The sequence below is a fragment of the Streptomyces aurantiacus genome, assembly GCF_001418335.1.
GTDB classification, from domain to species: Bacteria; Actinomycetota; Actinomycetes; order Streptomycetales; family Streptomycetaceae; genus Streptomyces; species Streptomyces aurantiacus.
The window spans coordinates 1-54,162 of record NZ_LIPP01000138.1 but is presented as its reverse complement, the minus strand read 5'-3'; the positions used below and the strand labels follow the sequence as shown (position 1 = coordinate 54,162).

The following is a 54,162-nucleotide window of genomic DNA, read 5'->3' as shown; positions in this document are numbered from 1 at the left end:
TGCTCGCCGCGGTGGGCGGGGCCCTGACGGGCTGGGCGGCGGTCCGCCTCCTGGCCCCCGGCGTCGACCTGACCGCCGTCGCCCTCGCCACCCCCGGCGGCGCCCCTCCGCCGGGCACGGCCGCGCTGCACGCCGATCCGGCGTCCCTGCTGCTGCCCGCGCTCGCCGTGCTCCTCGTCGCCACGGGCATCGCGGCGGCCCAGGCGTGGTGGACGGGGCGGCGGGGCTCGGTCAGGGAACTGAGAGCGGGGGACGCCCGATGACGAAGACAACGCCAACGACAACGCCGATGACGATGACGACCACCGGAGCCGCCCGATGACGACCACCGACTCCGCGGGGCCGGCCGGTCCCACTGGTCCCACCGGTTCCACCGGTCCCACCTTCGCCGATCTCGCCCAGCGCGCGGCGGACCGCCGCGACCGTCCCGCTTACGGCCACGACGCCCTGATCACCTGTGACCGGCTGGTCCGCATCTTCTCCGCGGACGGTGTGGAGGTGCAGGCACTCCAGGGCCTCGACCTGCTCGTCCGCGAGGGCGAGTTGATGGCGCTGGTCGGCGCTTCCGGCAGCGGCAAGTCGACCCTGATGAACATCCTGGCCGGCCTGGACACCCCCACCGCGGGCGCCGCCCGGGTCGCGGGGCACGACCTGCTGACCATGGGTGCGAAGGACCGGCTGAGCTACCGGCGGGAGACCGTCGGTTTCGTCTGGCAGCAGACGGCCCGCAATCTCCTCCCCTATCTGACGGCCGCCCAGAACGTCGCGCTGCCGATGCAGCTCGGCGGCTCCCGCAAGGGCCGCCGCGCCCAGGCCCAACGCGCCCTGGAGCTGCTGGAGTTGCTGGAGGTCGCGGACTGCGGGGCCCGTCGCCCGTTCCAGATGTCCGGCGGTCAGCAGCAGCGTGTCGCCATCGCCGTGGCCCTGGCCAACGACCCGGCCGTCCTCCTCGCCGACGAGCCCACCGGTGAACTCGACTCGCACACCGCCGAGCAGATCTTCGCCGCCTTCCGTACCGCGAACGAGCGCCTAGGCACGACCATCGTGATCGTCACGCACGACCAGGCGGTCGCCAGTGAGGTCCGCCGGACAGTCGCCATCCGCGACGGCCGTACGTCCACGGAGGTCCTGCGGCGCACGGAGGTGGACGCGACGACCGGCCACGAGACGGTGGTGGCCCGCGAGTACGCGATGCTCGACCGGGCCGGCCGGCTCCAGCTGCCCGCCGAGTACACCGAGGCCCTCGGTCTGCGCGAGCGCGTCGCCCTGGAACTGGAACCGGACCACATCGGCGTCTGGCCGGACGACAGCGAGCACCGCTGAACCGCTGAACCGGTGGCGGTGGCGGTGGCGGTGGCGGTGGCGGTGGCGGGAGAGTGGCCGGAACGCTCAGCGCACGCTGACGTCCAGCGCCCCGAGTCCCGCCCTGCGTACGGCGATCGACCCGTACGGCGTCCGCAGCCTGAGCCAGGCGCCCGACGACAGCAGCCGCAGTACGGCGTCGTTGTCGGGTGCGGCAGATGTGACCGCTGTGGCGGATGTGGTGGATGTGGTGGTGCGCGCAGGGCGCAGGAACCCCAGTGACTGGGCCGCGTGGACGGCCCGTACCGGGAGCGCGGTGTCCCCGACCGGCCGGGACCAGATCTCCCGCCCGATCCCGTCGAGCGCGGACCGCGTACGCCCCTCGGGCGCCAACGCGTCGATGCGCGACCGGAATTCGGCGACCACCGCGGCCACCGTCGTACGTACCGCGTCGAGCGCGGGCAGCCCCGGCTCCGGCCGCCAGCCACCGCGCGGCGGCAGCACTCCGGCCCACGGCGGGCCGGTGACGGCGGCGGGCACGGCCGCCGTGGCCGCCGGCTCGTCGAGGGCCTCAAGGAGTTCACCGGCCGAGACCGTCACGTCGAGGACGAGGTCGAGACCGTCCTCGTACGGCTTGGCGAGCCGTGCCGTACGGATCGCGAGCACCTCGAACGACGGCGGCCGGCCGAACACCGCGAGCGTCGTCCCCGACGCCTGCAGCCGGACCGCGGCCGCCCGGTCGTAGTGGATCAGCCGGGCCAGGAAGGCGGCGAGATCCGCCGCCTCCCCCTCGTCGACGAGGTGCAGGGCCGTCATGCGGCGACGGCCCCCGCGGAACCGGACTCGTCGCCCGCGTCGCCCGCGTCGTCCACGTCGTCCGCGTACTCCTTGAGGAACTCGCGCTCCTCCGCGGTGATACGACGCGGCCGCTGCGCCTCGAAGTCGAACGGCACTATCACCGTCTGAGCCCGCACATACACCTGGTCCGGGTCCTTGACCTCGTAGGCGATGGTGAACGACGCCGCCCTGATCTGCGTCACCCACAGCTCGATGTCCACCGGTGTGTGCCGGTGGACCAGCTGCTGCTTGTAGTCGATCTCATGGCGCGCCACCACGGACCCCTGCTGGAAATCCTTGTCCGGGCGGAACAGGAAGTCGATACGCGCCTCCTCCAGATAGCGAAGGAAGACCACGTTGTTGATGTGGCCGTACGCGTCCATGTCCGCCCAGCGCAGCGGGCAGCGGTAGATGTGCCGCAAGAGATCAGCCCCGGGTCAGCTTCTTGTAGGTGGCGCGGTGCGGACGCGCGGCGTCCGGTCCGAGCCGCTCGACCTTGTTCTTCTCGTACGACTCGAAGTTGCCCTCGAACCAGTACCACTTCGACTCACCCTCGTACGCGAGGATGTGCGTCGCGACCCGGTCCAGGAACCAGCGGTCGTGGGAGATGACCACGGCCGCACCGGGGAACTCAAGGAGCGCGTTCTCCAGCGACGACAGGGTCTCCACGTCGAGGTCGTTGGTGGGCTCGTCGAGGAGCAGCAGGTTGCCGCCCTCCTTGAGGGTCAGCGCCAGGTTCAGGCGGTTGCGCTCACCACCGGAGAGGACACCGGCCGGCTTCTGCTGGTCCGGGCCCTTGAAGCCGAAGGCGGACACGTAGGCGCGCGACGGCATCTCGACCTGGCCGACGTTGATGTAGTCGAGCTCGTCGGAGACGACGGCCCACAGCGTCTTCTTGGGGTCGATGTTGGCGCGGCTCTGGTCGACGTAACTGATCTTGACGGTGTCGCCGACCTTGATCGCACCGGAGTCCGGGGTCTCCAGGCCCTGGATCATCTTGAACAGCGTGGTCTTGCCCGCGCCGTTCGGGCCGATGACGCCCACGATGCCGTTGCGCGGCAGGGTGAAGGAGAGGTCCTCGATGAGGACCTTGTCACCGAACGCCTTGGAGAGGTTCTCGACCTCGACGACGATGGAGCCGAGCCGCGGGCCCGGCGGGATCTGGATCTCCTCGAAGTCCAGCTTCCGCATCTTGTCGGCCTCGGCTGCCATCTCCTCGTACCGGGCGAGGCGCGCCTTGGACTTGGTCTGCCGGCCCTTGGCGTTGGACCGGACCCACTCCAGCTCTTCCTTGAGCCGCTTGGCGCGCTTCTCGTCCTTGCGGCCCTCGACCTTGAGGCGGGTGGACTTCTTGTCGAGGTACGTGGAGTAGTTGCCCTCGTAGGGGATCGCGCGGCCCCGGTCCAGTTCGAGGATCCACTCGGCGACGTTGTTCAGGAAGTACCGGTCGTGAGTGACGGCGACGACGGCGCCCGCGTACTTCGTGAGGTGCTGCTCCAGCCAGTTCACCGACTCGGCGTCGAGGTGGTTGGTGGGCTCGTCGAGGAGGAGCAGGTCCGGGGCCTCGATCAGCAGCTTGCAGAGCGCGACGCGGCGCTTCTCGCCACCGGAGAGGGTGGTGACCGGCCAGTCGCCGGGCGGGCAGCCCAGCGCGTCCATGGCCTGCTCCAGCTGGGCGTCGAGGTCCCACGCGTTGGCGTGGTCCAGGTCCTCCTGGAGCTTGCCCATCTCGTCCATGAGCGCTTCCGAGTAGTCCGTGCCCATCAGCTCGGCGACCTCGTTGAAGCGGCTGAGCTTGCCCATGAGCTCGGCGGCGCCGTCCTGGACGTTCTCCAGAACCGTCTTGGTCTCGTCCAGCTCCGGTTCCTGCATGAGGATGCCGACGCTGAAGCCGGGCGACAGGAACGCGTCACCGTTGGAGGGCTGCTCGATGCCCGCCATGATCTTCAGCACGGTCGACTTGCCCGCGCCGTTCGGCCCGACGACGCCGATCTTCGCTCCCGGCAGGAAGTTCAGGGTGACGTCGTCGAGAATCACCTTGTCGCCGTGCGCCTTGCGCGTCTTGCGCATGGTGTAAATGAACTCAGCCAAGAGAAACCGTCCGGACGCTTGAAATCGGCAGTGGGCAGATACACCCCATCTTGCCGCACCGCCACCCCTGGGCGGAAACGCGTATCGGCCAGTGGCTGTGACCTGCCGGTTTGCCCCCTGCCTCCGATGGCTCTCCCGCACCGGCCGCAACTGATGTAACTGGCTGCCATCACTTGTCACCGTTGGTGGTCGCCCGACCGCCGGCCGCCGGCCGCCGACCGCCGACCACTGGCCGCTGCCGACCGGCCCGACGAGGTCGGCACCAGGGCTTTACACCAGCCCTCCACCACTTGAACAATGCCTGAACACGGCGCACTTAAAGATTAAACGCAAAGGAAACATGCGGCTCGATCGGTACGGGTAAGTTCCCCGCAATCTCGCCGCGCTCCTCCGTCCCCGTTGCGTTGCTTGTCCGCCTCAATCTGCTTTGTCCTATTGCACCTTTTGCGCCAGAGCGGCCCGATTCCTCAGAGGAGCTATCCGTGCTGGACCGCCCGCGCGAAACGCAGACACGTGGCACCGACGCTGCCGCTCCGGCTCGCCACCGCCCTCGGACGCCGCAGCCCGCTCTGGCCTCCTTGCAGGCCAAAGCGGGCAACAAAGCCGTCGCCGCAGCGATACAACGCGCGTCGCGTACTGCTCGCCCGAGTTCCTCAGCGGGAGATCAGAGTCAGGTGGACTCCTCGGAGACAGAGGGCTTGACGACCGGCCGCGGCCGGTCCAATTCCGCCCCCGCCGACCTGGGCCGGGCTGCTCCGCGGCCGCAGTCCGACCGGGAGGAGCAGGAAGAGCGTCGTCGGATGGCGGCGGTCGCGACAGACGCGGCCGCGGAGGGGCGCCGACGGCCGGAAGCCATCGCAGAACGACGCCGCAAAGGCACAGCAGTAGCAACCGACGCCGCCGCGGAAGCACGCCGCCGAAAAGAAGTAGCGGCGACGCATCGGCAGATCGGAACAGAGGCAGCCGCAGAAGGACGTCGGCGGCCGGAAGCGATCGCAGAACGCCGCCGCAAAGGCACAGCAGTAGCAACCGACGCCGCCGCAGAAGGACGCCGCCGAAAAGAAACAGCGACAGCACACCGGCAGATCGCAACAGAGGCAGCCGCAGAAGGACGCCGAAGACCAGAAGCCATCGCAGAACGCCGCCGCAAAGGCACAGCAGTAGCAACCGACGCCGCCGCGGAAGCACGCCGCCGAGAAGAAGCAGCGGCTACACGCCGGCAGGTGGCGCCGGACGCGGCTACGGCTTCGACTTCAGCTACAGCTACAGCTACAGCTACAGCTACAGCTACAGCTATGGACGGGCCTCGGCGGGAGGAAGTAGCGGCGCAGGAGCAACCTGAGCTGGCAGAGGCTGTGGTGGAAGAGACCGCGGTGGAGGAGCAGCGTCTGGAGGAAGACACTGCGGCGGTGGAGGAGCAGCGGCGGCAGGAGGAAGCTGCCGCTGAGGAGCTGCGCCAACAGGAAGAGGCCGCCGCAGCACAGGAACAGCGCCGCCAGGAGGAAGCCGCCGCGGCACAGGAGCAGCCCCAGCCGGAAGAGAAGCGGCGGCGAAGCAGGCTGCGGCGGTTGTTCAGTGCCGGGACGACGCTCAAGAAGGTCACCGGGAAGATCAAACAAATTCTCGGTACCCCCTCCAAGGCCGACAAGACCAAGAAGGTCCTCGACCAGCCCGACACGGTGGCCAACCGCATCAACGCCCCCACGGAGGGCGGTGTCCGGATGCACGGGCAGGCCACGTCGGACACCGGTCAGGTACAGGCCACCGCGATCGTCGCGCAGGTCGACACCGGGATCAACACGGTGACCGATGCCTTGGGGGCGTTCAACGACGGGCGTGCCCTGCTGGCCGCGAGGAAGGACCGCAAGGGCACGGGTCCGGAGTCCCACAAGCCCAGGAAGGACTGGAAGGGGAAGCCTCTCGGCGTGGCGCAGAACTCCAGCATGGTCGTCGGCGACATCAGCGGCATGGCCAACGCCGCGGTGCGAAACGCCGGCCAGCTGGCAGGAGTGCCTGCTCTCGGAGAGGTGACCGGCGGTGCCAGCGTGTTCTATTCCACGCTGATAGCCATCCGTGAGGTCCCTGTCGTCTGGAGCACCTACAACAAGAACCGCGCGCTCAAGGAAATGGTGGAAGAAGCGTCCGGCGAGGCCCCCGCGAACGAGGGCCGGCTCCAGGACGTACTCGACCGACTGGGGCAGGTGCGGCAGCGGCTGGCCCAGGCCGAGGCCCCGCGGGAGCAAGCGGGCGGCCCCTCGGCGGACGAGGAAACGGCCGTTGCGGCGCTGCGGAACCAAATTCTTGAGCTCAACCACCTGCTGGAGGCCGAGCTCGCCCACATAGGCCAGTACGCACGGCACAAGCAGCACACCAAGTTGGGCAAGCGCATCACCAGCCTCGGGGGAAACACGGTGCGTGCCGCCGGCGGCGGCCTGGCGATCGCTGGTGCCGCCGGTGCGCTCAGCGGTCCGGCAGCACCCGCCGTGGCCGGCGTGGCAGCGGCCCTCCTGCTCGGCAACGCTCTCTACAAGGGAGCCAGGGCCGGCAGCAATCGGTATGTCGCGGCGCGGCATCCCGACCGCTGGGCCCGGCCCACATCGGCTCAGGACGACTCCGGGACGGAGAGGGCCGAGTCACCCACACCCGCGTCCGCACCCGCACCCGCACCCGCAGAACGGCGCGACGCGTTGAAGGAGTTCTTCAAGGTGACGAAGTCCGTCCAACAGGGCGAGCGCCACTTCATGGCTCAGAAACTCTATGCACTCGCAGCCGGGCCAGACGTTCCCGTGGGCAGCAACGTTGCCGACGACATCCGTGAATCGGCACGTGCGATGCTCATCGTCCTCAAGGCCGGTCCGTCCCAGCACAAGCAGACGCGCGAGGAGTGGGAGGCCTCACTCAACAACTCCGCGCTGCAGACCGCTTGGGAGAAGGAGATCACCAGTCAGCTCTCCTCGGCCTGAGCGTCACCCGCCGCGCCCGGCCGGCAGTGCCTCCATCGCTTCCCACCGCCCCCATCGCGTCCATCACTCCGATCTCCTCGCCCTCCATCCGGGAGAGGAGATCGTCGCGTGGAGGCTGCCGTATCGCCGTGGAGTCCGTGGAGTCCATGGAGTCCGAGGCTGTCGCACGCACCGCGTCACGTCAGTCCTGCGTCGGGGTCTTCCTCTTGCGGACGAAGAGCACCGCGGCGCCGCCGATCAGGACCAGGCCGATCGCAATCCCGGCTATCACCGGGGTGGCACTCGACGTGCCGGTCTCGGCGAGGTCGGTGGTCGCGGCGGAGGTACCGCCCACCGTGGCGGGGCTGGGCTCGTTCAGCGTCTGGACCGTCTCGCCGCCGACGCCGCTCTGTGTCCGGCAGTCGAGCACGCCCTGGAACCGCTTCTCGTAGCCGCCCGGCCCCTCGACCGTGACGTCGTACGTCTGGTCCTCCTGCAGCGGGACCGTCACGGTCCGTGACGTACCCGCCTCGACGGTGTGCTCGGAGCCCATCAGCTCGAAGGTGAACGCCTCGTCACCCTCGTTGACCGCCGTGATGTCCAGGCCGCCCTCTGCGCAGTTCTTCTCGGCCGACAGCGCGGGTATCGCCCCGGAACCGGCCCAGTTCGCGGTCGCCGCCGCGGAGACCGTCGACTCGCTGGAACCGGCCAGGATCTGGGTCTGGCTCCTGGTCTCCGAGGCGAAGGCCCGCCCGACCGGCACAGTGGTCGAGGCCTGCACCGTCAGCGCCACCGAACCGTCCGCGGCGTCCTCGGGTACGTCGAAGTACAGCTCGCCGCCGTCGACCGCGGACGTGATCTCCTTGCCGTCCCGGCCGACGATCCTGACCCCGCTCGTGGCGTCGGCGGGCGGCGTCACCGTCACCCCGTCCGCGTTGGTGCGCACGGTGACCGGGCCGAGCAGTTCGCCGGGGTGGCCGGAGACCGCGGGCGGATCCAGGCTCAGGGAAGCCGCCGGTTCCGCGAGGTCGCGTGCGCTGCGCTGCAGGTAGTCGGCGAGCTTCTCCGCCTGCGGGTCCACGGCGTCCACGTCGGCGCCGTCCGAGTACCGCCAGATCGCCACCTGCGTACCCGCCGCCGCGTCCTGCTCCGTGAGGCCGCTCGCGCCCGCCTTCGCGGCCAGCGCGGCGAGGTCGTTGACCTGCGGGTAGGAGTTCCGCAGGATCCAGCGGATCCGGCCCGCGTCGGGGTTCTCGTTCAGCGACGTACCGCTCCAGGGGGTTTCCTGGTACTTGGCGTCCTTCTGCGTCGGGCTGTAGATGTCCACGCAGTAGGTCTGCAGAGTGCCGCCGTTGTCGACGGACATCTCGAACAGGCCCGCCGAGACCTGCTTGTCCCCGCCGTCCTCATGGATGACAGCCGGACCAGACGCCTTCAACCCACCTATGGTGGCGGTCGCCCCGCCCTGGCTCAGGGGGAGTTCGTCCGCGACGGCCGCACCGGCGGTGGTCGCGGCGCTCACGGCGACGAGTCCGGACACGAGCGCCACCGCGGCCAGGCGAGCGGCAGCGGCACCTCGCCCGTGCACGGACGGCGCAGAGAACGAAGAAAGCACAGAATTCCCTTTCGAGCGGGACCCGTTGACCTGGGGGGTTACGGTCCCACCAGCGGAATCAGAAGCCCCGAGAGCTATGCCCGGCATCCTAAGGACGGGGCGCACCTCCCTCCCCGGTCATGTCATCCGATGAGTGATCCGACTCGGAATCGTTATCGCCAGGACCGGTTGCGAGCTGGGCATATCGACAAATCCACCGGGACTCTTCCGGTTGCATCCGCCGATAAGCCGCACTTCGGCCAGACCGTGGAACCAGCACCTCTGGTCACGTCGCCAATGCCGGCTCCTGCCCCTGTCGAGCCGCCTCATCGGCCTGATCCGTCGGCTCCGTCTCCCAGCTGGGCTCCGGCCGGGCCGGTGTGCCCGATGCCTGACCGGAGGCCAGATCAGGAGCTTGATCGGACGCTCCGTCAGACGTCTGATCAGAGGCCTGATCACCCCTGAGCGTCCTCCGGAACGCCGCCGTGCCGCGCGCCAGATCGTGCCCGATCGCCGATGCCTCGATGTCCGCGCCCGCCCACGACTGTCCGTCGCGCTGCTCGGAGCGGACCTTCAGCCTGCCTCGCACCACCAGCGGTTCGCCCAGTGCCACGGACGCTTGCACATTCGACGCGAGCGCCCGATTGGCCCACACCGTGAAGAAGTTGGTGTGCCCGTCCCTCCAGGCGTTCTTCTCGCGGTCCCAGTACCGCTGCGTGACCGCCAGCCGGAACCTCGCCGACGCGCCTGCCGCCGTCTCTCGGAACACCGGCTGCGTAGCCACGTTCCCCACCACGCACACCATCGTCTCGTTCATCGCGGAAGCCCTCCCTTGCCCACACGTACGGGCCCGTCCCGCACGGCTGCGTCTGCCTGCCTGCCTGCCTGCCTGTCACTGTCCATCTGGCGTGGCGATCACGTCGCGGTCACGTCGCGATCGCCACGACCTCAGACTGCCTCGGCCGGCCCGATCCCGCTGAGCGCTGTGGGCCACCACCCCGTTGTGGACAACTCCGCCACCCGAACGAGGACTTCCGCCCCCCTCGTCCCAGCCCAGCCCGCAGCCGGCTCGCGTTGCTCCACCCTGCGGGACCTCAACCCACCGGGGCGTCGACCCCCGTGGCCCGCAGGAACTGCCCCCGCACCTCCCGATACCGCAGCAGCTCCGCCGCCACCGGATCGAGGACCCGGGCCCGGCCGCATCCCGCCGCCGCCTCCCGCAATCTCCGTTCCGCGTCGAGCCCGTACCGTCGCGCGGGCCCGCTCGCGGCCAGTTTGCAGGCCCACTCGACGCCCGGGCCGCCCACGATGCCGATGACCATCAGCAGCACGGGCACGCCGAGGTTCGGCGACATGAAACCGATGACCTGCCCCGCCAGCCACAGCCCGCCGACGACCTGAAGGACGGTCATGGCCGCCTGCGCGAGTACAGCAGCCGGCCACCAGCCCGGCCGCGGCGGCCGTCCGACCGGTGCGCCGGCCCGTACGGCCAGTTCGTCCAGTGCCTCGCACAGCCCCTGCGACCCGCGTACGGCCGCCTCGCGCACCGCCTGCGCCCAGGGCGAAGGCAGCCCGTCGGCCGCCCGCTCGGCCACCGTGCGCACCGCCTGCTCGACGCGCTGCCGTGCCGTGGCCTCCTCGTCGTGCGCCCGGACGGAGAGGCGCCCGGTCGGGGGCTCGCGCCGGTCCTGGTACCAGCGCCACAACCGCAGCCAGGGCGTACCGCACGCGCGGCCCGCGTTGCGGCGCCACGCGCGTTCGGCCGCCTCGCCCGCCGCCGTGGCACCCACCGCGTCGGCGAGGCGGTCGGCGAACTCGTCGCGCGCCTCCTCGCTGAGCCCGGCCTGCCGCCGGTTGGCGTAGACGGGCCACAGGCGTACCGCGGCCGCGTCCACGTCGGCGGAGATCCGGCGGGCCGCGGCGCCCCGCTCGGCCACGAAGTGACCGAGCGCCTCGCGCAGTTCGCCGATGCCCTCTCCGGTGAGCGCGGACAGCGCGAGAACGGTCGCGCCCGGCTCGCCGTACTCGCCGAGGGCGATCCCGTCGTCGTCGAGCAGCCGCCGAAGGTCGTCGAGGACCTGGTCGGCGGCCTCTCCGGGCAGCCGGTCGATCTGGTTGAGGACCACGAAGGTGACTTCCGCGTGGCCCGCCATGGGCCGCAGATAGCGCTCGTGGAGCACCGCGTCGGCGTACTTCTCCGGGTCGACGACCCAGATGACGGCGTCCACGAGCGCCAGCATCCGGTCCACGTGTTCCCGGTGCTGGAGGGCCGCCGAGTCGTGGTCGGGCAGGTCCACCAGGACGAGCCCGCGCAACTGCGCCTCGGCCTCGGCGCTCTGTAGCGGCCTGCGGCGCAGCCGCCCGGGAACGCCGAGCCGGTCGATGAGTCCGGCCGCGCCGTCGCTCCAGCTGCACGCGATGGGGGCGGCGGTGGTCGGCCTGCGTACCCCGGTCTCCGAGATGGCCACTCCGGCGAGCGCGTTGAAGAGCTGCGACTTGCCGCTTCCGGTGGCTCCCGCGATGGCGACGACGGTGTGCTGCCCGGAGAGCCTGCGCCGCGCCGCGGCCTCGTCCAGGACGCGTCCCGCCTCGGCGAGGGTCCGGTTGTCGAGCCGCGTACGGGACAGCCCCACGAGTTCGCGCAGCGCGTCGAGGCGGGACCGTAGCGGCCCGTCGTACGCGAGGGGAGTCACCGCGGGGGACCTGTTGTCCACGACGACCTCCTGTACGGCCCTGGCCTGCCCCTCGGCCGTGACGGACACGCGCCGCGCGATCAGCCCGTCGTCCCAGGCGCCCGCCGAGTCCGTGGCGTCCACAGCGTCCATGCCACTGCCGACGGCCTCGTCCTCGCCGACAGCGGCCTCCACGGAGCCGCCGCCGGCACCAGCACCAGCACCAGCACCGGAGCCGGAACCGGACTCGGCGCCGCCACCCGTCTCCGTACGCACGCGCCCTGAATCGCCCTTCTCCTTGCGGACGGCCTCCCCGTCGGGGTCCTCCTTGTGGGCGTTCTTGTAAGCGTTTCTCCGGTCGGTCACGGAATCGTCCTCCACGCGTGCGTGCCCACGTTCCTGTCGCCCCTCGCCCTCCCGTCCTTCACCCTCCCTTCCTTCGTCGTCTCCCGGCTGGTCGGAGTGATCCGTGTGGTCCGTGACGGCGGTCACCGCGGTCACCTCTCCTTCTGCAGTACCGACAGCGCGGCGATGAGTTCGGCCTGGGGTTCGGGGTGTACGTCGAGGGCGTCGAGCGGGGCGAGCCGCCGCTCCCGTTCGTCGTGCAGCGCCTTGTCGAGGTAGTCGGTGAGCAGCCGGCCGCCCTTGTCGCGCAGCCGCAGCGCGCCGTGGGCGCCGATCCGCTCGGCGAGCCCCTCGCCCGCCGACCGCGCCCGCCGGCCGCCCAGGAGCGCGGTGGCGACCAGCGCGGCCACCACTTCGGGGTCCGGTGCGACGCTCTTCTCCAGGGCGCGCACTTCGTCCTCGGCATGCTCCTCAAGGACCCGCCGCCAGCGCCGTACCGCCATCCCGATGCGGTGCTCGGCGCTCTCCAGCGTCGGATCGCGGTCCGTCAGGCCGGGGGCGCCCGCGGCGGGTTCGCGCCGCCAGGCCTCGTCGACGCGCTCGTCGGCCGCGGTGACGGCACACAGCAGGAGTGCGGCCAGGCTCTCGGCCAACGCGTCGAGCAGTTCACCGGCGCTGCAGTCCAGCGGGTAGCTGCGCCACCGCTTGAGCGCGTCCCCGGCGAGGACGGCCCCCGCCTGCAGCCGGCCCCGCAGGCGCGTGTACTCGCTGTCGTACGCCCCGTCGACGGCCGCGGTGAGCCGCAGCGCGGCGGCGTACTGGGCCGCGGCCGCGCCGGCGAGCTCGGGCATCCGTGACTTCAGCGAGTCGAGCACCCCGTACGCCGTGCGCGCCATCACCTGCTGCCGGGCGCCCGGGTCCTGTGCCTGCTGGGCCAGCCAGGCACGCAGGGGTGCCACGGCGGTGGCCGGAAGCAGTCCCCCGCCCCATGCCGACTCGGGCAGCTCGGGCACGGTGAAGCGGGGTACGTCGCCGAGTCCCGCCTTGGCGAGGAGCGCGCCGAACTGGCGCGACACCTCGGCCACCACCTGGTGGGGCACCCGGTCGAGCACGGTGACGAGGGTGGCGTCATGCTCCTTGGCGGTACGCAGCAGATGCCACGGCACCGCGTCGGCGTACCGTGCCGCCGTGGTGACCATGACCCAGATGTCGGCCGCGCACATGAGTTCGGCGGCGAGCACCCGGTTGTCGGCCACCAGGGAGTCGATGTCGGGCGCGTCGAGCAGCGCGAGCCCCCGGGGAAGGGTGTCGACGGTCTCGATGCGCAGGACACGCAGGTCGTCCTCCGCCGACAGCAGCGGATCGTCGTCGACGTCCTGCCGGGGCATCCACACGCGCGTGAGGTCGGGCAGTACCCGCATCCCGCTGAACCAGTGATGGTCCTCCGGATGGCAGACGAGCACCGGAGTACGCGTCGTGGGCCGGAGCACCCCGGCCTCGCTGACCCGCCGCCCCACAAGGGAGTTGACCAGCGTCGACTTGCCTGCCCCGGTCGATCCTCCGATCACGGCGAGCAGGGGTGCTTCGGGTTGCCTCAACCGGGGCACGAGATAGTCGTCGAGCTGCGCGATCAGCTCGTCGCGGTTGGCACGCGCGCGTGGAGCCCCCGCCAGGGGCAGCGGGAAGCGTGCGGCGGCGACACGGTCGCGCAGGGCGGAGAGTGCGTCGAGCAGCTGGGGCCGTACGTCCAAGGTCACCACATGCGAAGAATGCCCAATTTTGGAGGCTTTCTAAAGCATATGGGCCTGTCTGCGCGCCGATCGGACACACGGGGCGGAAGGGACGACTGGGGCGCAGGCATAACGAGTGCACAACACCCGGGGCGCGAGGCGCCAAAAGCGATGCACGATTCGTACCTGCCTGCGATTATCGGGACCGCTTCACCGAACCTCCACGAGCCTCCACATCGAGCCACGAAGGCGAAGCGCGAAGCACAAGGACCCAGGAGCTCTATCCTTGTCCCCGGCAAGGTCACAGCCCCGCCCGCACCCGGGCACCAGCACCACAGGCCACCACACCCGGCCCCCGTAGCTCAGTGGATAGAGCAGGCGCCTTCTAAGCGCTTGGCCGCAGGTTCGAGTCCTGCCGGGGGCGCCATTGAGTCTCTGACCTGCATGTATAGGTCAGTTGGATCATCGAAAGCCGCGTGACTTACCTACCAGACTTGGTTAGGTAAGGCGCCTAGCGGACTGCACCTTGCCTAGCCCGGACACCAGGGAGTCACCCCGTGTCGGCACAGGCCAAGAAGTCACCTCTCAGGGCGTCTCAGGGAACCACCAGGGGCGCAGCGCTCCGAGTCCTCCCCACTGACCCGGACACGTCAGAGGTCAGGCAGGGCACAGCTCAGGACTACGCCACGCACCTCCGGGCGACCAACAACAAGCACGGTCGGCCCTACCAGGAGAAGACCGTCACGGCGTACAGCAAGGCGGTCCGTGCGCTGGACCAGTGGATGACGGCACAGGGGTTCGAAGAGGACTTCACCTCAGTCGACACAGCCACACTGAACCGCTTCTTCCGTGCCTACTTCCAGGAGCACGAACAGGGCGGGACCAACACTGTTCAGCGGAATCTGCGCCCCTTGACGGCGGGTGAACCGCAAGCGCATCGCCCGCGTGATGCGCGAGCGTGACATCCGAGGCGTCACCCGGCGCAGGCGCCGCTCGCCGACCCGGCCGGACAAGAAGGCGACGCCGGCCCCGGACCTGATCGGCCGCAACTTTCACGCCGAGCGGCCCGGGACCAAGCTGGTCGGCGATATCACTTACCTGCCCACCGCCGCGGGCTGGCTCTACCTCGCGTGCCGGCTGGACCTGGCTACCCCTGAAGTGGTCGGTCATGCCATGGCCGACCACCACCGCGCGAGCTCGTCGTCGACGCCCTCGACATGGCCCACGGCCGAGGCGGTCCGGAGTCCGGCTGCGTGGTCCACAGTGATCGCGGCAGCGGGTGCTCCTCGGCTCAATTCTGGGCCCGTGTACGGGAGTTGGGGCCACGGAGCAGCTGCGGGCGGACCGGATCATGCTTCGGCAACGCCGCCGCAGAGAGCTTCTGAGCTCTACTCAAGGGAAGAGATCGGCACCCGCATCTGGCCCGACCGGGCCGCCGCCCGCGCCGAGGTCTTCGCCTTCATCGAGACCTTCTACAACCGCCGCCGCCTGCGCAAGCACAAGACCTTCGGCTACCTCACGCCAGCCGAGACCAGGCAGCGGCACCGACACGCCCTCGCGGCATAACCGATGAGTGTCCAAGATCACGGGGAAGCTCCCGCCAGGAGCTGGCCCGCATCACCACCACCAGCACGAGACCACGGCGGCGCGGTTCACGGTCTTCCAGGCCCTGGCCGCCGTCGGGATCGGACACGAGCAGGCCGACGACATCGTGTCGAAAGCCGGTGAAGAGCGGGACCGGGCAACGGGGCCGAGCAACAACCGGGCAGGCGCGGGCAGGGCAGGCGGTGGTGCACGCCCGGCGCGTGATGCCGGGCCGTCGACCTGCTTCCCTCCTGCGGGTGGATTGGCCCGGCGTTGCTGCCTGTGCGGCGCGCGGGTCTGTCTAACTTTCCTACGGGAGGCGGACGTTCCGTCTTCACATGGATGGAGGTGATCACCGTGCAGGAGACGCTGCAGGGCTTTGAGACCACGGATGTGTACGAGCCGCCGCTGCTGGCGGAGGTCGGGCAGTACGCCGAGCTGACCCAGGGCGAGTTCGGGGACTGGCCCGACTACCCGGTCGGCCTCTGGCTCTGACGATCCCGGCGGGTGCCGGACTGGGCCGCGAGGACCGGACCGGCACCCGGTGTCATGTCGTCCGCACTCACTTGTCCCCCAAACTGGAGATGTCGATGGCCGCCACGCCGGCCTACTGGTTCGTTGTCCTTCCCGACCGGGATCTGGCACCCGGTCTCCTCGGCCGTCTGCGGGACCTCGCCGGCCGGGCCGTGCTGCGCACCGTGCCGCACGCTTCCGGCCGTCCGTGGCTGGCCGGCTGCTGGCCGGACGAGGAGCTGGCTGCCTGCGCCGTCGGTGACGTGCGCCTGGCGGTCGCCGGGACCTGTTCCCTTCAGCCCGCCGAACTGGCCGCACGGGCCCGGCAGATCAGCCAGAGCGCGGACATCGAGCCGGTGCTGCGCGATGCCCACGGCTGCTTCCACCTCCTCGCATCCGTCGCGGGACACACGTACGTGCGGGGCAGCTTCTCCGGGCAGCGCAGGGTGTACCGGGCCGAGGCCGGCGGCGGCACGGTCTGCGCCAGCCACGCCCGCGTCCTCGCCCGGCTCACCGCGGCGGAACTGGACACCGCACAGTTGGCGCTGCGGCTCACCGGCGACACCATCGCGCACCCGCTCGGCTGGGACGCGCTGTGGCGCGGCGTGCACGCCGTACTGCCCGGCACAGCGATGGAACTGACGCCCGGCGGCGAGGTGCGCACCCGGCGCTGGTGGCAGCCGCCTGCGGCCGACCTCCCGCTGGACGAGGCCGCGGCCGGGCTGCGCGAGGCGCTGGAGCGGGCGGTCGCGTCGCGGGTGCGACCCGGCGAGGTGGTGGGCGCGGACCTGTCCGGCGGCATGGACTCGACCTCGCTGTGCTTCCTGGCCGCACAGGCAGGCGCCCGGCTGGTCGCCGTCACACTGGACGCGGGCGCACCCACCAACGAAGACCGCCTCTTCGCCACCCGGGCGGCCGGGCACCTTCCGGGTGTCGAGCATCTGGTGTTTGCTTCGGCTGATCTGCCCGCCCAGTTCAGCGGGCTGGACGAATGCGTGGATCCGGGCGACGAGCCGTCCGCGATCGTGCGTACACGGGTGGAGCAGCGATACCTGGCCGGGCAGATGCGGGCGCACGGGGCCGGGCTGCGGTTGTCCGGTTTCGGTGGGGACCAGGTCATCCAGTCGCCGCCTTCGTATGTGCACGGTCTGCTGCGGCGCTCACCCGTGGCCGGCCTGCGCCATGCGGCCGGGTGGCGAGCGCGGCACCGCCGGCCCCTCGGGGCCCTCACGAAGGCGCTGCTCGATAGGGGCTCGTACGCGGCATGGCTCACCGAGGCCGCCGGAATGCTGCGCACGCCGGTGTCCGGAGACGACCTGCGCTGGGGGCTGCGTCCCTCTCTTCCGTCCTGGGCGAGCGAGCGGGCCGTTCAGCTGTGCCGTGAGCGGCTGCTCGGCGCGGCCCGGGACGCCGCCGAGCCGCTGCATCCAGAACGCGGGCGCCATGCCTGGCTGGCCTCCGCGCAGCGTGGGGGCCGGCTCGCCGGCCCTCTGGCCCACCGCGGGCAGCTTGACAAGCTGCCCTATCACAGCCCGTTCTGCGACGACGCCGTCATCGCAGCCGCGCTCGCCGCCCGCCCGCACGAGGCCGCCGGCCCCTGGTCCTACAAGCCTCTCCTCGCCGCCGCCATGCACGGCCTGGTGCCCGAGGCCGTCCTGCGCCGCACCACCAAGGACCACTTCGGATACGAATGGCACAACGGCCTGCGCCACAACCGGCGCACGCTCGCAGCCTGGGCCGAGGACTCCCGCCTGGTGGCCGCCGGACTGGCCGACGAGGACGCCCTGCGCCGTGCCCTGCTCTCACCCCAGCTGCTGCTCGGCGGGACCGCGGAATTCGAAACCACCCTCGGAGTGGAGGCGTGGCTGCGCGGCCTGGAGCACCCGCACACCCCGGACGGTACGAGGGAGATGAACAGTGCACCGACTACGCGCTGATGTCACCGCCTGCGCCACAGGCGACAGCATGGTCCTGCTCGACGAACGCAGCGGACGCTACTGGCAGCTGAACGGCACCGGAGCCCTCGTGGTGAAGGTCCTGCTGGAGGGCGTCACGCCCGAGCAGGCCGCCGAACGGCTCGCCGCCACCCGCCCGGTCACCCCCGAGCGCGCCACCGCCGACGTGACGGCGCTGGTCGCGCACCTCGTAAAGGAGAAGCTGGTGACCGACTCGTGAGCCAGATCCTGGACACCGACGGCTCCCGCCCCGGCTTCGGCACCCGGCTCACCGCCCACACCGCCGTCACCGCCGCCCGGCTCCTCGCCCGCCTGCCACCACGCCGGCTCCGTACCGTACTGGGCCTGGCCCGGCGCGGAGCCAGGCCCGCCCGCTACGACGAGGCGCTGCGCGCCCGGCAGGACGTGACCGCGGTCAGCACCCTGTGCGCCGGCCGCTACTGCCTCCCACGCTCCCTGGCCACCGCCCTGCTGTGCCGGATGCGCGGCCACTGGCCCACCTGGTGCAGCGGAGTACGCACCACACCCTTCGGAGCCCACGCCTGGGTCGAAGCCGACGGCCGACCCGTCGGCGAACCATCCGATACCGCCACTTACCGGCCGATGATCACCGTGTCGGCGGCGGACCGCGACAGCACGGAGGGCTGATGCCGCCAGCAACACCGCCCCTGTCGGTGACCCAGCCGCATCGCTCGCCGCAGCTCCGCCCGACAAGCGCGGTGAGGAGCCCGTGCGTGACCGCCCCGCCAAGACGGGGCCGACGGATCGACAGACAAGGCCCGGGCCGAGCGCTGGGAGCAGACCGCATGAGCGCATCCGGCTTCGAGCCGCCTCACACCTCTCCGGAGGCTCGCGCGAGAATCACTTCCGCCCTGCTCGCGCACGGGTGGGAGCGCGGGGCGATCAAGGAGGTCTTCGACCTCTACGACAGCGAACTGGCACGGCAGATCCGCGAAGAGCGCAAGGCCGTGGAAGCCGAGAACGTCGCCTCGCACGCTTACCTCTTCGATGGCATGGACTACGCGGCCGACATCATCGACCCGCACTCGCCGAGCTGACGCACTGGGGACTGCGAACCACCGAGGCCGGGAAATGCCGGGAGCGGGCTGCACTGGACGCCGACCGCGTCGCGAAGCTGGGCATGGTCGGCTAGCACTTCGACGTCGACGGGGTGAAAGCGTGGCAGCCGCCGGTCCGGTCACGCAGGATCGCCACGTCGCCGAGCTCGGCTCGCAGCTCTTGCTCCTGGCGTTCGGCTTCCGCGTACCGCTCGGGGAAGACCTCCAGTACGCGGGCCCAGTGCCGGTGGCCGCCACGGACGCACAGCGAGCCGCAGTTGTTGTGCCCGAAGCCGAGCAGGGTGACGGCGGCGGTGGAAGGCACGAGAGGGTCATAGTCGGGTGGCTGTGCGGATCAGCCCGGCGAGGGCGAGGGAGCGGCTGTGCGCGGGCCAGGCGATGTGGGTGACGACGGGGGGTGCGTCGGCCAGGGGTACGGCGGTGTGCTCGGCCCACAGCCAGGCGCGAGCTGAGTCGGGGAAGACGGCCGCGGTGCGTCCGAGGGCGATCAGCTGGGCCAGCTGCGTCTGGTCGTGGATCTCGGGGCCCGGGCCGGGCGGGTACGTGCCGTCGTGGGCCCAGCGGGCGAGCGGCAGATCGGGGATGTCGCTGACGTCGGCCAGGGACAGGGACTTGTGCGCGGCGAGGGGGTGCCCGGTGGGCAGGATGGCGATCTGCCCCTCGGTCATCAGTTCCTCGCTGTCGAACCCGGCGAGGGAGTTGAACGGTTTGTGCATGAGCGCCACGTCGGCGCGGCCGTCGCGCAGCATCTCCCCCTGCTCACATGTGCCGCTCGGCAGCACCTCGATCTCGGCGGAGTCGGGCTCGGCCGCGTAGGCGTCGATGAGCTTGTGCAGCAGTTCGTGAGACGCGCCGGCCTTCACCGCAAGGACCAGGCGGTTGCGGGGGCCGCCCGGACTGTCGGCGCCACCGGCGCGACGGGTGCGGCGAGCGGCGGCGGTGGTCGCGTCGAGGGCTGCGCGGCCCTCGTGCAGCAGCATCTCTCCGGCGGCGGTGAGGGAGACTCCGCGACGGTTGCGTTCCAGCAGCAGGACGCCGAGGCGCCGCTCAAGCTGCTGGATGGCCCGGGAGAGCGGTGGCTGGGCCATGCCGAGGCGCTCGGCGGCGCGGCCGAAATGCAGTTCCTCCGCGACGGCCACGAAGTACCTCAGCTCGCGGGTCTCCAAGGTGTCCATGGGCCCCAGCCTAACTCCGTGATACTCGCCGGGTATGACAGGGCACCGTGTCGGTATTGGCTGCGCCGCTGGTCGGCGAGCGAACATCGACGCCATGGGGAGCCGCAGTCCGCTCCGGTAGCTGACGCGGACAAGGCGCCGTCGACGAGCGACGGGCCACGCGACCCACAGCCCTCCGAAGTATCCGGCTCAGCAGGAAAGACACAGCCATGAACACACCCCCCGCGTCACTGCCCGGCGACACCTGGACCCTGGGCGATCTGACCGTAACCCGCTTCGGCTACGGCGCCATGCAGCTCGCCGGCCCCGGCGTCATGGGCCCGCCCGCCGACCACGACGGCGCGCTCGCCGTCCTGCGCGAGGCCACCGATCTCGGGATCACCCACATCGACACCGCCGGCGCATACGGACCGCGTGTCACCAACCAGCTGATCCGTGAAGCACTGCACCCCTACCCCGCATCGCTGCACATCGTGACCAAGGTCGGCGCGGACCGCGATCAGCAGGGCGGCTGGCCCCCCGCCCGACAGCCCGAGGACCTGCGCCGCGCCGTCCACGAGAACCTTGCAGACCTCGGCCTCGATGCGCTCGACGTGGTCAATCTCCGGCTCGGCGACGCCCAGGGCCCCGTGCCCGGCTCGCTCGCCGAGCCCTTCGAGACCCTCGTCGAACTCCAGCGGCAGGGCCTCATCCGGCACCTCGGAGTGAGCAACGCGACGGCGGAACAGGTCACCGAGGCGCAGGCGATCGCACCGATCGTGTGCGTGCAGAACATGTACAACCTCGCCTACCGCCAGGACGACGAGCTGATCGACGAACTCGCCGACCAGGGCATCGCCTACGTGCCTTTCTTCCCGCTCGGCGGCTTCACCCCGCTCCAGTCCACGGCGCTGTCCGCCGTGGCCACCCGGCTGGACGCGACGCCGATGTCGGTCGCCCTGGCCTGGCTGCTGGGGCGGTCACCGAACATCCTGCTCATTCCCGGCACCTCCTCGGTGGCGCACCTGCGCGAGAACGTCGCCGGCGCGGGACTCCCGCTCTCCGACGAGGACCTCGCCGAGCTGGACAAGATCGGCCGTTAGGACCTGTTCCGGGTGGGATCACCCGGTGAGGCGGAGGCTGCGGATCAGGGAGCCGAGGACCTCAGCACCTTGAGACCGACCGGCAATTGGAGGGGGCGGCGTCGCGGGGTCTGGGCACGCACCCCCCAATTACGGTCGGTCCAAGTCGTGCCACTGCAAAACCCGGTGGTAGGCCGTCGTCCAGGCGTCGTGATCAGCAGGCATGTCCCGCCACGGACTGCCGGTGCGGAACCGCCACACCACCCCTTAGAACTGCTCCCGCAGCCGCTCCGAGGACGCGGCGTCCGCCGCATTGCTCGTCACGGCCGTAGCGGTCACGGCCGTATCCGTCACGGCCCAAGACGCGCCCGCCGCCCCCGGCCCCGGGCCGGGCTTCACCCTCCGCACGATCACCCAGAAGGTCTCGCTCACCGGCAGCGGACCGGCCGACCAGACGCTGAGCGCCGTGGAATACCAACCGGGACACGCCCGCGTGAAGGGCAATCAGGTGATGGTCCCGGGCGTCACCTACGACCACCGGTACTTCGATCTCAAGACGAACCGCGGCTGGATCTCGCAAGCACGCAAGGCGGCCGAGGACGGCTGGATCACCGTCGCCGTCGACCGCCTCGGAACCAGCGACTCCAGCAGCCCGGCCGCGCACCGGCTGAACGCCACGACTCACTCCGCCACCATCCACCAACTGATCACCAAGCTGAGGACCGACCACAAGGGGCTGCCGGTCGCACTGGTCGGCCACTCCATGGGAAGCGTGGTAGGACGCAACCCGGCTCCCCGCAAGCCCCGGGGCAGCAGGGGTTCGATCACACCCACTCCGCGAAGGTGGTGTCGAGCAGGCTCGCCCCCGCCTCGCCGAGGTGCGTGAGCCCGGAATGCCCGCCACTCGTGCAGACCCCAACCGGTGCCGCTTTTGTCGCCGAGGGCGGTGTGCTCGTCCAGCGGCACACGGGCCTGCCCGTACGACAGCCGGACCAGCCCGGTGTCCGGGCACACGTCGCGCGGCGCGAGGACCTTGCCCCGGCCCAGGACGAGCCGGCGGTGGGGCGGATGCCGAGCGCGCCGAACTCGTCGAACGCGAAGACGCGGTCCGGGAAGTGGTCCAGGACGTGGTCCAGGACGTGCTCGATGCGGTCGAGCTCGGCGTCGCGCTCGGGGTCCGGGGACTCCTTCCCGGTCCTGGTGCGCCGGACGGCGATGCCGCGGCGAGCGAGCAGGCACCGTAACGCCTCGCGGCCGCTCCGGATGACGCGGAACCAACGCACCAGCAGGCTGGTCACATGCGGCGGCCGGGGACGTACGAGAACTCCCGCAAGACGCTCGCTCAACAAAGAGAGACGTCGGAGCATTTCGCGTCTCACCGCTTCTTCCTACGGTGACGTGGTGAAGAAAATCGTTCTCGGTGATGTCGAGGTCTCGCGGGTGGTCGAATGGCAGGGTGCTTTCGCCACCACCGATGTCCTGTTCCCGTCCGTGCCCGGCGAACTGTGGCGCCGGCACGAATCCTGGCTGGCGCCCGACTTCCTGAACTCCAGGACGGGCGCGTGGCAGGCAAACGTGCAGACCTGGGTGCTGCGAAGCGCGGGCCGCACCATTCTGGTCGATACCGGTCTCGGCAACGACAAGCAACGCGAGGTCGAGGTGTTCAACAAGCGCGACGGCGATTTCCTCGACCGACTGGCGGCGGCCGGGGTGCGGCCGGAGGACGTGGATCTCGTCGTCAACACCCACCTGCACAACGACCACGTGGGGTGGAACACCCGGCTGGTCGACGGCGAGTGGGTGCCGACGTTCCCCAACGCGCGATATCTGATCAGCCGGGCCGACTTCGACTTCTGGAACCCCGCCAACGGCCACGTCCCGAAGTCTCCGTTCCAGTCCGCCTCGGACACCGGGGTCACGTTCGAAGACAGCGTCCTGCCCGTCCATCAGGCCGGTCAGGCGGTGCTGTGGGAGGGCGACAGTCACCGCATCGACGAGGACCTGGTCCTGGAACCGGCCCCCGGTCACACGCCCGGTTCGACGGTGCTGTGGCTGGAGTCCGGCATCGACCGAGCGGTATTCGTCGGCGACCTCGTCCACACCCCGCTGCAGATGATCGAACCCGATCACGACACCTGCCTGAGTGAAGACCGGACCGAGGCCACCCGGTCCCGGCGTCGCGTCCTGGAGCGGGCAGCCGCGACGAACAGCCTGGTCGTGCCGGCGCACCTGGGCGGAGCGGGTGCCGCCGAAGTCGTACGGTCGAACGGGGCCGTCTCGATCAAGCGATGGGCGCCGTTCTCGGACGCCTGACCCGGAAGGGAGGATGCGGCCATGGACGTGCTCAGCGACGCGATCGGCACCATGCGAGTGGGGCGCCCCTGGCTGTCGCTGGAGGCGGCGGACCCGTCGGAGGAGAGGGAGGTCCAGACCTTCGAGGGTGCCCGGTTCTACGTGGGCACCACGGGACGCATCCGGGTAACGGCACCGGACGAAGCGGTCATCACCTTGCTACCGGGCGACGCCGTACTGCTCCCGCACGGGACTGCGCACACGCTCGTGAGCGCCACCGACAGCGCTGCCCAGTTCTTGTCCGGTGCCTACCGGCTTGAGCGGGCCCGCCCGCACCCGCTGTTCCAGGACCTCGCCGATGTGGTGAGCCTTCCGGCGCGGCCGGATCGCTACCCGGGTCTCCAGGCGTCGATCGACCTGTTGCTCAGCGAACTGGGCGAACAGATGCACGGCAGGGACCTGGTGCTGCCGGCGCTGCTCGAAGTGCTCCTCGTGCACCTGATCCGGGCCTGCCTGATCGAACGTGCAGGGCTGCAGGCCACCGGCTGGTGCGTCGCCCTCGACGACGAGGTGATCGCACGATCACTCCGTGCCGTGCACGAACGCCCCGCCGATCCCTGGACCGTGGAGTCGCTGGGCGCGCACGCGGGCCTGTCCCGTGCCGCCTTCGCCCGTAGGTTCACCGCCCTGGTGGGGCAGCCACCGCTCACCTATCTGACGTGGTGGCGGCTCACCACGGCGGCACGCCTGCTCCAGACGACCGACGTCCCGCTGTTCACCGTGGCGCAGCGCAGCGGCTACGGCTCCGTCCATGCCTTCGCCAACGCTTTCAAACGCGAGTACGGGACCTCAGCCGGCCGTTACCGGCAGCAGCACCGCACCGACCACCACGCCGGTCTCGCGGAGGTGTGCGTCTCCTGGTGAGTGGCGTGGTCTGCCGGCCCGCGACGAGTAGGCTGATCGTTCGTTCGTCATCGGACCGGGGGAGGCCGGCGTGGACTATGGCGACAAGCTCTTCTGGCTCTCGGTCGTGATTCAACGCAAGTACGCGCAGATCTGCGCCGGGTTCGACCTGACCCCCTCGCAGGCCACGCTGATCTGCGCCGTCAGGAACGAGCCGCGGCAGATGGCTGACCTCGCCGCGTCGTTGGGTATGACCAAGAACGCATTGAGCCAGCTGGTCGATCGCACCGCACGGCGCGAGCTGGTCGGCCGGGCAAGCTCGGCGCAGGACCGGCGGGTCGTCATGCTCAGTGCGACGCCCACGGGGAAGGTGCTCGCCGAGGCCATCTACGCCGAGATCGCCAAGCGCCTGCCCGAGATCGCGCGGAACCTCGACGCCGACGACCAGCGCGACTTCGAGCGCGTGGCCACCGCCATCGTGGACACCTCGGACCTCTCCTCGCCCACCTCGGACCCACCCGTCACACCGTGAGGTCCCGCCGCACCCGCTGCACCCGCTGCACCCGCACCTTGACGTAGTTCATGGCGTGAACTAGTTTCGTTCACGCCATGAACTACTGAAGGGTGGCAGCGATGAGCACACAGACGACCGGCACGATCGCAGTCTTCGGCGCGACGGGGCAACAGGGCGGGGCGGTGGTCGACGCGCTGCTGGACCACAAGGCGCGGGTACGGGCCCTGGTCCGCGACCCGCAGTCCGACCGGGCTCAGGCGCTGGCCGCCCGCGGCGTCGAGCCGGCGGCCGTCCGGGCCGACGACCCGGCGTCGCTGGCCGCCGCGCTGGCTACGGTCGAGGCGTTCTACTTCATGACCCCGGAGGCGAACAGCCTCGAAGAGGTCGAGGCGGAGATCCGCATCGGTACCGCGCTCGTCGACGCGGCGGTCGAGGCGGGCGTCCCGCACGTCGTGTTCAACTCGGTCTTCGGAGCGGACCGGGAGTCGGGCGTGCCGCACCACGACTCGAAGCACTGGATCGAGGAGCACCTGAGGAAGTCCGGTCTGAGGGCCTCGATGGTTCGCGCGACCGCCTTCATGGAGAACTTCGCGAGCGTGATGGCACCGAGCCTGGAACATGGGGAGATCGTGCTGAGGCTGCCCCTGCCGGAGGACGTCCCCCTGAAGATGATCTCGGTCAGGGACATCGGCCGGGTCGCCGCCGCGCTCCTGCTCGGCACCGCGGAGGCGCCCGGCGGAGCCGTCGAGCTCGTCGGCGACGACCTGACGGGCCCCCAGATCGCCGCGGTGTTCGGCGCGCACGCCGGGCTCCCGGCACGGTACGAGGCCCTCCCGTTGAGCGTGCTTCCCACCGACCTCGACAGGGTGATGTTCCGCGAGTTCGCGCAGGCGGCGGAGTACCCTTCGGATCCCGCGGTGGTGCGCTCGATCGAGCCGGCCACCCTGAACCTGGCCGAGTGGATCCGAGCCACCGGCTGGACCGCACCCACCAACGTGACCGGTTCCTGAGCCTTCTGATGGATCTCCGCGGCCTGTTGAGCCTCGGCCGCAGACGTGAACACACCTGCCCGGGACAGCGGCGAGACCGTCCCGGGCAGGTGTGGGTACAGAAAGCTACGGGGTGGTCAGGTAGGCCCTTTCTATCGTCTGGGTGAGGGTGTTGCCCGCCCGGTCCGTCAGCTCCGCGCGCAGGGAGACGGAGCCTGCCGTCGCCGGGTGCTTCAGCGACAGGTGCGTACCGCCGAGGGACTTGGCGGACTGCCAGGTCTTCCCCTCGTCGTAGGACACCTGGAAGGCGAGCTTCGCCGGGCGCTGTCCCGCCGCCGCGCCCTCGACGGTGAAGGGCACCTCGAAGCGCTTGCCCGCCTTCGCCGTGCCGGCCAGGGTCACGTCGGGGCTGAAGCGGACCGTCGACACCGGCAGAGCGGTGAACTCGTCGTCCGGGGTCTTCGCCGAGCGGAAGGTCCACTCCGCGCGGACGCGGGTGCTGACCGGATACACGGCCGGGTCACGGGAGTTGTCCACGGTCAGCTTGTACGTGGTGTCGTCTGCCGGAACCGTGTACTCGGTGAGGCCGTCGGTCGGAGGGATGCCGTAGTCGTCGGCGATCTCCTTGCCGTCCGCCTCCAGTCTGGTCGTCACGGCGGTCGTGTCGCTGGTGCCCCAGTGTCCGCTGCCGTCACCGAACAGCGGGACATACGCCCTGACGGTGTTCCCCATGCGGGCGACACCGGGGAAGCCCGTGGCCGGTCCGAACTGTCCGGTGCCGGCCGGCGCCGGGCCGAAGACGGCGACGTTGAAGCGCTCCTGGTAGCTGTGACCGGCCTTCCAGGTCTGCGGCATCCGCATGAGGAAGTTCTCGAAGACCTTGTCCTGGTCCTCGCCCGAGACCTGCCAGGTGCGCATGGACCACTTCACACCGTTGTCGAGGATGTACTCGGTGCTCCGGAACGGCAGGTCACCCCCCATGCCGGTGAAGCCGTACACAAGTTCGCCGTCCGGCAGGTGCGGGCTCACCTCGGCCTGGACGCGTCGGCCGTCAACCGGCTCGCCCACCTGGAGGTCGACCTTCGCCAACTGCTTCCGCTCGACCTTGGCGGTGAAGCCGTCCAGACTGCCCTCCCGCAACCAGGCCGCGTGGTAGTTGACCCGCTCGCCGTCCGTGCCCCGGCCGCTCCAGCTGCCGGAGTACAGGGCGTTGAGACCGTCCACGGGCTCCCCGCCGCCGAGCCGCCCGAACCGCGAGCCCTGGAAGCCCGGCATCAGGTACTGGAATGAACCGTCACGCTTGCCCTCGCCGCGCCCGAAGCCGATCAGGACGCTGGCGTCGGTGTTCTCGGCCGTCGGGTCCGGCACGGTGATGTCCACCGGCTTCGCCTGCCGGGCGTCCACGGTGACGGTCTTGTCGCCGTCCAGCCGGAACCTCGGCTCCACCAGAATGCCGTGGACGGGCGACGAGGTCCCCGGGTGGACGACCCCGCTGAGGATGTAGTCGCCCTTGGGCAGCCGTACCGTCAGCTCGCCGTCCTGCTCGTCGGCGTACTCGCCGTAGAAGTCGCCGTCGAAATCGGCGACGGCGGTGGCGGCGTCCCCGGTCGGCCGGCCGTTCTCGTCGATGTGCTTGAGCGTCAGGCCGTACGACTCCACCTCGCGCGCCGCACCCATGGCGGACCGCACCTGGACCTTGCCGTCCGCCGACGTGGCCTGCACCGAACCGCCGAAGCTGCCGTCGGTGCTCCCCGCGCGGGTGTCCGCCGTGACCTCGGCGCTCGCGGTGCCGCCCGCCGGGACGGTGATCCGCTGCGGGGACACGCTGAACATGCCCTCGGCGGCGGGCTTCCCGTCCACCGCGAAGGCATCGACGGACAGGTCGAGGGTGACCGGCTCGGTGCCGAGGTTGCGGTAGGTGAGCTGCTTGGTGGACGGCTTGTCGTCGTCGTGCGGCCACTGCTGCTCGCCGAAGTCGAGCGGCCCCTGCTCCGTGACGACGTTCTGTCCCAGCGCCCGGACCAGATCGGTACGGCCGGTGCCCTGCTGGAAGGAGCTGTACGTCCCCGGCTTCGCGGAGCCGGTGAGGACCGCCTTGAGACGCTCGCCGCTCCAGTCGGGATGCTGCTGGGCGAGGAGGGCGGCGGCGCCCGCGACATGCGGGGTCGCCATGGACGTACCTTCGAGGGTGGCGTAGCCGGGGACGCCGGAGGGGAACTCCTCCTCGATGATGCTGCCGGCCGCCGCCGCTGCCGTGATCTCGACACCGGGCGCGGTCAGGTCCGGCTTGACGCCGCCGTCGCCGACCCGCGGGCCGCGACTGGAGAAGTCTGCGAGCGCGTCGGACTTGTCGACCGCGCCCACGGTGAGCGCGGCGTCCGCGCTGCCGGGCGAGCCGACCGTGCCCTCGCCGAACTCACCGTCGTTTCCCGCCGCCACGACGAAGAGCGTTTCGGATTCGGCGGAGAGCCGGTCCACGGCCTCCTCCATCGGGTCGGTGCCCGGCATGTCGGTGCCGCCCAGGCTGAGGTTGACGACGTCCGCCTGCTGGGCCACCGCCCACTCCATGCCGGCGATGATCCCGGAGTCCGAGCCGAAGCCGCTGTCGTCCAGGACCTTGCCGTTGAGGATCTTCGCGCCCGGCGCGACCCCCTTGTACTTGCCCTCGGACTTGGCGCCGGTCCCGGCCACGGTGGACGCCACGTGCGTACCGTGTCCGAACTTGTCGCCGGTACCGGCGGAGCCCGAGAAGTCCTTCTCCTCGACCACCTGGTCCGCCAGATCGGGGTGGGACGTGTCGACTCCGGTGTCCAGGACGGCGACCTTCACCCCGGTGCCGTCGTATCCGGCGGCCCACGCGGCAGGTGCGCCGATCTGCGGCACGCTCCTGTCGAGCGAGGCCTTGCGCCGGCCGTCCAGCCAGACCTTCTCGACAGCCCCGGACTCCTCAGTGGAGACGGTGTCCCAGAAGTCGGCCGTCCGCTTCTTCGCGGAACGCATCGACTTGCCGTTGACCACGGGCAGCGCACGGCCCATCCGGGCCCCGGCCTCGGTGAACGGGCTCATCGAGGGCGTCTTCCTGCCCTTGAACGTGACGATCAGCGGTACGTCGGACCGGCCCGCGTCGTCGTAGCCGTCCTTGAGCAGCTGGGTCACGTCGAACAGTCTCGCGTCCAACTTGCCCCGCGCCAGCAGCAGTTCGGCGTCGCCGGGAACGACCCTGGTGTGTCCGGCGACCTCCCGGATCGAGAACGGCACGTCCTTTCGGCCCGGTGCCCGCTCCACTCCGGAGACCTGACCCTCGTCGCCGACCAGGACCCGGTCGCCGGTGACCAGCGTGACCGTCCGTACCGCGGCGGCCGTACGACCGCCCCCGGTGTCGACGGCTCCCGCGCCGGCCGGGAGACCGGCCAGGACCAGCGTCACGGATGCCACTCCCGCGACCATGGCCGCACGTCTGTGGCGTACGCCTAAGTTCATCTGCACTCCTGACAGTTGGGGGATCAATGCGTCACGGGACGGAGGGGCCCGTGACGAGACGGCCGTCGTTGTCGTACGGCCAGACATTGGGGACGCAGCCGAGCAGGCCCTTGATCTGCTGCATCATCGCGGGGGCCGGCTGCCCCTCGCCGGGGCAGGTCACATGGCCGTGGCCGAGGAAGTGGCCCACCTCGTGGTTGATGATCAGCGAGCGGTACCCGATGACGTCCTTCGGGTAGAACTCGGTCGCCAGCACCCAGCGTCTGAGGTTCACCATCACGTCGTGGTTCACGCTGCAGTTGACCTGGCCGCCGGTGTCGAGACCGCCCTCGGCGCAGATTTTGTCGACGGTCGCCGGGGTGGCGAGGCGGACCTTGAAGTCGACGGGGCCACCGGACACCCGCTGGAACGCCGAGTGGCCGTCAGCCGTCCAGCCGCGCGGGTCGGCCAGGGTCCGCTCCACCTGCGCGGCGACGTCCTCGGGGGAGATCGTGATGCCTTTCTCCACGTCGACCCGGTAGCGCAGGGGCGTGCCCTTGCCGACCCGCCCGCTTCCGCCGGGCGCGGTGACGAAGATCCCCGGACCGCTCTGGGGGAGGGGAGTCGTGGAGGGGCCGGGAGACGCGCTGGACTCGTCCGACTCCGGTTCCGATTCCGGTTCCGATTCCGGTTCCGATTCCGATTCCGGTTCCGGGTCCGGTGACTTGGTGGTCCTTTGAGGTGCCGGACTCTCAACGGGTGCGCGAGCCGCTGACGTTCGTCCCGCGTCGGACGGCAGCCACGCCACCACCGCGGCACCGACGGCCGCGAAGACCGCCAACGTGGCCAGGCCGCCCATCAGCTGGCTCCTCGCACTCCGCTCGGAGCGCTTCCGGCGACGGCCGGCGGCGGGGTCTCGTCTGTGCGCTGTCACGGTGGTTCACGATGTGATCGCCATGTGATCGGACCTGGCCCGAAAGGTAACGAACTGATAACTCTCCTCGTGGTCATGGTCGTGTGGATACTGAGCGCATGTCACGTGTACTGCTGATCGAAGACGATCCCGCCGTGCGGGAGGGCGTGGCCCTGGCCCTGCGCCGCCAGAACCATGACGTCGACGCCACCGCGACCGGCGAGGAGGGGATGGACCGGCTGCGGGCCTTCCGGCCGGACATCGTCGTCCTCGATCTGATGCTGCCCGGCATGACCGGCCTGGACGTGTGCCGGGGTATACGGGCCGTCGACCAGACCCTGCCGATCATCATGGCGACCGCACGGGGAGACGAAGTGGACATCGTCGTCGGCCTGGAGGCGGGCGCCGACGACTACGTCGTCAAGCCCGTCCTCGCCCGTGTGCTCGACGCGCGCATACGCGCGGTCCTGCGCCGGGCGGCCGGCAGCACGCCCGGCGCCGAGGGCCTGCCGAAGATCGACACCTACGGCGACCTGACCGTCGACAGGTCCGGCCTGACCGTCGCGCTGAACGGCGAGCCGATCGCCCTCGCCCCCTCCGAGCTACGGCTCCTGCTCACCCTCTCCGCCTCGCCGGGTCAGGTGTTCAGCCGCCAGCAACTCCTCGAAGCCGTCTGGGAACACGACTACCACGGCGACGCCCGCCTGGTGGACGCCTGCGTCAAACGACTGCGCACCAAGATGTCCGAGCCGCCCCGCGCATCCCGCTTCATCCACACCGTGCGCGGTTTCGGCTACCGCTTCGCGGCGCAGTGAGGAAGCGCCGGCTGCTGGGCCTGCGTGCCCGTCTGGTGGTGGCCTTCGGGCTCGTCGCCGCCGTCGCGGCCATCTCGGCCGGGGCCCTGACCTTCCGTGAGGCGCGCACCGGCGTACTCCAGCAGAGTCAGGACGCCACCATCAGACAACTGCGGGCCCAGCTCAACCAGCGCGCCGGCGAACTCGCCCTGCCCCCCGACGAACCGATGTTGCGCAAGTTCGCACAGGGCATGGCGGCCAACGAGTCGCAGGGCAGTTGGCGGGTGCTGGTGACGTACGGGGACCTCAGCGGTTCCTCCGTCCGGGGCGACCCCTTCCCCGAGGTCACGCCCGCCGTGCGCGAGGCCGTCGGCGCCAGCAAGGCCACCGTCTTCCAACGGGTGCGCGACGACGGACGCACCTCGCTGGTCGTCGGCATGTCGATCCTCTTCGGCGCCCCGGACGGAGCCGCCACGGCCACCGGGGTCCGGGTGTTCCTCGTCGTGCCGCAGACCACGGAACAGGCGTACGTCGACGCCCTGGTCACCGCCGTCGAACGGGCCATGGTGGCGGCCCTCGCGCTCGCCGTCGTGCTCGCGCTCCTCGCCGCCCGCGGGGTGCTGGTGCCGGTGCGCAAGCTGCGGCTCGCCACCCGCAGGATCGCCGAAGGCCGCCTGGACACCCGGCTCGCGGTCAACGGCTCCGACGAACTCGCCGACCTGTCCCACACGTTCAACGAGACGGCCGCCGCACTGGAGACATCGGTGGCCGAACTGCGCGAGATGGAGGCGCGGGCCCGCCGCTTCGCGGCCGACGTCTCGCACGAACTGCGCACCCCGCTCGCCGCCATGTCCGCCGTCACCGACATCCTCGACGAGGACGCCGCCCGGCTGGACCCGGACACTGCCACCGCGGTCAGGCTCATCAGCGAGGAGACCGTCAAACTCGCCCGTCTCGTCGACGACTTGATGGAGATCTCCCGCTTCGACGCGGGCGCGGCGGTGTTGCACCTGGACGAGATCGACCTCGCCGAGTCGATCCGGCGCACCCTCGCCTCCCGCGGCTGGACGGACACGGTGGCAACCGATCTGCCGCCGCCGCACGCGGTGCGCGGACGGGTCGACCCGCGCCGCCTGGACGTGGTCGTCGCCAACCTGGTCGGCAACGCGCTCAAGCACGGCGCCCACCCGGTACAGGTGCGTCTGAGCGCCGGCGACGCGGGGGCCGTCATCGAGGTACGGGACAGTGGCCCCGGCATCCCCCACGACGTCCTGCCCCATGTCTTCGAGCGGTTCTACAAGTCGGACACCGCCCGGATCCGCTCCGAGGGCAGCGGCCTCGGTCTGTCCATCACCGCCGAGAACGTCCGCATCCACGGCGGCACCGTCCGCGCGGCCGACCACCCGGCGGGCGGCGCCGTCTTCACCGTAGAACTTCCGCTGTGGCGGGACGAGTCGCACGAGGAGAACCCGTCATGGAACCCGTCATGAAGGCCCTGCGCGGCGTCCCGCCGCTGATGCTCCTCGCGCTCACCTCCTGCGGGATCCCCGCGACCGGAGTGGTGGAGGCCGGCGGTCCCGCGAGCGGGGCTCTCCCGATGACGCGGGTCTACTTCGTCGAGAGCGGCGCACTCGTCGCGATGCCCCGCATGACCGCGCTGCCCGGTGACCCCGAGGCGGCGCTGCAGCTGCTGATGGCCGGTCCGCTGGCCGGGGAGGGAGACTCGGGGAGGCTCTCCACCGAGGTACCGGGCATGCCGACCGCCATGGCACCCCCGCCCGCCACCGACGGGCCGGGGCAACCCGCCTCGCCGGACACCTTTACGGTGACGGTGCAGAGGGACGCCATGACGATCCGACTTCCCCCGGGCATGGACAGGCTGAGCGGCACCGGGGTAGGGCAGATCGTCTGCACGGCCGCCGCCGCGTACCGCCTCACGCGTCCGTCCGACGCAACGGTCAGCGCGGAAGTGACCGACGGCGGCGGATGGCAGGTCACGGCGTCGGACGAGAGCTGCCCCGAACGGTGAGGAGACGGAAGCTCACCGGGGTCCGAACGGCTCCCACAGGGGCGCGCGCCCTCGCCCGACGCCGGATCCGCACGGCACCGTTGCGCATCCACACCCGCCCGGACCATCCGCTCGCCGACGGGCGTGAGGTCACCTGGGAAGAACTCGGCCGGTGGCCGATCATCACCATGCGATCAGGCACCGTGCTGCACCAGTGGCTACGCGACGCGCAGGGCGCCGGGGCCGGGCTTCTTGCCCGGTTCGACGCGCGGCAGTCCGTGACCGGCCCGGTCCGGGTACCACTGGCGGACGCCGATCCGGTCGAGGTCAGCCTGGTCCAGCACGCCGACAGCCAGCCGTCGCGCTCCTCCGTCGTGGTCCGCCGGCTGATCAGCGCACGTGCCGACGAGCCGGCGGCCGATCAGCGTACGTACGCCCGCACGCGATGGCCGCCAGAGGTGCGGCGTACGAGGGTGTGGCGTTCCGGGGTCCTGACAGGGCCCCCTGAGCCCACGGAGATCCGGCCTACCGTCGAGCCATGGACATCACCTCCCGCACCGTTTTCATCGCCGGTGCCACCTCGGGCATCGGCCTTGAGCTGGCCCGCCGGTTCCGCGCCGCCGGCAGTACCGTCGTCGTCGGCGGCCGTCGCACCGATACGTTCACGCGGCTCGCCGACGAGGGACTCGTCCCCGTCGAGATCGACGTCACCGACGCCGGCTCGGTGACCCGGGCGCGCGACGAGGTGCTGCGAACGCATCCCGGCCTCGACACCGTCATCACCATGGCGGGCACCGGCGTCCCCGAGGACCTCCGCGACCCGACCCACTTCGGTGCCGCCGAAACGACGGTCGCCGTGAACGTACTCGGCACCATCCGGGTCATCGACGCGTTCACCCCGCACCTCCTCGCTCGCGGCAACGGCGGCAACAGCAACAGCACGATCATCACTGTCAGCTCCGGGATCGGTTTTCTCCCCTTCCCGCTGATGCCCACCTACGGCGCCTCGAAGGCCGCCGTGCACGCCTACACGGAGGCGCTGCGAGCGCAGCTGGCCGGGACCGGTGTCGAGGTCGCCGAACTCGTCCCGCCGGCCGTCGCGACCCCGCTCGGGAGCGGCAACCCGCACGCTCTCGCCCTCGACGCCTACGGCGCGGAAGTGATGGACCTGCTCGCACAGGACCCGACACCGCCCGAGATCCTGGTACAGGGCGTGCTCATGCACCGTTGGGCAGAACGCGACGGTACCTACGCCGAACTCGTGGCCCAGCGCTCACAGGCACTCTCGATGCTTCCGGGCAGGTCCAAAAGCTCCGGCCGGTCCGGAAGCTAGCGTGTTCGCATGACAGCGGACCAGGACGCCAACCGGCTCGGCGCCTACCTGCGCGCCCGTCGCGGACTCGTCACGCCGGAGCAGGCCGGTATTCCGGCGGGCGGCATCCGTCGGGTGCCCGGCCTGCGTCGCGAGGAGCTCGCGATCCTCGCCGGCATCAGTGCCGACTACTACCTGCGTCTCGAACGCGGCCGCGACACCCACCCGTCGGCCCAGGTGCTCGACGCGCTCGCTCGCGTACTGCGGCTCGACGAGGTCGAGGCCGAGTACCTGCACAGCCTGGCCACTCCACGGCCACGACAGCGGGATCGGGATCGGCAGCGGAGTCGTCGACGCCGTGCGGCCGAGCACGTACCGGCCCGGCTGCACCAGTTGCTCGCGGCCGTGGGAGTGCCGGCGTTCGTCGAGGGGCGCGCCTTCGACGTCCTCGCGGCCAACGAGCTGGCGACGGCGTTCTCACCCCGCCTGCGGCCGGGCGAGAACCGCCTGCGCTCGCTGCTGCTCGACCCGGAGGAACAGTCGTTCCACGCGGACTGGACGGCGTCCTCGGAGTGGTTCATCGCCGCGTTGCGAGAGTCGATCGGCGACGATGTCGACAACCCGCGGTTCGTGGAACTCATCGGCGAGCTGTCCCTCACGAGCGGCCGGTTCCGCGAACTGTGGGCCCGGCACGACGTCCGGGCGCTTGAGGGCGGTACCACGACCGTGAACCATCCGGTCGTCGGCCGGTTGCATCTGCACCGCGACAAGCTGCCCGTGAACGGACTCCTCCTGGTGCTCTACTACGCCGACGCAGGCAGCGACAGTGCCGAGAAACTCTCGCTGCTGGCTTCCCTCGTCTGACGGGTCACCGACGGCGACGGTGCGGAACAGGTTCCTGCTCGCAGGAACCGAGCTCGGCGGCGTCAACGGCCACTCGGTCAAGTCGTGCGGCGAGCCCGCGCAGGGTCCGCGCGGACGGCGACCCGGGATCCGCCGTCATCAGGACGACTTCCTGGTCGTCCTCGGGGACGAGCAGTACGTCGCAGTTCAACCGCAGTCTGCCTGCCGTCGGGTGGTCGAGGACCTTGGTGCGGTGCCCGGGAGCGTGGACCGGGCGGGTTTCCCAGATCTGCCGGAACTCCTCGCTGCCGGAACGCAGTTCGCTCAGCAGACCGGCGAGCCGCGCGTCGTGCGGGTAGCGGTCCGCGGCCCGGCGCAGCCGCGCCACCACGATGTGCCCGAACCTCTCCGCGCTGGAGCTCTCGTAACTCCGCCCCTGGCCGAGGAAGCGGCGCCGGGCCAGGTTCGTCGTCCCGCGTCCCAGGTCATCGCCCAGCAGAGCCTGCGCGAGGGGGTTCCAGGCGACGACGCCATAGGCCGCGTCGGTGACGATCGCGCCGGTCTCCGGCAGTCGCCGCAGCATCCCGGCCACCTGCGGGCGCACCCGCTGCACGGCGTGGGTGCCGGGCGGCAGGGAGGAGCCGGCCAGGCGGAACAGGTGGCTGCGTTCCGCCGGAACGAGCCGCAGGGCCTGGGCCAGCGCGTCCAGGATCCGGGGCGACGGCCGGGGCCCGCGGGCCTGCTCCAGCCGTGTGTAGTAGTCGACCGACATGTGGGCCAGCTCCGCCACCTCCTCGCGTCGCAGACCCGGTGTACGGCGAGGAGTACTCGTCGGCAGACCGAGCTCGTGCGGACACAGCCCCTCACGACGGTCCCGCAGAAAACGGGCCAGTTCCTCCCGCGCCATCCTGTGCCTCCTCCCACCACCGCCTGGTACAGGTTGTCCCTGGCAGCACGGTCACAGCCGCAGAACCATGGGCGTCATGAACGATCGCACAGCACTGGTCACCGGTGCCAACAAAGGTATTGGCAAGCACATCGCCGCCCAACTCGCCGCGGAGGGCTTCACCGTGTACGTGGGTTCCCGCGACGTCGGACGCGGGCAGCGGGCCGCCGAGGAGATCGTCGGCGACGCCCGCCCGCTGGTCCTCGACGTGACGGACCCCCGGAGCGTCGCCGAGGCCGCGGCGCAGGTGGACCGCCTGGACGTCCTGGTCAACAACGCGGGCATCTCCGTGTCACTCACCCCGCCGACCGAGGCCGGCGTCGAGGAGTTCCGGCGTACGTACGAGACCAATGTGTTCGCGGTCGTCGAGGTCACCAACGCCTTCCTGCCCGCCCTGCGCCGCTCGCCCCGCCCCCGCATCGTCAACGTCTCAAGTGGCACCGGATCGCTGACCTGGAGCACGAACCCCAACCCGCAGTTCGCCCCCGGAAACGGTGCCGCCGCCGCCTATCGATCGTCGAAGACCGCCCTCAACGCCCTGACCGTCTTCTACGCCCAGACGCTGGCCGAGGAGGGCTTCAAGGTCAACGCGCTCGCCCCCGGCCTGCGGGCCACCGACCTCAACACCCGGGCGGCCGCCTCCGGCGGAGACCCGGCCGAGGCCGCCCAGGAAGCCGTCCGACTGGCCCTCCTGCCGGACGAGGGCCCCACCGGCGCGTTCTTCTCCTGGGACGGAACCTCCGTGCCCTGGTGAGCACGCGGACACTCGGGAGGCGCGGCCCTCACCCACAGTCGACCCGTTTGGGGCATTTTGCTGGATGTTGTCATGCTGGGTGCCGTTACCCGCTGTCAATCCTCGCGTTGAAGGGACAGTGCGGTCGCGTTCGTGCTGCCGTGCTCACCGAATTCGAAGGAGAAACGTGATGTCTCGCATCGCGAAGGCAGCCGGTGTCGCGCTCGGCACGGGCGCCGTTGTGCTCAGTGGTGCCTCTCTGGCCATGGCGGACGCGGACGCCGCGGGCAAGGCCGTCGGCTCGCCCGGCGTCGCGTCGGGCAACGTCATCCAGGTTCCGCTCCACATCCCGGTCAACCTCTGCGGCAACACCGTGGACATCATCGCCCTGCTGAACCCGACGTTCGGCAACGAGTGCGCGAACATCGACGACACCCCCCACGGCTACGGCCACTGAGCCACCCCACCGACGCGAAGCCCCCGACGGCACCGCCCGCCGGGGGCTTCCTTCTGCCTTGCGCAGTGTTCGCCGTACGCCGTGTTCCGCGTCGCCGCCTCGCACGTACCGGTAGTCACACATACCGGTAGATCCGGCTGTGGTCCTCCATCTCGTCCGGTGTCACGCCCCACGGCGGCATCGCCTCGTGCCGTGCCACGATCCGTCCGCGCTGCCGGTCCCCGAGCCCCGGCGGCGACTTGGGCAGATACCGCGCGCTCTGATGCCGCTTCTGCCAGCGCGTCCAGAGCAGGTCCACGAAGGAGTGGTGCAGCCAGAAGACGGGGTCGTTGACGGAGCCCCCGCCCAGCATGTGCCCGCCGACCCAGCGGTGGACGCGGTTGTGGTTGCGCCAGGCGTCGTTGCCCCGCCCGGTCCCCCACCCCTCAAGACCGTTCCGGAAGCCGCGGCCGGAGGTGGAGTCCCAGGGCTCCGTGTCGTACACGGGATCGGCGAGGGCCTTCGCGAGATCGTCCGCGGTGGGCAGGGCGAGCGGATCGCGGGGCCTGCCGAAATCGCGTGTGAGGTAGTCGCCGTCCGTCATCGACTCCTTGACGACCCACTTCTTGTGCCGGCGGGCGAACGGGCCGGTCGTCACCTGGTGGTCGGACCGGCGCCCGTTGCCTCCGAGGAGGTCCTCCCCCCACGGCGGGGCGGCGGGGGTGCGGTCCTTCGTCCAGTCCCAGTACGGCACGGACACCCCGGAGTCCACCCGGCGCAGCGCCCGCTCCAGGTCCAGCAGGAACTTCCGGTGCCAGGGCAGGAAGGACGGCGCCATATGGGCCGCGCGCAGTCCGCCCTCGCCGTCCGACACATAGTGGTCGATGTGCATACGGACGAACTCGTCGTACTCGCCGGTGCGTTTGATCTCCAGGAACGCGTCGACGAGCCTGCGCTTCTCCGTGCGTGTCAGCGCGCTCACGTTCTTACGCGGGTACGCCATCTCCGTATCCTCCGGGTCCTCCGTGTCCTTCGCCCTGTTCCGCCCCCGTGGTGGCCTCGCGCAGCCGCAGTGTGCCGCCGAGTTCGTCCACGGCCGCGCGGGCGGCGGCCAGCGGGGTCGGGTACGACTGGTAGTGGTCGAGCATCGTCAGATAGCCGCCGTCGGCCCGCCGCATGAGATGCAGTGGCCGGTCGTCCACCGTGACCCGCCACGGCCCGGCGGTGGCCGCACGCGCGACCCCGTCCGAGCACACCCCGCCCGCCGTGTCCTTGAACCCGCGGATCCGGGAGCCGCCGTACATCTCGTCGAACCCGGCGGCGAACCGCGCCTCGGACTCGGACTCGGACTCAGCCTCGGACTCCGCCTCGAACCCGGTCGGCGTGCCGGGGGTGTACGGCTCGGCGCGTGCTCGCCTCGATGCCGTGACCAGCGGAGTCAGCGCGACGGCCATGGCCGCGGCGAGCACCCCTCTCAGGACGTCCCGCCGCGTACCGTTCCCCGCTCCCACCCGCACTGTTCGGTGCGCCTACAGTCCGGGCGCGAGGCCCAGGGTGGCCCCCGGCGCCGCTTGCAGAACCGGGGCGAGCAGGCCGGCCTCGGGCAGTTTCGGGGCCGGGAGGCCGAGCCGGTCCGGGCGCGGCGCGGTCAGCGGGCCGTCCAGCGAGGCACCGGGCGTCCGGGCGCGCAGGCCGGAGGAGGTGGGTGCGCCGACGGCGAGGTGGTCGAAGGTGTCGCCGAGCACGCGCGGCACCGGCGTACGCAGATCCGCTGAGGGCAGGTCGCTGGTGACAGGCAGTTGGGGGAGGGCCCGGTCCGGCAGCAGCCGGCCCTCGACGTACCGCGGCCCGTCGGGGCTGCCCGGCTTGAGCAGTGGCACGGTGCCGCTGACGCTGGGCAGCTCCATGTCCAGGGCGTGCTCCGCACCCTCCAGGGGCACGGCGACCGGAATCCCGTCGGCCGCGACGGCGGGCGTCGCGACGGCGGCCGCCACACAGGTGACGACGGCGGCAAAAGTACCTCGCGTGGTCGACTTCATCTCAGGTACGGGCCTTTCGGAATTCGGAATGGTGCGTCCGGAACGGGTAACGACCCGGCGTACAGGATCAGGTCATAATTCCTCCGGTCGGCGCAATCTTCAGTTCGTCCAGAAATCCCACCACCGCGGCAACGCGAGCATTCCGATGTCCCCGCCAAGTGCGGGACCGGCCATACGGCCATACGGTCAGCCGCGCGGGCTGCGTGCCGGGACGAGGGCGTGCGCCGCGTTCTTCAGGGTCTCCTCGTCACCGGCGAAGGCCGCCAGGGCCGCCGGCTCGACGGGCTTGCCCGGTTCGGCCTCGGGCCAGGGGCGGGTGGTGAACAGGAGGTAGGCGTAGCCGCGTTCGCCGACGGCCGCGAGCCACTCCGGCGGCACCGGGCACCGGGCTTTGAGCTCGGTCATGCTGACGACGGCCTGACCTGCCTCGACGAGGAGGCTGACCGGGAAGCTCGGCTGCCGGGTGGCGTCGACGACCGTGTCGCCGAGGGGCAGTCCGTTGGCGCTCAGCAACTGCTCCACGGCGACCGCGGAGCCCTCGGGTCCGCCCTGGCCGTCGCCGAGGGAGTAGGCCAGGAGATAGGGCATGTCACCGTCGGGGTGTGCACCGCTCCATGCCATGACGACGAGCGTGCCGAGGTTCGCGGCGGAGGAAGGGCACGTTCCGCTTGAGGGTGAGGTTGAAATCGAGGTTGAGGTCATCGCGGAACCGTAGTGGCGTGTCGGAATGCCGCCGCTTCTGTTCTCACTCGCTCGGGGGACTTCCGTGGAGCTCTCCACACGAACGAGGGACGGGGGTCGAACAGACACGAAGGGCCGGTCCGCGCAGTGCGCGACCGGCCCCGCGTCGTCCTCTCGGCGGCTGCCGACTGCCGACGTCACTTCTGGAGGGGGAGTCCGCCCAGGAGGCCCGTGGGCCCGCTCGCCGAGTTCAGGGTCTCCGTCGCGGCCGTGACGGTGCTGAGCGCGGAGTCCTCGTTCTCCGTGTCGAGCGCCCTCGACTGCGACTGCAGGGGCATGACGTCCACCGGCTCGGTGGTGAGCTGGGTGACGGCCGATTCCAGGCCGCCGTTGAGGCTGGAGGGGGGCATGACGTCGGTGGCAAAGGCGGGCGCGGCGACACCAGCGACGACCATGGACCCGGCAACGACAGCGGCGGCCTTCAGGGACTTCATCGTGTTCCTTTCTTCGGTGACTCACGTCACCGGAGGGAATTCTCGGTGTTCGGTTTCCTGCCCAACGACCTCCGGTCGGGAGGGAAACCCCGTACGCCGTAAATTCCTGGAACCCACCCGATTGAAGAGTGCGGCACACCACCGAACAAAGCCTCTTGGCCTCTTGGCCTCTTGGCCTCTCGTATGAGAAGCCCGTGGACGGCCGTCGGGCCGGCCCGGGTGACGGGCCGGCCCGACGGCCGGGACGGCGGTTGCTTCGCCTCAGCCGCCGTCCCCGTACCTGGGGCGGCGGTCGGACGCCGGCTCAGGAGGGCAGCAGGCCGCTCGCCGACGACTGGGCCGCGTCCGTGGGCTGCTTGGACAGACCCTCCAGGTTCGCTGCGGGCAGGCCGCCGCCCACCGAGATCGCGGCGACGACGTTGACGAGGCCCGACACGACCGTCGTCGAGGCCGCTTTCACGGCGGTGGCGTCGCCACCGGTGGCCGCCTTGACCAGGGAATCGACCGAGTTCTGCAGGGCCTTGAGCGCGTCGGCCCTGACGTCGGGCGCGGCCACCCGCCCGTCGGTCTGCGGCACCGCGGAGGTGTCGGGCAGCGCCGGCAGGACCGCCGGCGGATCGACCGGCGTGTTCGGAGTGTTGGGCGTGTTCGGTGTGTTGGGCGTGTCGGGCTGGTTGGGCTGGTTGGGCGTGTCGGGCTGGTTGGGCGCCTTCGGCTCGGTCGGCGTCGTCGACGGCGGGGTCTGCGGACTGGCCGGGGCCGCCGCGGTGGCCGCGGCGACGGCCTCCTTCACCGCGTCGGCGAGCTTGGTGGCGTCGGCGGCGGGGAGCTGCCCGTTGTCGGCCTTGAGCACGTCTTCGAGCAGGTCGGTGACCGGCTTCACTACGTCGGCGATGTCCCCGAGGCCCTTGGTCTGCGCCAGCAGCGCTTCCGCGTCGGGCACCGGCGCCTGAGCCGTCGTGGCACGAGTGGCGTGCGCCGAGTCGTGGTCGGCGGCCACGGCGACCGGCCCGGCCATCCCCAGCAGAAACGTGGCGCAGAGCGCGGAGGTCGCGATACGCCGTACGGGCAGAGCATGCATGGAAGGTCCTTTCGCGGTGTGTCGGAACTTGCTCTCACCGTGAAAGCGGTGACCGCCGCGTGCAACCGATCGACCGCGCACCGTAGTGGCCCGCGCTCGCCGCCATGACCGTTGTCGAGCCGTTGTCCCTGGTGAGGCGCCGTGCGCGGGCCCGCGAGGGGCTCTTGCCACCCCTCCCTCCATTCGGGGCAAACGCCATTCGGGGCAAACGCGGATCGGCCGCCCTCCCGGACGGGGAGGGCGGCCGATCAAGGGCTGAGCCGCTGCGTCAGTCGTTCTCGCACTCGTTGCCGAACGCCGGGTTCAGCAGCGCGATGATGTCGATGGTGTTGCCGCACAGGTTGACCGGCACGTGGACGGGGACCTGCACCACGTTGCCCGACAGGACGCCGGGGGAATGGGCGGCGGCGCCCTGCGCGCCACTGTCGGCAGAGGCGATGCCGGCGGTGCCCGCCATGGCGGCGGCGGCAACGGAGGTAAGGACCAGGCCCTTCGCGATACGCGACATGGAGAGGTGCTCCTTGGAATTGAAACAACAGCCGTGCGGGGTGCCCGGCTCTGGAATCAACGCGCGGCGCAGGCGCGGGTTGTGCCTCCAAAAGAGTGACGCTTCGAGGCATTACCAGATGTGCACCGGACTTGTCCCGGGGCATGCACACGATTCCGACACACTTGACGGGTTTCACCGATAAATACGGATAGCGGCTACAGTTGCGTTTCTCCTCGGATCGCTTGAAACAGACGGGGAGTCATGACGGCAATCACATGATGTCCACAACTCGTCCACCCGTATGGGTCAGTACCTCTCCCATCGAAATTCCCCCGAAAGGGCAACGCCGGTCATGCGCAATTCCCTGGGTCTTCTGCCGCGCCGCGGAATGGTGGGTGCCTTTTCCCTCGCCTCGCTCCGGGCGCCGGGCGGACCGGCATCGGCTCTCCCTGCCCCCGCCACCGCCCCGCCACCCACGCGGACCTGACAGTCGCCAACGAGGTTCCGCCTCCTGGCCGCTCTCCCCTGGCCGCTCTCCCCTGGCTGTTCTGCTTCGACTGTCCGAGTTCCACCGCGCTCGCTGCGAGCGCCACCCGTGAGCGAGGAAAGCGCGCATGCGACTGTCACCGACCGGCCCTCGGCCACGAGTCCTGCACGTCTCCCAGCCCGTCGACGGCGGGGTGGCCCGCGTGGTCACCGACCTGGTGCGGGCTCAGCTGGCCGCCGGCGCGGAAGTCACCGTCGCCTGTCCTGCGACCGGCGGCCTCGCGGCGGCGGCCGAGGCCCTGGGCTCCGCCGTACGGCACTGGCCCGCGACCCGCTCCCCGGGTCCGTGGCTCGCCCAGGAGGTACGGAGTCTGCGTGCGGTCGTACGGGAGGTGCGCCCCGACGTGGTGCACGCGCACAGCGCCAAGGCCGGACTGGCGGCACGGCTGGCCGTGCGCGGGCGGGTGCCGACCGTGTTCCAGCCGCACGCCTGGTCGTTCCGGGCGGTCGGCGGAGCCACCGGGCTGCTCGCGCTCAACTGGGAGAGATTCGGCGTGCGTTGGGCGTCCCGGGTCGTGTGTGTCAGCGAGGCCGAGCGGCGGACCGGGCAGCGGTCGGGGATCAGGGGGCGCTGGAGCGTCATCCCCAACGGCATCGACCTGGAGGGATTCCACCCGGCGCCGGTGGACACCGTACGGGCCGGGATCGCACTGCTCGAAGGGGTCGATCCGGCGGCGCCGCTCGCGGTCTGCGTCGGGCGGCTGTGCCGGCAGAAGGGACAGGACGTCCTCCTGGAGGCGTGGCGTGAGGTGACCCGGCGCGTGCCCGACGCGCGCCTCGTACTGGTCGGCGACGGGCCGGACGCGCGGGCGCTGCGGGCCCGGGCGCCCGCGTCCGTGCTGTTCGCCGGGGCCGTCACCGACTCGGCGCCCTGGTACCAGGCCGCCGATCTGGTCGTCCTGCCGTCCCGTTGGGAGGGCATGGCGCTGGCGCCGCTGGAGGCCATGGCCTGCGGGCGGCCCGTCGTGATCACCGATGTGGACGGGGCGCGCGAAAGCCTGCCGCCGGGCCGGCGGCGCGCCCTGGTGCCGCCCGAGCGGCCGGACGCGCTGGCCGCGGCCGTCACCGAGCTTCTCCTCGACCCCCTGCTGCGCGAGTCGCTCGGTCATCAGGGACGCCGGTACGTAACGACCACGCACGACGTCCGGCGCACCGCCGCGGCCGTCGCCGACGTGTACCGCGATCTGATCGGCACCTGGCCGACCGGACGGAGCACGGTCGTGGACCACACCGAGTGCAGGGAGTCCATCCCCACGTGACCGCCGAAAGCACCGTTCCCTCGCCTGTGTCCCCCGTGTCCCCCGTCTCGGTCGTCCCGTCGCGCGAGGCAGGCCGGGGCTTCGGCCTCCCCAGCGGTCAACGGCCCTTCGTCCGGCGGGCCTCACGGCTGCCGCTGCCCGCCGTGGACATCGGCGCCGCGCTGACCGGCGGCTGCCTGGCACTGCCCTGGCCGCAGCCGCTTCCGCTCGTCCTGCTGGTGCTCGTGGTGCTGTGGCTCAACGCGCGCGCGTCGCTGTACCGCGCCGCGACCGTGCCCAGCGCCCTGGACGAACTGCCCGCCGTCTGCGGCCGGATCGCGGTGAGCTGGTGTGCGCTCGGGGCCCTGCTGGCGGCGTACTCCCCGGAGCACGCGCTGTCCGCCCACGCCCTGCTCCTCGGCTGCGCCGTGCAGTCGGTGGCGAGCTGCGCGGGCCGCGGTGTCGTGCACGGGCGCCGGCGCCGGGCGCTGCTGCGGCGCCCGCGCGCGGCCCTGGTGGTCGGCCGCGCCGTGGACGCGCAGCGGATGGCGGCCGCCTTTCTGCGGCATCCGGGGTGCGGGGTACGGCCGGTGGGCGTCGTCGCCGACGAGGCGGACGGCGGCGGTGAGGGACTGCCGGTGCTGACCACCGGCGAGGAGGTCCAGCGGGCGCTCATCCAGAACGGCGTACAGGACGTGCTCGCCGTGGGACCCGCCGCGCGAGCCGAACAGGGGCCGCTGCTCCGGGCGTTGGGTGAGGCGGGCTGCGCCGTGTGGGAGGTCGGGGCGCACGCGGACGGGTCGACGACCGAGCAGGCCGAGCGGTCCGAGTGGACCGGACGGACCGAGTGGACCGGACGGACCGAACGGACCGGACGGACCGGACGGACCGAGCGGCTCGCCGGATTCGCCTGCCGGCGGCTGTCGGCGGGGCGGCGGCGGTACGGGAGCACCGGGAAGCGGCTCCTCGACGTGCTGGTCTCCGGGACCCTGCTGCTGCTGGCCGGTCCGGTGCTGCTGGTGTGCGCGGTCGTGCTGCGGGCCGCCGACGGGCCCGGTGTGGTGTTCCGGCAGGAGCGCGTCGGCAAGGACGGGCGGCCGTTCACCCTGCTGAAGTTCCGTACGCACCGGCCCGTGGACGCACACGAGGCGGCGACCCGCTGGAGCGTGGCGAACGAACGGGAGATGCGCTGGTTCTGCCGCTTCCTGCGGCGGACCTCGCTGGACGAGCTGCTCCAGCTGTGGAACGTCCTGCGGGGCGACATGAGCCTGGTCGGACCACGTCCCGAACGGCCGTACTTCGTGGGCCGGTTCAGCCAGACGTACCCCGGCTACGCGGCCCGCCACCGGATGCGGACCGGCATCACCGGGCTGGCGCAGATCCACGGGCTGCGCGGCGACACGTCGATCGAGGACCGCTGCCGCTTCGACAACGCGTACATCGACGACTGGTCGCTCTGGCAGGACGTCTGCATCCTGGTGCGCACCGCGGCCGCGCTCGTGCGTCCGACGGGGAGCTGAGCCGGTGACGCTGGTCCTGCCCGCCCCGCCCCTCGTGGCCACCGTGACCGCGGCGCCCCGCCGCTTCCTTCCCGTGCTGCCCGTGATCGCCCTCGTCGCCACGCTCGCGCTCCCGGTCTCCGAGGGCGGGGGTGGCGGCGGCACCGTCGCCGACGCCGTGTCCGGTCTCGTCGTGGTGTGCTGCGCGCTGCGTCTCGTACGCGGCCGGCGGCGCCCCCTGTCCCGTACCGCCGCCGTCGTGCTCGGGCTGCCCGTCGTCGGGGTGGCGCTCGCGACGGCCGGCGCGGCCTCGGCCGGGGCGGGGGCCGCGGGGCTCGTGCGCTATCTGCAGATCTTCGTGCTGGTGCCGGCGGCGGTGATGCTCCTGGTCCGCGACCACCGTGACGCGCGGCTGATCGCCTGGTCCCTCGTCGGGCTCGCCCTGTGGCAGGGGGCGATCGGCGTCCACCAGTACGTGACCGGGACCGGGGCCTCGTACCGGGGTGAGGAGATCCGGGCCGTGGGCACGTTCGGGCCGACGGACATCATGGGAATGGCGGCCGTGGTCGCGTTCGGTCTGGTGTGCGCGCTCGGTCTCGCGCTCGGGTCCGGGCCCGCGCGGCTCCGTACCGCGGCGGCGGTGTGCGCGTTGGCGCTGCTGCTGCCGCTCGCGCTGTCGTTCAGCCGGGGGGCGTGGATCGCGACGGCCGTGACGTGCGGGGCGCAGCTCGTACTCGCCGGGCTGCGGCGGGCCGTGACGGTGTTCGCGGTGGTGGTGGCGGCCTCGGTGGTTCTGGTGGGCGGGCTCGGTGTGGGCACCGCGATGCTGCAGGAGCGGATCAGCAGCATCACGCAGGTCGCGGACGCGCCGGACCAGTCGGTGACCGACCGGTACACGATGTGGACGGCGGCCGTCGACATGTGGCGCGACCAGCCGCTGACCGGCGTGGGGCTCAAGGGCTTCCCCGACCACCGCGACGGGCACGCCTCGCTCGCGCTGTCCTCGGGCAGTGACACGGACGGGGCGGGCGCCGGTTTCCACCGTCAGCCGCTCCTCTCGCCGCACAACATGTACCTGCTGGTGCTCAGCGAACAGGGGCTGCTCGGGCTGCTCGCGCTGGCCGGAAGCTGGCTCGCGCTGCTGGCGTGCGGACTGCGGCGGCTCTTGCGCGCACGCCGTTCCCCGGGCGGCCAGGACCGCGCACTCGACCGCGGGCTCGACCACGGGCTCGACTGCGCACTCGTCGCGTGCGGGCTGCTGGTCTGGCAGCTGGTCGACTTCGTGTACGCCGACATCGGCGGCCCCTCGACCGTGCTGACCGCGCTGGTCCTCGGCCTCGCAGCCTGGTGGGCACTGGCCGCCGAGGGGGCCAAGGGGACCGAGGGGGCCGGGGAACGATGACGGTGACGCCTTCCCGGGCGGAGGGTGAGGGAACGACGGCTCGTACGGGCAAGGGTCACGGCGAGGCCGAGATCGAGGCCGCGATCGAGGTTGAGGCTGAGGCTGAGGCTGAGGCTGAGGTCCAACTGCCCGGCGCCCGCGCCGCGTCGGCCGAGGGCACACCCATCGGGGTCGCCCCGCCCACCCGTGGGTTCCTCGCCAGGGCCACGCTCGTCACCGCTGTCCTGTCCATCGCGGGCGCGCTGCTCGGACTGGGCCGGGACCAGGCGCTCGCGCATCTCTTCGGGGCCGGGACCGAGACGGACGCCTTCCTCGTCGCGTGGACCGTGCCGGAGGTCGCGGCGACGCTGCTCATCGAGGACGGGATGGCGTTCGTGCTGGTCCCGGCGTTCAGCCTGGCCGTGGCCCGGCGGGCGCGCGGAGCCGGCGGGACGGGCGGGACCCGCCGGTCCGGCGGGACCGGCGGTGACCCCGTCCGCGCGCTCGTCGCCGCGACGCTGCCGCGCCTCTCCCTGGTCCTGATGGCGGTGTCCGCGCTGCTGATGGCCGGGGCGCCGTACCTGGTCGCGGGGCTGGCACCGGGGCTGCCCGACCCCGGGCTCGCCGTGGACTGCACACGGCTGACGGCGACCTGTGTCCTGAGCTTCGGGCTCGCCGGGTACTGCAGCGCGGCCCTGCGCGCGCACCGCCGCTTCCTGGCGCCCGCCGCCATCTACGTCGCCTACAACACCGGCGTCATCACGGCGATGTTCGTCCTCGGCGGCCGCTGGGGCGTGCGGTCGGCGGCCGTCGGTGTCGCGCTGGGCGGCTGCCTGATGGTGGCGGCGCAGATCCCCGCCCTGGCCCGGCAGCTCCTCGGCGGTCGCCGCCCGGCCACGACCACGGAGGTCACCCCTGCACAACCCGAGGAAGCACCCGGCACACAGGGCCCGGCGGTGAAGCAGTCCGTCAAACAGACCGTCAAACAGTCCGTGAAGCAGTCCGTGACCCACTCGGTGGATCTCGCCCTCATCACCCCGGTCCTGCTCTTCGCCCTGTGCCGTCAGTCCCAGGTCCTCATCGAGCGCTACCTCGCCTCGAACCTCCCCTCCGGAGCCATCTCGCACCTGAACTACGCGCAGAAGGTGGCCCAGATCCCGATGACCCTCTCGCTGATGCTGTGCACCGTCACCTTCCCGGTGCTGGCGCAGGCGCTTGCCGAGGGCGACACCGAGCGGGCCCGCAACCGTGTCGAGCGCGACGTCGCGGTGGCCTCGTGCATGGTGCTGCTGGGTGCCGCGGCGGTCTTCGCGTGCGCACCTCAGATCATCCAACTCCTGTTCCAGCGGGGCGCGTTCACCGACCAGGACACGGCGGCCACGGCGACCGTCATGCGGGTCTACTCGGTCGGGCTGCTCGGCCACACGCTGGTGGGCGCGCTCGTGCGGACGTACTTCTCGGCCGGCCGCCCCACCTGGTACCCGCTGGCCGCGATGACCGCCGGCATCGTCGCCACCTCGTGGATCGGCGCCGGAACCGTCGGCACCTGGGGCGTGCGCGGGATCGCCGCCGCCAACGCGATCGGCATCACCGTCACGGCGGCGCTGCTGCTGTCCGGCATGGACGAGAGGCGCAGCGTGCCGATCCGTACCCGCCGGGTCGTCCACGAACTCAGCAGGCCGCTGCGTGCGGCCGTGTGCGCGGCCGTGACAGGAGCCCTGTGCGCGAGCCGCTTCGACTCGCCCGAACTCGCCCTGCTCGCCGGCGGCGTGACCGTCACCGTCATCTACGTCCTGCTGCTCCGGCTGCTCGGCGTCAGGTTCGGCGGCGCACCCGCCACCACCCGTACCACCCTCCCCATCGCCTTCCGTACCGCCCTCCGTTCCGTCACCCGAAGGCTGCCGCATGACCGTTCCCGCTGACACGACCGCTACCACCGACACTGTCACTCGTACCGGCAAGCACCCGGTCGCTCCCCTGTGGGTGGCGATGTACCACTCGGTGGGCGACTGCTCGGACGACCCGTACCGCATCACGGTCTCCCCCGACCGCCTCGACCGGCAGCTGAGCTGGCTGCACCGCCGGGGCCTGCGCGGGGTGAGCATGGCCGACCTGCTCGCGGCCCGAGCCCGGGGCGAGGGGCGGGGCCTGGTGGGCCTCACCTTCGACGACGGTTACGCCGACTTCGCCGACAACGCCCTTCCGGTGCTGCGGCGCTGGGGCTTCGGCGCCACCGTGTTCGTCCTGCCGGGCAGGCTGGGCGGTACGAACGAGTGGGACCCGCTCGGCCCCCGCAAACCGCTCCTCACCGCTGACGGCATCCGTCGGCTCGCGGACACGGAGGGTCTGGAGATCGCCTCGCACGGCCTCACCCACGTCGACCTCACCCGGGCCGACGACGCGCTGCTGGGCGCCGAGGTCGGCGGCAGCCGGGTCCTGCTCTCCGAGCTGACGGGCCGGGAGGTCCTGGGTCTGTGCTACCCGTACGGCACCGTCGACCAACGGGTCGCCGACATCGTACGGGCCGCCGGTTACGGGTACGCGTGCGCGATCGACCCCGGCCCGCTCACCGGTACCTTCGCCCTCCCCCGGGTCCATATCGGGGAGAACGACACCTCCTGGCGGCTGCTGCTGAAGTACCGCCTCAACCGGCTGCGCAGGCGCCCAGCCCCCCTGGCCGACCCGGCGGAGGAGGCCCGGTGAAGGCCCTGCACGTCATCACCGGGCTCGGGGTCGGCGGGGCCGAGCAGCAACTGCGCCTGCTGGTGCGGAACCTGCCGGTCGACTGCGACGTGGTGACCCTCACCAACCCGGGCCCGGTCGCCGAGGGCCTCACCGCGGACGGCGTGCGCGTCACCCACCTCGGCATGCGCGGCAACCGCGACCCGGTGGCGCTCCCCCGCCTGGTCCGCCTGATCCGCGGCGGCCGTTACGACCTCGTCCACACCCACCTCTACCGGGCCTGCGTGTACGGCAGGGTCGCCGCGCGGCTGGCCGGGGTGCGGGCCGTCGTGGCCACCGAACACTCGCTCGGCGACTCGCAGGTGGAGGGCCGCCGGCTGACTCCGGGCGTCCGGGCGCTCTATCTGGCCAGCGAGCGACTCGGCCGCGCGACGGTCGCCGTCTCGCCCACGGTCGCCGAACGGCTGCGCCGCTGGGGCGTGCCCGGACCCCGTATCGAGGTCGTGCCGAACGGCATCGACGTGGCCCGTTTCCGCTTCGACCCGGCCCGCCGCGAGCGCACCCGGCGGCGGCTGGGGCTGCCGCAGGACGCGTACGTCGTCGGGGCGGTCGGGCGGCTGACGGCCGGCAAGCGGTTCGAGGTACTCGTCCGGGCCCTGGCCGAACTCCCGGACACCGTGTGGATGTTGCTGGTCGGCGGCGGCCCGGAGGAGAACGTGCTGCGGCGCGTGGCGCAGCGCGTGGGGGTCGCCGACCGGGTGCTGTTCACAGGCGAACGCCCCAACGAGCCCAACAGGCCGAACGCGCCCACCCAACCCGCCACATCCTCCGGATCCACCGGATCCACCACCGGATCCACCACCGGGCCGACCTCCACCGATCTCGATCTGCCGGCCCTGACAAGCGCCATGGACATCCTCGCCTCGCCCTCCGCGGAAGAGGCCTTCGGGCTCGCCGTCGTGGAGGCCCTGGCGGCGGGTCTGCCCGTGCTCTACGTGTCCTGCCCGGCCGTCGACGACCTGCCGCAGGCCGCGGCGCCGGCCGCCCGGCGGGTGCAGGGCGGCGTGGACTCGTTCGTACGGGCCCTGCGGCAGGCCCACGCGCAGGGCCCCGGGCCGCGGTCGGCGCCGGACGCCGCCCATCACTACAGCATCGCCCGCAGTGCCGACCGGCTCATGGACATCTACACGGCCGCAACTCTGGGAGTGAGTTCCGCATGACCGACAACCCCAACCGTTCGACCGGGTGGCCGGGAACGGCAACGGCACTCGCCCGCGTCAAGGCGCTGCCGCCGTGGTCCCTGCTCGCCGCGGGCGCCCTCCTCGGCGGCGTGCTCGGCGGCGCGTACGGCGGCCTGAAGACACCGCAGTACACCGCCACGAGTTACGTCATCGCCGTCCCCACGAAGAAGTCGGACCCGGCCGCCGCGCTCGGCTTCGCGCAGGCCTACGGGCGTGTCGCCACCCAGCTCGCGGTGCTCGGGGACGCCCAGGTGTGGGCGGGCGTGCCGGTGTCGACCCTGCGCGAGAGCGTGCGGACCGCGACCTCGCCGGACGCGCCGATGGTCTCCGTGACCGCCACCTCCGCACGCCCCGACCTCGCCGCGGACATCGCCAACGCCGTGTCGCGCTCGCTGACCCGGCACGCGAACGCCACCAAGGGCAGCACGCATGTGAAACTGCTGCGGTTCTCCCGGGCGGTCGAGCCCACCGAGGCCTCGTCGGCGTCGGCGGCGGTGACCGGGCTCGTCGGCACGAGCGCGGGCGGCCTGCTCGGCGGGCTCGCGCTGCTGATCCGGCCGCGCCGTACCCCGGAGCCCGCGCCCACGGCCTCGGTACCGGGCCCCGCCACCGCCGCCGTCTTCCGCGGGCAACTGTGACAGCCGCCGCCCCGCGCACGGACCTGCGCACGGACCTGCGTACCGACATGCGTACCGAACTCTGCACGGGCGAGCGGGAGTTCGGCCGGCTGGCCGAGGAGTGGGGGCGGCTGTACCGGCGGTGCGGCACGGCGACCCCGTTCCAGAGCCACGCCTGGCTGCACTCGTGGTGGCTCTCGTACGGCACCCGCGGCAGGCTCCGCCTGGTGCTCGTCCGCGACGGCGGTGACCTGGTGGCCGCCGCCCCGCTGATGCTCGTACGGCAGCCGTGGCCGGCCCTCGTACCGCTGGGCGGGTCCATCTCCGACTTCGGGGACGTGCTGATCGAGGACGGCGAGCGCGCCGACCGCGCGGCTGCCGCCCTGGCCGACGGGCTGGCCGTGGCAGCGCGCACTGCGCTGATCGACTTCCGTGAGGTGCGGCCCGGCGGCGCGGTGGAGCGGGTGTACGCGAGCTGGCGCGGGCCCCGGCGGCGCGTGCCGGACTCGTTGTGTCTGGAACTGCCCGCCGTGCCGATGGACGACCTGATCGGGCGGCTCGCGACGGCCAAGGCCCAGCAGCGGGTCCGCGCCAAGCTCCGCAAACTGACCACACTGGGCGTCGAACGGCGTGCCGTACGCCCGGACGAGGTGGACGCGGCACTGCGCCGGCTCCTGGAGCTGCACCGGCTCCAGTGGCAGGGCCGCAAGGTGACCACCGAGCACCTTCAGGAGCGGTTCGCCGAACATCTGGTCCGCTCGGTGGGGCCGATGGTCCGCGCCGGGGACGCGGTGGTGACCGAGTTCCGGGTGGCGGACACCGTACTGGCGGTCGATCTGACGCTCCTGTCACGGCAGTTGGCGGGCGGCTATCTGTACGGCGCGCATCCGCAGCTGCGGGAGCGCAAGGCGGACGTGGCGACGATGCTGCTGCACGCCTGCGCCCAGCACACCGGCACAGGCGAGCACACCGGCACGGGTGGACACACCGGCACGGCGGGCGAGCGCCGGGTGCTGAGCCTGCTGCGCGGCAACGAGCCCTACAAGCACCACTGGCGCCCCCAGCCCGTCGTCAACCAGCGTTTCCTGCTGGCCCGGCGGCGGACGGCCCCGCTGCTGTCCGCCGCCGTCTGTGACGTGGCCGCGCGCAACCGGGGCAAGCAGCTGCTGGACCGTTTCCTCAGCCGGCGGGAACGCGGTGGCGGCAGGCCGTGACCGACCCGCCGCCGCGCCCCTCGGCTCAGCGGTCGCGCGACCGCCGGTCGAAGGGCAGGCACAGCTTCTCGCCGAGCCAGTGCTCCACCCAGTCACCCAGCGCCACCGGCGAACAGCTCGGCGGCTGCACAGGTGCCGGAACCGTCGGATCGGGCGCCGGACCGGTCGGGGCGGGCGGGGTTGGGGTCGGAGTCAGGTCCGTCGAGGTCGGTGTCGGGGCCGGATCGGTGCGGCCGTAGAGCGCGGAACGGTAGATCTCGGAGGCCTCGGGGTTGTCGTCGCACTGCCACACCCCGTGCGGGCAGTAGTCGGTGAGCGTGTTGTAGAGCGGCTTGTGCTCGTCCAGCCAGGCGAGCATGCGTTTCATGTACGTCGCGTTGTCCCCGTTGCGGAAGAGCCCCCATTCCGGGTACGAGATCGGCTTTCCGTGCGTCTTCGCGAAGTCGACGTGCGCCTGAAGCCCGTACGGCTCCGAAACCGCTTCGTCGAACGACTGGCCACGCGGCTGGTCGTAGGAGTCCATGCCGATGATGTCGACCGTGTCGTCGCCCGGATAGCACTCGGTCCAGGCAATGGCGTCCTGGCCGCGGTTCGCCGTGAAGTCGAACCGGAATTTCTGCCCCGGTACCGACCTCATGGCGGTGACGATCCTTTCCCAGTACTTCTTCCAGGCGTCCGGGTCCGGCCCGCAGCGATGGGTGTACGTGACGCCGTTCATCTCCCAGCCGAGCACGATGACGGTGTCGGGCACCCGCAGCTCGACGAGCCGCTCGGCGAGCGTGCGGAAGTGCTGGTCGAACTCTCCTTCGGCGCCGCGCCGCAGCAGCCGCCCGACCTCCCGGTCGGACACGTTCTCTTCGTTGCGCTCCAGCATGGGGACGTTGAGGACGAAGAGCCGGTCGGCCTCCTCCCGCCGCCAGTCGGCCCAGGCATCGAGGAATCCGGGCAGGCCCTCGATGTTGCTCCAGCGGTCGCCCGGCAGATACGTGTGCGCCACGCGCAGCTCGGTCCCGCCCAGCCAGCGGCTGAGCTCCCCGATCCGGGCCACACCGCGGGGCCCGTAGTCCAGGTAGGCACCGAAGGCCGGATGCCGAGCCGAACTCGGCGCCGGGCTCGGGGCTGCGCTCATGGCGGCGCTCATGGCTGGACTCGGGGCCGCGCTCGGCGGCGGGGTCGGCGGCTCCCCCGCCCTCTCCCCCGCCCCCGCGTTCACGGCGTATCCGGTCCCGGACACGAGGGCCGCCGAGACGACGAGTCCGGCGGCGAGCGAGGCGGCGAGGCATACCGGCCGACTGGTTCGGATCCGTTGCAGTGGGGCCATGTCCGCTCCTCGCGCTTCATTTCCTCCGTCCACCGACACCCAGTCACATGAACGCGGAGTACGCCAACCGAGGCCGAACACCGGGGAAATACCCGGTCATCCGCACGGGTGAGAAACAGACGAGAAAACAAACGAGAGAACAGACGGGAAGACAGGCGGGAAAACAAGCGGGGAAACAAGCGGGAAAGGAAACGAGGAGGCGCTGCCGTTGCGCCGAGTGGCGGCCCGGGTCGCACGGCCCGCCGTACTGGTCCCAACGGATGACGGCGGCGACGCGGAGTCGGTGGGACCGCGGGGCGCCTACCGCGCGGGTGCCGGGCGCGTGGCGTCCGGCACCCGACGTGTCACCACCGCCGGGACGCGGCTCGGTTTCGTCGGTACAGGACCGCTCCACCGAGCAGCAGCCCCACGCCGGCGGCCGAGGCTGCGAGCATTCCGTCGCTGCCGGTGTGCGCCAGCTGCGGCCTGGAGCCCTCGGCCGCATGAGCCGTGGCCGGAAGCGTCGTGGCCGGAAGCGTCGTGACCGGCGGACGCGTGGTGGGCGGACGCGTGGTGGGCGGCACCGTCGTCGACGGCCCCGTGGTGGGGGGATCCGACGGCGGTGCCGCCCACCACG

Annotated in this window: 52 protein-coding genes, 1 tRNA gene and 3 pseudogenes; 32 read left to right on the top strand and 24 right to left on the bottom strand. The window is 71.4% G+C overall.

The window, feature by feature from the left end:
- Together AOK01_RS19535 and AOK01_RS19530 are read left to right on the top strand one after the other, a co-directional pair.
- A pseudogene (locus tag AOK01_RS19535) lies at window positions 1-263 on the top strand (ABC transporter permease); the annotation flags it as partial.
- 55 nt (window positions 264-318) lie between these two features.
- Window positions 319-1,323: an ABC transporter ATP-binding protein gene (locus tag AOK01_RS19530; protein ID WP_055513402.1), complete on the top strand. Its 1,005-nt coding sequence runs from the start codon at window positions 319-321 to the stop codon at window positions 1,321-1,323.
- A gap of 66 nt (window positions 1,324-1,389) precedes the next feature.
- Here AOK01_RS19530 and AOK01_RS19525 read toward each other — a convergent pair whose 3' ends face one another.
- Genes AOK01_RS19525 through ettA form a run of 3 tightly spaced genes read right to left on the bottom strand, consistent with a single transcriptional unit; the run spans window position 1,390 to window position 4,230 of the window.
- The gene (locus AOK01_RS19525; RefSeq protein WP_055513400.1) at window positions 1,390-2,118 is read right to left on the bottom strand and encodes a DUF8185 domain-containing protein; all 729 of its coding nucleotides are present in this window, start codon (window positions 2,116-2,118) and stop codon (window positions 1,390-1,392) included.
- On the bottom strand, window positions 2,115-2,561 hold the full coding sequence (locus AOK01_RS19520) for an acyl-CoA thioesterase (RefSeq protein ID WP_055513397.1): 447 nt from the start codon (window positions 2,559-2,561) through the stop codon (window positions 2,115-2,117). Before AOK01_RS19520 ends, AOK01_RS19525 begins: the two co-directional genes overlap by 4 nt.
- 4 nt (window positions 2,562-2,565) lie before the next feature.
- Window positions 2,566-4,230 (bottom strand): energy-dependent translational throttle protein EttA, encoded by a 1,665-nt coding sequence (ettA, locus tag AOK01_RS19515; protein WP_079103565.1) that lies wholly within the window; start codon window positions 4,228-4,230, stop codon window positions 2,566-2,568.
- A gap of 1,373 nt (window positions 4,231-5,603) precedes the next feature.
- Here ettA and AOK01_RS19510 point away from each other — a divergent pair.
- Entirely contained in the window at window positions 5,604-7,193 is a 1,590-nt protein-coding gene (locus AOK01_RS19510; protein ID WP_157871371.1) for a hypothetical protein, read from the top strand.
- A gap of 181 nt (window positions 7,194-7,374) precedes the next feature.
- Here the strand turns inward: AOK01_RS19510 and AOK01_RS19505 are convergent, their stop codons facing one another.
- The 4 genes from AOK01_RS19505 to AOK01_RS19490 form a co-directional block, all read right to left on the bottom strand.
- Entirely contained in the window at window positions 7,375-8,787 is a 1,413-nt protein-coding gene (locus AOK01_RS19505) for a TQXA domain-containing protein (RefSeq protein WP_245702317.1), read from the bottom strand.
- 265 nt (window positions 8,788-9,052) lie between these two features.
- The gene (locus AOK01_RS19500; RefSeq protein WP_055513391.1) at window positions 9,053-9,583 is read right to left on the bottom strand and encodes a single-stranded DNA-binding protein; all 531 of its coding nucleotides are present in this window, start codon (window positions 9,581-9,583) and stop codon (window positions 9,053-9,055) included.
- A gap of 277 nt (window positions 9,584-9,860) precedes the next feature.
- Window positions 9,861-11,930: a YfjP family GTPase gene (locus AOK01_RS19495; protein WP_055513422.1), complete on the bottom strand. Its 2,070-nt coding sequence runs from the start codon at window positions 11,928-11,930 to the stop codon at window positions 9,861-9,863.
- Between the two features lie 5 nt (window positions 11,931-11,935).
- Entirely contained in the window at window positions 11,936-13,543 is a 1,608-nt protein-coding gene (locus tag AOK01_RS19490; protein ID WP_055513389.1) for a dynamin family protein, read from the bottom strand.
- A gap of 321 nt (window positions 13,544-13,864) precedes the next feature.
- On the opposite strand from AOK01_RS19490, the gene AOK01_RS19485 reads away from it, so the two are divergent.
- From AOK01_RS19485 to AOK01_RS19455, 7 genes are all read left to right on the top strand, one after another.
- Window positions 13,865-13,940 (top strand) — tRNA-Arg (locus tag AOK01_RS19485).
- Between the two features lie 494 nt (window positions 13,941-14,434).
- Entirely contained in the window at window positions 14,435-15,079 is a 645-nt protein-coding gene (locus AOK01_RS19475; protein WP_107099854.1) for a hypothetical protein, read from the top strand.
- Window positions 15,080-15,454: 375 nt separating this feature from the next.
- The gene (locus tag AOK01_RS42785) at window positions 15,455-15,592 is read left to right on the top strand and encodes a lasso RiPP family leader peptide-containing protein (RefSeq protein ID WP_245702316.1); all 138 of its coding nucleotides are present in this window, start codon (window positions 15,455-15,457) and stop codon (window positions 15,590-15,592) included.
- 95 nt (window positions 15,593-15,687) lie between these two features.
- A complete protein-coding gene (locus AOK01_RS19470; protein ID WP_055513385.1) occupies window positions 15,688-17,547 on the top strand; it encodes an asparagine synthase-related protein in 1,860 nt (619 codons plus the stop codon).
- Entirely contained in the window at window positions 17,528-17,785 is a 258-nt protein-coding gene (locus AOK01_RS19465; RefSeq protein WP_342671048.1) for a lasso peptide biosynthesis PqqD family chaperone, read from the top strand. The genes AOK01_RS19470 and AOK01_RS19465 overlap by 20 nt, the downstream gene beginning before the upstream one ends.
- On the top strand, window positions 17,782-18,213 hold the full coding sequence (locus AOK01_RS19460; RefSeq protein WP_079103564.1) for a lasso peptide biosynthesis B2 protein: 432 nt from the start codon (window positions 17,782-17,784) through the stop codon (window positions 18,211-18,213). Before AOK01_RS19465 ends, AOK01_RS19460 begins: the two co-directional genes overlap by 4 nt.
- Before the next feature lie 158 nt (window positions 18,214-18,371).
- Window positions 18,372-18,623 carry a hypothetical protein gene (locus AOK01_RS19455; RefSeq protein ID WP_055513381.1) on the top strand — a complete coding sequence of 84 codons (252 nt, stop codon included), beginning with the start codon at window positions 18,372-18,374 and terminating at the stop codon, window positions 18,621-18,623.
- A gap of 91 nt (window positions 18,624-18,714) precedes the next feature.
- Here the strand turns inward: AOK01_RS19455 and AOK01_RS19450 are convergent, their stop codons facing one another.
- Window positions 18,715-18,948 (bottom strand): hypothetical protein, encoded by a 234-nt coding sequence (locus tag AOK01_RS19450; RefSeq protein ID WP_055513379.1) that lies wholly within the window; start codon window positions 18,946-18,948, stop codon window positions 18,715-18,717.
- Between the two features lie 7 nt (window positions 18,949-18,955).
- Window positions 18,956-19,819 carry a LysR family transcriptional regulator gene (locus AOK01_RS19445; RefSeq protein WP_055513377.1) on the bottom strand — a complete coding sequence of 288 codons (864 nt, stop codon included), beginning with the start codon at window positions 19,817-19,819 and terminating at the stop codon, window positions 18,956-18,958.
- A 209-nt stretch (window positions 19,820-20,028) separates the two neighbouring features.
- Between AOK01_RS19445 and AOK01_RS19440 the strand changes: the two genes are divergently transcribed.
- On the top strand, window positions 20,029-20,901 hold the full coding sequence (locus tag AOK01_RS19440) for an aldo/keto reductase family oxidoreductase (RefSeq protein WP_055513375.1): 873 nt from the start codon (window positions 20,029-20,031) through the stop codon (window positions 20,899-20,901).
- Between the two features lie 129 nt (window positions 20,902-21,030).
- Here the strand turns inward: AOK01_RS19440 and AOK01_RS46585 are convergent, their stop codons facing one another.
- Window positions 21,031-21,141, bottom strand: coding sequence for a transposase (locus tag AOK01_RS46585; RefSeq protein WP_157871369.1), 111 nt, complete (start codon window positions 21,139-21,141; stop codon window positions 21,031-21,033).
- Between the two features lie 52 nt (window positions 21,142-21,193).
- Here AOK01_RS46585 and AOK01_RS19435 point away from each other — a divergent pair, with 52 nt between their 5' ends.
- On the top strand, window positions 21,194-21,766 hold the full coding sequence (locus tag AOK01_RS19435) for an alpha/beta hydrolase (RefSeq protein ID WP_055513373.1): 573 nt from the start codon (window positions 21,194-21,196) through the stop codon (window positions 21,764-21,766).
- 97 nt (window positions 21,767-21,863) lie between these two features.
- Here the strand turns inward: AOK01_RS19435 and AOK01_RS41335 are convergent.
- Window positions 21,864-22,151 (bottom strand): annotated as a pseudogene (locus AOK01_RS41335) (IS630 family transposase); the annotation flags it as partial.
- A 130-nt stretch (window positions 22,152-22,281) separates the two neighbouring features.
- On the opposite strand from AOK01_RS41335, the gene AOK01_RS19430 reads away from it, so the two are divergent.
- From AOK01_RS19430 to AOK01_RS19415, 4 genes are all read left to right on the top strand, one after another.
- The gene (locus AOK01_RS19430; protein WP_055513418.1) at window positions 22,282-23,193 is read left to right on the top strand and encodes an MBL fold metallo-hydrolase; all 912 of its coding nucleotides are present in this window, start codon (window positions 22,282-22,284) and stop codon (window positions 23,191-23,193) included.
- Between the two features lie 21 nt (window positions 23,194-23,214).
- The gene (locus AOK01_RS19425; RefSeq protein WP_055513371.1) at window positions 23,215-24,096 is read left to right on the top strand and encodes an AraC family transcriptional regulator; all 882 of its coding nucleotides are present in this window, start codon (window positions 23,215-23,217) and stop codon (window positions 24,094-24,096) included.
- Window positions 24,097-24,166: 70 nt separating this feature from the next.
- Window positions 24,167-24,607: a MarR family winged helix-turn-helix transcriptional regulator gene (locus tag AOK01_RS19420; RefSeq protein ID WP_055513369.1), complete on the top strand. Its 441-nt coding sequence runs from the start codon at window positions 24,167-24,169 to the stop codon at window positions 24,605-24,607.
- Between the two features lie 101 nt (window positions 24,608-24,708).
- Window positions 24,709-25,599 carry an NmrA/HSCARG family protein gene (locus AOK01_RS19415; RefSeq protein ID WP_055513367.1) on the top strand — a complete coding sequence of 297 codons (891 nt, stop codon included), beginning with the start codon at window positions 24,709-24,711 and terminating at the stop codon, window positions 25,597-25,599.
- Window positions 25,600-25,704: 105 nt separating this feature from the next.
- On the opposite strand, the gene AOK01_RS19410 is transcribed toward AOK01_RS19415, so the two are convergent.
- Window positions 25,705-29,025: a S8 family serine peptidase gene (locus AOK01_RS19410; protein ID WP_055513365.1), complete on the bottom strand. Its 3,321-nt coding sequence runs from the start codon at window positions 29,023-29,025 to the stop codon at window positions 25,705-25,707.
- A 64-nt stretch (window positions 29,026-29,089) separates the two neighbouring features.
- Window positions 29,090-29,896, bottom strand: coding sequence for a DUF3152 domain-containing protein (locus tag AOK01_RS19405; RefSeq protein WP_055513363.1), 807 nt, complete (start codon window positions 29,894-29,896; stop codon window positions 29,090-29,092).
- Window positions 29,897-30,069: 173 nt separating this feature from the next.
- Between AOK01_RS19405 and AOK01_RS19400 the strand changes: the two genes are divergently transcribed.
- The 4 genes and pseudogenes from AOK01_RS19400 to AOK01_RS46580 all read left to right on the top strand — a co-directional run.
- Window positions 30,070-30,765, top strand: coding sequence for a response regulator transcription factor (locus AOK01_RS19400; RefSeq protein WP_055513361.1), 696 nt, complete (start codon window positions 30,070-30,072; stop codon window positions 30,763-30,765).
- Entirely contained in the window at window positions 30,762-32,234 is a 1,473-nt protein-coding gene (locus AOK01_RS19395; protein ID WP_245702315.1) for a sensor histidine kinase, read from the top strand. The genes AOK01_RS19400 and AOK01_RS19395 overlap by 4 nt, the downstream gene beginning before the upstream one ends.
- Window positions 32,219-32,773 (top strand): hypothetical protein, encoded by a 555-nt coding sequence (locus AOK01_RS19390; protein WP_245702314.1) that lies wholly within the window; start codon window positions 32,219-32,221, stop codon window positions 32,771-32,773. The genes AOK01_RS19395 and AOK01_RS19390 overlap by 16 nt, the downstream gene beginning before the upstream one ends.
- Window positions 32,731-32,922: pseudogene (locus tag AOK01_RS46580) on the top strand (hypothetical protein); the annotation flags it as partial. The gene AOK01_RS19390 and the pseudogene AOK01_RS46580, both read left to right, overlap by 43 nt.
- Window positions 32,923-32,970: 48 nt before the next feature.
- Here AOK01_RS46580 and AOK01_RS46165 read toward each other — a convergent pair.
- Window positions 32,971-33,096, bottom strand: coding sequence for a hypothetical protein (locus AOK01_RS46165; RefSeq protein ID WP_281181387.1), 126 nt, complete (start codon window positions 33,094-33,096; stop codon window positions 32,971-32,973).
- A gap of 194 nt (window positions 33,097-33,290) precedes the next feature.
- Here AOK01_RS46165 and AOK01_RS19385 point away from each other — a divergent pair, with 194 nt between their 5' ends.
- Window positions 33,291-34,085, top strand: coding sequence for an SDR family oxidoreductase (locus AOK01_RS19385; protein WP_055513357.1), 795 nt, complete (start codon window positions 33,291-33,293; stop codon window positions 34,083-34,085).
- A gap of 9 nt (window positions 34,086-34,094) precedes the next feature.
- Complete coding sequence (locus AOK01_RS19380; protein ID WP_055513355.1) at window positions 34,095-34,928, top strand: helix-turn-helix transcriptional regulator; 834 nt, start codon at window positions 34,095-34,097, stop codon at window positions 34,926-34,928.
- Window positions 34,929-34,932: 4 nt separating this feature from the next.
- Here the strand turns inward: AOK01_RS19380 and AOK01_RS19375 are convergent, their stop codons facing one another.
- A complete protein-coding gene (locus AOK01_RS19375; protein ID WP_079103560.1) occupies window positions 34,933-35,814 on the bottom strand; it encodes a helix-turn-helix transcriptional regulator in 882 nt (293 codons plus the stop codon).
- A 76-nt stretch (window positions 35,815-35,890) separates the two neighbouring features.
- Here AOK01_RS19375 and AOK01_RS19370 point away from each other — a divergent pair, with 76 nt between their 5' ends.
- Together AOK01_RS19370 and AOK01_RS19365 are read left to right on the top strand one after the other, a co-directional pair.
- Window positions 35,891-36,607, top strand: coding sequence for an SDR family oxidoreductase (locus AOK01_RS19370; protein ID WP_055513414.1), 717 nt, complete (start codon window positions 35,891-35,893; stop codon window positions 36,605-36,607).
- A 169-nt stretch (window positions 36,608-36,776) separates the two neighbouring features.
- Window positions 36,777-37,043, top strand: a complete 267-nt coding sequence (locus AOK01_RS19365; RefSeq protein ID WP_055513353.1) for a chaplin — start codon at window positions 36,777-36,779, stop codon at window positions 37,041-37,043.
- A 115-nt stretch (window positions 37,044-37,158) separates the two neighbouring features.
- Here the strand turns inward: AOK01_RS19365 and AOK01_RS19360 are convergent, their stop codons facing one another.
- The 7 genes from AOK01_RS19360 to chpG form a co-directional block, all read right to left on the bottom strand.
- Window positions 37,159-38,025, bottom strand: a complete 867-nt coding sequence (locus tag AOK01_RS19360) for a tyrosinase family protein (protein WP_055513352.1) — start codon at window positions 38,023-38,025, stop codon at window positions 37,159-37,161.
- Window positions 38,009-38,533, bottom strand: coding sequence for a tyrosinase cofactor (locus AOK01_RS19355; RefSeq protein ID WP_245702313.1), 525 nt, complete (start codon window positions 38,531-38,533; stop codon window positions 38,009-38,011). Before AOK01_RS19355 ends, AOK01_RS19360 begins: the two co-directional genes overlap by 17 nt.
- 18 nt (window positions 38,534-38,551) lie before the next feature.
- On the bottom strand, window positions 38,552-39,061 hold the full coding sequence (locus AOK01_RS19350; RefSeq protein WP_055513348.1) for a hypothetical protein: 510 nt from the start codon (window positions 39,059-39,061) through the stop codon (window positions 38,552-38,554).
- 186 nt (window positions 39,062-39,247) lie between these two features.
- Complete coding sequence (locus tag AOK01_RS19345) at window positions 39,248-39,763, bottom strand: DUF5949 family protein (protein WP_055513346.1); 516 nt, start codon at window positions 39,761-39,763, stop codon at window positions 39,248-39,250.
- A gap of 176 nt (window positions 39,764-39,939) precedes the next feature.
- The gene (locus AOK01_RS19340; RefSeq protein WP_055513344.1) at window positions 39,940-40,236 is read right to left on the bottom strand and encodes a hypothetical protein; all 297 of its coding nucleotides are present in this window, start codon (window positions 40,234-40,236) and stop codon (window positions 39,940-39,942) included.
- A gap of 304 nt (window positions 40,237-40,540) precedes the next feature.
- A complete protein-coding gene (locus tag AOK01_RS19335) occupies window positions 40,541-41,317 on the bottom strand; it encodes a hypothetical protein (RefSeq protein WP_055513342.1) in 777 nt (258 codons plus the stop codon).
- A 268-nt stretch (window positions 41,318-41,585) separates the two neighbouring features.
- Complete coding sequence (gene chpG / locus AOK01_RS19330; protein ID WP_055513340.1) at window positions 41,586-41,825, bottom strand: chaplin ChpG; 240 nt, start codon at window positions 41,823-41,825, stop codon at window positions 41,586-41,588.
- Window positions 41,826-42,421: 596 nt separating this feature from the next.
- Between chpG and AOK01_RS19325 the strand changes: the two genes are divergently transcribed.
- Genes AOK01_RS19325 through AOK01_RS19290 form a run of 8 tightly spaced genes read left to right on the top strand, consistent with a single transcriptional unit; the run spans window position 42,422 to window position 52,225 of the window.
- Window positions 42,422-43,612 carry a glycosyltransferase gene (locus tag AOK01_RS19325; protein ID WP_055513338.1) on the top strand — a complete coding sequence of 397 codons (1,191 nt, stop codon included), beginning with the start codon at window positions 42,422-42,424 and terminating at the stop codon, window positions 43,610-43,612.
- A complete protein-coding gene (locus tag AOK01_RS19320) occupies window positions 43,609-45,111 on the top strand; it encodes a sugar transferase (protein ID WP_055513336.1) in 1,503 nt (500 codons plus the stop codon). Before AOK01_RS19325 ends, AOK01_RS19320 begins: the two co-directional genes overlap by 4 nt.
- A 4-nt stretch (window positions 45,112-45,115) precedes the next feature.
- Complete coding sequence (locus AOK01_RS19315) at window positions 45,116-46,492, top strand: O-antigen ligase family protein (RefSeq protein ID WP_079103559.1); 1,377 nt, start codon at window positions 45,116-45,118, stop codon at window positions 46,490-46,492.
- Window positions 46,489-48,393: a murein biosynthesis integral membrane protein MurJ gene (gene murJ, locus AOK01_RS19310; RefSeq protein WP_079103558.1), complete on the top strand. Its 1,905-nt coding sequence runs from the start codon at window positions 46,489-46,491 to the stop codon at window positions 48,391-48,393. The genes AOK01_RS19315 and murJ overlap by 4 nt, the downstream gene beginning before the upstream one ends.
- Window positions 48,377-49,174 (top strand): polysaccharide deacetylase family protein, encoded by a 798-nt coding sequence (locus AOK01_RS19305; RefSeq protein WP_245702311.1) that lies wholly within the window; start codon window positions 48,377-48,379, stop codon window positions 49,172-49,174. The genes murJ and AOK01_RS19305 overlap by 17 nt, the downstream gene beginning before the upstream one ends.
- Window positions 49,171-50,373: a glycosyltransferase gene (locus AOK01_RS19300; protein WP_055513334.1), complete on the top strand. Its 1,203-nt coding sequence runs from the start codon at window positions 49,171-49,173 to the stop codon at window positions 50,371-50,373. Before AOK01_RS19305 ends, AOK01_RS19300 begins: the two co-directional genes overlap by 4 nt.
- Window positions 50,370-51,032 carry a YveK family protein gene (locus AOK01_RS19295; protein ID WP_055513332.1) on the top strand — a complete coding sequence of 221 codons (663 nt, stop codon included), beginning with the start codon at window positions 50,370-50,372 and terminating at the stop codon, window positions 51,030-51,032. The genes AOK01_RS19300 and AOK01_RS19295 overlap by 4 nt, the downstream gene beginning before the upstream one ends.
- A 47-nt stretch (window positions 51,033-51,079) precedes the next feature.
- Window positions 51,080-52,225: a GNAT family N-acetyltransferase gene (locus AOK01_RS19290; protein WP_055513405.1), complete on the top strand. Its 1,146-nt coding sequence runs from the start codon at window positions 51,080-51,082 to the stop codon at window positions 52,223-52,225.
- 25 nt (window positions 52,226-52,250) lie between these two features.
- On the opposite strand, the gene AOK01_RS19285 is transcribed toward AOK01_RS19290, so the two are convergent.
- Together AOK01_RS19285 and AOK01_RS46160 are read right to left on the bottom strand one after the other, a co-directional pair.
- The gene (locus tag AOK01_RS19285) at window positions 52,251-53,546 is read right to left on the bottom strand and encodes a glycoside hydrolase family 26 protein (protein WP_055513330.1); all 1,296 of its coding nucleotides are present in this window, start codon (window positions 53,544-53,546) and stop codon (window positions 52,251-52,253) included.
- Between the two features lie 344 nt (window positions 53,547-53,890).
- Window positions 53,891-54,109: an LPXTG cell wall anchor domain-containing protein gene (locus tag AOK01_RS46160; RefSeq protein WP_079103566.1), complete on the bottom strand. Its 219-nt coding sequence runs from the start codon at window positions 54,107-54,109 to the stop codon at window positions 53,891-53,893.
- Between the last annotated feature and the right edge of the window lie 53 nt (window positions 54,110-54,162).

Coding starts and splice junctions, on each gene's coding strand:
- AOK01_RS19530 (WP_055513402.1), top strand. CDS start 319: ATGACGACCACCGACTCCGCGGGGCCGGCCGGTCCCACTGGTCCCACC.
- AOK01_RS19525 (WP_055513400.1), bottom strand. CDS start 2,118: ATGACGGCCCTGCACCTCGTCGACGAGGGGGAGGCGGCGGATCTCGCC.
- AOK01_RS19500 (WP_055513391.1), bottom strand. CDS start 9,583: ATGAACGAGACGATGGTGTGCGTGGTGGGGAACGTGGCTACGCAGCCG.
- AOK01_RS19470 (WP_055513385.1), top strand. CDS start 15,688: ATGGCCGCCACGCCGGCCTACTGGTTCGTTGTCCTTCCCGACCGGGAT.
- AOK01_RS19455 (WP_055513381.1), top strand. CDS start 18,372: ATGAGCGCATCCGGCTTCGAGCCGCCTCACACCTCTCCGGAGGCTCGC.
- AOK01_RS19445 (WP_055513377.1), bottom strand. CDS start 19,819: ATGGACACCTTGGAGACCCGCGAGCTGAGGTACTTCGTGGCCGTCGCG.
- AOK01_RS19440 (WP_055513375.1), top strand. CDS start 20,029: ATGAACACACCCCCCGCGTCACTGCCCGGCGACACCTGGACCCTGGGC.
- AOK01_RS19425 (WP_055513371.1), top strand. CDS start 23,215: ATGGACGTGCTCAGCGACGCGATCGGCACCATGCGAGTGGGGCGCCCC.
- AOK01_RS19415 (WP_055513367.1), top strand. CDS start 24,709: ATGAGCACACAGACGACCGGCACGATCGCAGTCTTCGGCGCGACGGGG.
- AOK01_RS19410 (WP_055513365.1), bottom strand. CDS start 29,025: ATGGTCGCGGGAGTGGCATCCGTGACGCTGGTCCTGGCCGGTCTCCCG.
- AOK01_RS19405 (WP_055513363.1), bottom strand. CDS start 29,896: ATGGGCGGCCTGGCCACGTTGGCGGTCTTCGCGGCCGTCGGTGCCGCG.
- AOK01_RS19400 (WP_055513361.1), top strand. CDS start 30,070: ATGTCACGTGTACTGCTGATCGAAGACGATCCCGCCGTGCGGGAGGGC.
- AOK01_RS19390 (WP_245702314.1), top strand. CDS start 32,219: ATGGAACCCGTCATGAAGGCCCTGCGCGGCGTCCCGCCGCTGATGCTC.
- AOK01_RS19385 (WP_055513357.1), top strand. CDS start 33,291: ATGGACATCACCTCCCGCACCGTTTTCATCGCCGGTGCCACCTCGGGC.
- AOK01_RS19380 (WP_055513355.1), top strand. CDS start 34,095: ATGACAGCGGACCAGGACGCCAACCGGCTCGGCGCCTACCTGCGCGCC.
- AOK01_RS19375 (WP_079103560.1), bottom strand. CDS start 35,814: ATGGCGCGGGAGGAACTGGCCCGTTTTCTGCGGGACCGTCGTGAGGGG.
- AOK01_RS19370 (WP_055513414.1), top strand. CDS start 35,891: ATGAACGATCGCACAGCACTGGTCACCGGTGCCAACAAAGGTATTGGC.
- AOK01_RS19365 (WP_055513353.1), top strand. CDS start 36,777: ATGTCTCGCATCGCGAAGGCAGCCGGTGTCGCGCTCGGCACGGGCGCC.
- AOK01_RS19360 (WP_055513352.1), bottom strand. CDS start 38,025: ATGGCGTACCCGCGTAAGAACGTGAGCGCGCTGACACGCACGGAGAAG.
- AOK01_RS19350 (WP_055513348.1), bottom strand. CDS start 39,061: ATGAAGTCGACCACGCGAGGTACTTTTGCCGCCGTCGTCACCTGTGTG.
- AOK01_RS19345 (WP_055513346.1), bottom strand. CDS start 39,763: ATGACCTCAACCTCGATTTCAACCTCACCCTCAAGCGGAACGTGCCCT.
- AOK01_RS19340 (WP_055513344.1), bottom strand. CDS start 40,236: ATGAAGTCCCTGAAGGCCGCCGCTGTCGTTGCCGGGTCCATGGTCGTC.
- AOK01_RS19335 (WP_055513342.1), bottom strand. CDS start 41,317: ATGCATGCTCTGCCCGTACGGCGTATCGCGACCTCCGCGCTCTGCGCC.
- chpG (WP_055513340.1), bottom strand. CDS start 41,825: ATGTCGCGTATCGCGAAGGGCCTGGTCCTTACCTCCGTTGCCGCCGCC.
- AOK01_RS19325 (WP_055513338.1), top strand. CDS start 42,422: ATGCGACTGTCACCGACCGGCCCTCGGCCACGAGTCCTGCACGTCTCC.
- murJ (WP_079103558.1), top strand. CDS start 46,489: ATGACGGTGACGCCTTCCCGGGCGGAGGGTGAGGGAACGACGGCTCGT.
- AOK01_RS19305 (WP_245702311.1), top strand. CDS start 48,377: ATGACCGTTCCCGCTGACACGACCGCTACCACCGACACTGTCACTCGT.
- AOK01_RS19295 (WP_055513332.1), top strand. CDS start 50,370: ATGACCGACAACCCCAACCGTTCGACCGGGTGGCCGGGAACGGCAACG.
- AOK01_RS19290 (WP_055513405.1), top strand. CDS start 51,080: ATGCGTACCGAACTCTGCACGGGCGAGCGGGAGTTCGGCCGGCTGGCC.
- AOK01_RS19285 (WP_055513330.1), bottom strand. CDS start 53,546: ATGGCCCCACTGCAACGGATCCGAACCAGTCGGCCGGTATGCCTCGCC.